Source organism: Flavobacterium sp. LMO8, from assembly GCF_009495755.1.
Classification (GTDB): domain Bacteria; phylum Bacteroidota; class Bacteroidia; order Flavobacteriales; family Flavobacteriaceae; genus Flavobacterium.
The window spans coordinates 21588-79258 of sequence record NZ_WIBJ01000028.1 but is presented as its reverse complement, the minus strand read 5'-3'; the positions used below and the strand labels follow the sequence as shown (position 1 = coordinate 79258).

Sequence of the window (57671 nt, the reverse complement as noted above, 5' to 3'; positions counted from 1 at the left end):
GTTACAACTACCGATGGTAAAAAGATGTTGGTTTGGGTAATTTTACCTCCAAATTTCGATAAAACAAAAAAATACCCAACGCTTTTATACTGCCAAGGCGGACCACAAAGTGCACTAACACAATCGTATTCTTTCCGATGGAATTTCCAATTAATGGCTTCGCAAGGTTATGTAATTGTAGCGCCAAACCGAAGAGGAATGCCAGGACACGGAACAGCTTGGAACGAACAAATTTCAGGTGATTGGGGCGGACAAGTAATGGATGATTATTTAGCGGCTATTGATGATGTGGCTAAAGAATCGTACGTAGACAAAACACGTTTGGGAGCCGTTGGAGCGAGTTATGGTGGATATTCTGTTTTTTATTTAGCCGGAATTCACAAAAATCGTTTCAAAACATTTATTGCTCATGCTGGAATTTTCAATACAGAAAGTATGTATGGAACTACAGAAGAAGTTTTCTTTACAAATTGGGATTCAGGTGGCGCTTATTGGGAAAAAGATAATGCTACTGCTCAAAAAACGTATAACGAATTCAATCCAATTAAGTTAATCAACAACTGGAACACCCCAATTTTAATTATTCAAGGTGCAAAAGATTATCGTGTACCCATTGGACAAGGACAAGAAGCTTTTCAAGCCGCACAATTAAAAGGAATTAAAAGTAAATTTTTATTGTTCCCAGATGAAAACCATTGGGTATTAAAACCTCAAAATGCTTTGGTTTGGCAAAAAGAATTTTTTGGTTGGTTGAAAGAAACGCTTTAAAAGTTCAAGGGAAAGAGCAAGTTCTATTTTCAAATTGTTCTTGTTCTTGAATTTGATTTTTGACCTTGAAAATGATATCCTTCGAAAACATAGAACTCACCATCAAAACCTTTCATAAGCATGGCTTAACGAAAGAGGCAGCGCTATGGCTTTTAAAAGTATATAAATTAGAACATCCCAATTTTGCAGGTTTTGAATTTAGAGAAGTCGCAAAACCCGATTTTATTTTAATGACTGCCGAAGGTGAAATTGGAGGTAAACAAATCATACGCATTCCAGAAAACACGTTTGAATTTCCGTTGGTTTTGATGTTGAATTTATTGGCACATGAAATGATGCACGTAAAACAAAAAGCACCAGAAGTTGCTATGCAAGACAAAAACGAACGCGAATGGCAAGCCTATTACGAAATGTTGTTTCACCAAGAATTTCCTTTGATTCCGAAGGCTTCTGTGCATCATCAAAAGTTTTTTGCAGAAAAAGCGATGATTTATTACAATCGTTCTGAAAAAGAAGCCAATCCGTTGCGATTGAAATATGAAAATCAGAAAATAGAAATTGAGGAATTAATTAAAAGTTTAGGATAAAAAAAGCGATTTCAAATTGAAATCGCTTTTTTAGTTTTTATTCTTGAGGGTCTTTCATTACAAAAGATTCCATGAATTTTGTAGTGTAATTTCCGGCCACATAATCGGGTTCGTCCATTAATTGTCTGTGGAATGGAATGGTAGTTTTGATTCCTTCAATTACGAACTCATCTAAAGCACGCTTCATTTTATTGATAGCCTCTTCTCTAGTTTGAGCTGTTGTAATCAACTTAGCAATCATTGAATCATAATTTGGCGGAATTGTATATCCAGCATAAACGTGAGTATCTAAACGAACTCCATGACCTCCTGGCGCGTGTAAAACCGTAATTTTACCTGGCGAAGGGCGAAAGTCGTTGTAAGGATCTTCTGCATTAATACGACATTCAATTGAGTGTAATTGCGGAAAATAGTTTTTACCTGAAATTGGCACACCAGCCGCAACTAAAATTTGCTCACGAATTAAATCATAATCAACTACTTGCTCAGTAATTGGATGTTCTACTTGGATACGAGTATTCATTTCCATGAAGTAGAAATTTCTGTGCTTATCTACTAAAAATTCAACCGTTCCAGCACCTTCATATTTGATATATTCTGCCGCTTTAACAGCTGCTGTTCCCATTTTCTCACGTAATTCATCTGTCATAAATGGAGAAGGCGTTTCTTCTGTCAATTTTTGATGACGACGTTGAACTGAACAATCTCTTTCAGAAAGGTGACATGCTTTTCCATACGAATCTCCAACTACTTGAATTTCGATATGGCGAGGTTCTTCGATTAATTTTTCTAAGTACATGCCATCATTACCAAATGCTGCTGCAGACTCTTGACGAGCACCTTCCCACGCTTTTAATAAATCTTCTTTTTTCCAAACAGCACGCATTCCTTTTCCACCACCACCAGCAGTTGCTTTAAGCATAACTGGATAACCAAATTCATCGGCTAATTTTTCGGCTTCTTCATACGAATCTAAAATACCTACAGATCCTGGTACACATGGCACACCTGCTTCAATCATAGTTGATTTTGCTGATGCTTTGTCTCCCATACGGTCAATCATTTCTGGAGAAGCTCCAATAAATTTGATTCCATGTTCTTGACAAATTTTAGAAAACTTAGCATTTTCAGATAAGAATCCGTATCCTGGGTGAATAGCGTCTGCATTTGTAATTTCGGCAGCAGCTATAATGTTTGACATTTTTAAGTAGGATAAATTACTTGGAGGTGGTCCAATACAAACCGCTTCATCAGCAAATTTTACGTGCAAACTATCTGCGTCTGCTGTAGAATAAACTGCAACGGTTTTGATGCCCATTTCTCTACAAGTTCTAATTACACGTAGTGCAATTTCCCCTCTATTGGCAATTAATATTTTTTTAAACATGTTTTTTTAATTAGATAATTAGACAATGTGTCAATTAGACAATTATAAAGATAGATGTTCTACCTTCTTGTCATCCTGAGCTACGTCGAAGGGCTAACTTCTAACTTTATTAAGATGGATCAACTAAGAATAAAGGTTGATCAAATTCAACTGGAGAAGAATCATCTACTAAAATTTTCACGATTTTACCTGAAACTTCTGATTCGATTTCGTTGAATAATTTCATTGCTTCAATCACACAAAGAACATCTCCTTTTCCGATAGTTGAACCTACTTCCACAAACATTGGTTTGTCTGGAGCTGGTTTTCTATAGAACGTACCAATGATTGGTGATTTTACTGTAATATATTTTGCACTATCATCAGCTGCTGGAGCTGCTGGAGCATCAGTAACCGCAGGAGCCGCTACTACTTGAGGTGCAGCCATTTGAGGCGCAGCTTGCATTGGCATTTGTTGTACGTAAGTTGTAGTACTTTCTGTACCTTCAGTAGTTGTTTTTATGGTGATTTTAAAATCGTCCATTTCTAATTTAACTTCTGTAGCACCTGATTTAGCTACAAATTTGATTAGGTTTTGAATCTCTCTAATATCCATAATATTTGATTTAGTTTAGTTTGTTTTTGTTTTTAGTAAGCCCATTTTAAATAAATTGAACCCCAAGTAAATCCACCACCAAAAGCGGCGAATATGATATTATCTCCTTTTTTGAATTTATGTTCGAAATCAGCTAAAACTAATGGTAATGTTGCAGAAGTTGTATTACCATATTTTTGAATATTGATTAAAACTTTAGATTCGTCTACTCCCATTCTATTGGCGGTAGCATCAATAATTCTTCTATTTGCTTGATGAGCAACTAACCAATTTACGTCATCTTGACTTAAATTATTACGTTGCATAATTTGTTCACTTACATCTGCCATACCAGAAACTGCATATTTGAAAACAGTTTTTCCATCCTGATATACAAAATGTTGCTTGTTCTTAACAGTGTCCTCGTTTGGAGGCAAAATAGATCCTCCACTTTCAATTTTTAAAAATTCACGGCCAATTCCGTCACTTTTTAAAATTTCATCTTGAAGTCCTAATCCTTCAGTATTAGGTTCAAATAATACTGCACCAGCTCCATCTCCAAAGATGATACAAGTAGCTCTGTCAGTATAATCAATAATTGATGACATTTTATCGGCACCAATTAATAAAACTTTTTTGTATCTTCCAGACGCGATATAAGCTGCTGCTGTTGACATTCCATATAGGAAACTCGAACAAGCTGCTTGTAAATCATATGCAAAAGCATTTGTAGCACCAATTTGAGTAGCCACATAAACTCCTGTTGAAGCCACAGGCAAATCTGGTGTAGCAGTTGCCATAATCACTAAATCAATCTCTTTAGGATCTAAATTAGCTTTCTCTAATAAGTTTTGAGCGGCTTTAATTGCCATGAATGAAGTGCCTTGCCCTTCTTCTTTTAACAATCTTCTTTCCTTAATTCCGGTACGACTGGTAATCCATTCATCATTAGTATCTACTAATGTTTCCAATACTTGATTCGACAGAACAAAGTCGGGAACATAAGAACCTACTGCCGTAATTGCTGCTGTTATTTTATTCATCTTCGATTAATTTTTCCTTCTGAATTTTTAGAGTTCAAAAAGTGGTGGAAATTACAAAAAAAATTTCAAACGAATCCTATTCGTTTTTATTAATTTAAAACGAACGGGTACTTAACAAAAAAACCCTCACAATGTGAGAGTTTTCTCTATTTTTTCTGATGCAATTAAGCTACTGCTTCATTTTTATCAATTACAACTTGACCTCTGTAGTACATTTTACCTTCATGCCAGTAAGCTCTGTGGTATAAGTGTGCTTCACCAGTTATTGGACATGTTGCGATTTGAGCAACTGTCGCTTTGTAATGTGTTCTTCTTTTATCTCTTCTTGTAGACGACTGTCTTCTCTTAGGATGTGCCATTGTTCTATTTTATTTATCCGTTAATAGTTTTTTTAAATTCTCCCATCTAGGGTCAATATCATTATTTTGTTGTTCTTCTTTTTTTTTGTTTTCTCTTGGAGAAAGCGATTCCAATTTTTCAATTACATCCGTTAAAGAACCGTCTTTAACTCCTGGATGTACTCTTCGTAAAGGAACTGACAACACAATAGACTCGTATATATATTGTGCTACATTTACTTGAAATTCACCATGAGGCAAAATGAGCAACTCCTCATTCTCATCATTAAAGACATCTCCAAACTTAACTAAAAGTTTTAATTTTCCTTTAATTGGCAAATCGAACTCTTCTCCAGACACATCGCAAGGTACATTTACTGTTCCTTTGTGCTTAAAATCGAGTTCAAGCATTGTGCTTTTTTTCTCTAAAACAATATCTACTTTGACCGAAACGGCATTAAATTCGTCATAATCAAAGTTCTTAAAGAACGTATTATCCATTTGATAATCAAACTGATGCTTCCCTGTTTTTAATCCCACGAATGGTATTAAATATTCTTTTAAATCATTCATAACAACAGTTTTACCTTTTTAAAAGGTGTGCAAAGATATAAAATATTTATAAATTCAAACCAGTTGTGAACATTTTTTTGTTTATAACTGTTTTTCTTTTGTTTTTAAAGGGTTTTTAATCAGCTCTTGATAGTCATTTCTTTTGTTATAAATATCAATTGCTAAATAAACGGCCTCTTTAAATGACTCGTGATTAGCAACTCCTTTACCTGCAATTTCATATGCAGTCCCGTGATCGGGAGAAGTTCTAATTTTATTTAGTCCAGCCGTATAATTCACTCCGTTACCAAAAGACAACGTTTTAAAAGGAATTAATCCTTGATCATGATACGTTGCAATAACCGCATCGTATTTTTCATATTGTGCCGAACCAAAAAATCCGTCCGCTGGAAAAGGTCCGAAAACCATATTTCCCGCTTCAAATAATTTTTTTAATGCTGGTTTTATTATTTTTTCTTCCTCTTGACCAATTACGCCATTATCTCCAGAATGTGGATTTAGTCCTAAAACAGCCACTTTTGGTTTTTCAATTTCAAAATCTTGTTTTAAGGTTTGAATGATGGTTTTAATTTTACCCAAAATTAATTTTTCATTCAAATGTTTTGCTACTTCATTTACTGGAACGTGATCAGTAAGCAACCCAACACGTAAATCATCATGCACCATTAACATTAAAGCATCGCCTTCTAATTCTTTATCTAAATAATCCGTATGGCCTGGAAATTTAAATTCTTCTGATTGAATGTTATACTTATTAATAGGTGCAGTTACCAATACATCAACCAAACCTTCTTTCAGTGCTTTAGTAGCCGATACAAAAGATTTTATAGCATAACTTCCAACAACATCATCATTTTTTCCGAATTCTAAATTTACACCTTCACGCCAAACGTTCAATACATTAATTTTTCCAACAACTAATTGCTCTAATTTATCAATTCCATGAATAGCGACATCTAACTTTAATTCTTTCTTTATGAAAGAGACAATTTTTACATTAGCAAAAATTACAGGCGTACACAATTCTAACATTCGAGTATCTTCAAATGTTTTTAAAATAACCTCGCTTCCAATACCATTTAAATCTCCAATTGAAATTCCAACAATTATATTTTCTGCTTTTTTAACCATGACAAATGTGATTTATTGCTTACTTTTGATGTGCAAATTTAGTAAAATTAAATCAGTTATGTTTACCGGAATTATAGAAACGCTCGGAATTATAAAAGAAATCGAAAAAGATCAGGAAAACCTGCACTTAACAGTAGAATCAGAAATTACTCACGAATTAAAAATCGATCAAAGTGTGGCTCATAATGGCATTTGTTTAACAGTGGTAAAAATTGAAAACAAAAACTACACGATAACTGCGATTAAAGAAACAATTGACAAAACTTCTATTGGAAATTGGAAAACAGGCGATATTGTAAACTTAGAACGAGCGATGAAACTTGGAGACAGATTAGACGGACACATTGTTCAAGGACATGTTGACCAAACTGGAACTTGCACTAATATTAAGGAAGCAAACGGAAGTTGGGTTTTTACGTTTGAATATGATGCCACTTTAAACAATATTACCATTGAAAAAGGTTCGATTACGGTGAACGGAACAAGTTTGACCGTTGTGAATTCAGGATTAAACAACTTTAGTGTAGCCATTATACCCTACACATTTAAACATACAAATTTTAATACTTTTAAAATTGGAACGAAAGTAAATTTAGAATTTGATGTAATTGGTAAATATGTCAGTCGTTTAAACGAATTAAGAAAATAAAAAAAGGCTCTTATAAAGAGCCTTTTTTTGTAGATATATATTTTTTTGATAAACAATAACCAGAAACCAATGCCAAAACAAATAGTATAAGCAAACCCCCATCTAATGGTAAACCAGGTGGCGGTGGTGGTGTTGGCGGTGGTGGATCTGTTGGACCTGCAGCAAAAACACCTTGTACACTTAAAAGTACTACTAAAATTGTTATAATTCTATTCATAATTAATCTCATTGGGCGCAAAAGTATAATTTACTTCTTTCTTAAACTAAAAAAAATAGTAATTTAATAATATGTTAATATTAAACATAACATAATTAGAAAACACGAAAATATAAATATTTTTATACTTTACAAGCTATTTTTGAAAAAAAACTTAAAAAAAACTTAAAATTTAAAATTTGTAAGAATTTTTAACATAATTTATTTCAATAAAAGTGGTCCCACCTGGGCTCGAACCAGGGACCACCTGATTATGAGTCAGGTGCTCTAACCAACTGAGCTATAGGACCAATATTGAAGTTGCAATATTAACACTAATTTTAATGGCAACCAAATCTTTTTTAAAACTTTATTTTATTTCTTGGCAAAGCTCTATTAGCACACCATTAGTGCCTTTTGGATGTAAAAACGCAACCAATTTATTATCAGCACCTTTCTTAGGAATCTCATTCAAAACCACAAAACCTTCTTTTTTTAAACGAATAATTTCTTCATTAATATTATTTACATCAAAAGCGATGTGATGGATTCCTTCTCCTTTCTTTTCTATAAATTTAGCAATTGGACTTTCTGGATTAGTTGCTTCTAACAATTCTATTTTATTTGGTCCATTCATAAAAAAAGAAGTCTTAACTCCTTCACTAGCTACCTCTTCTTCTTTATATGGTGGTTGTCCAAATAATTTTTCAAACAAAGCATTAGACACTTTTAAACTATTTACCGCAATACCTATATGTTCAATTTTTCTCATTTTATTTAATTTTAATCGCGAACAAAGTTAACAAAAAACGACCAAGCAAGAAGTAAAGGCATTTATATATAGTTCCAAAAAAATACGCCTTGATTAATTTTTATGTATTTTTGCATCATGGAAACAAATAGACAAAAAAAAATAGGAGCACTTTTGCAAAACGACTTGGTTTCGATTTTGCAAGGGGAAATCCGTAAAAATAACATTAACAATTTAGTAATATCGGTTTCAAAAGTTAATGTAACCTCTGATTTATCAATTGCAAAAGTGCATTTAAGTGTATTCCCTACAGAGAAAGCGACAGAAATTTTAACAGCAATTAAAAGTAATGCTCCTCTTATTAAACACGATTTAGCTCAACGTGTAAAAAATCAATTGCGAAAAGTTCCGAATTTGATTTTCTATATTGATGATAGTTTAGATTACATTGAAAAAATTGACAAAGCCTTAACTGGCGATGAAAATCCTATTGAGAATCCAGATTTAATAGAAAAAAGAAAGAAATCCTAATTTGAACCTTTCCTTTTACATAGCCAAACGATATGCTGTAAGTTTCAGTAAAAACAAAGCAATTAACATTATCACTGGAATTGCTTCTGTTGGAATTATAGCTAGTACTATGGCGCTTTTCGTTTTTTTATCGGTATTTAGTGGATTAAAAGAATTTAGTTTAAATTTCGCTAATGTTTCTGATCCTGATTTACGAATTGAAACTACAACCGGTAAAACATTTTTGGTTAACCCAAAACAAGAAGAATTACTTCAAAAGAGCAACAATATTGCTTCCTTTAGTAAAATTATCGAAGAACGTGTTTATTTCATGTATAACAGCAAAGAATTAGTAGCACACATAAAAGGAGTAGACAATAATTTTATTCAAGTAACCCATTTTAATAATCATTTGTACGCTGGAGAATGGTTTGAAAATAATTCTGAAAACGTAGTTTTTGGGGCTGATATAAGTAGAAAATTAGGTTTAGGTTTATTTGATTATTCTAACGGCTTAGAAGCTTATGCTCCAAAACCTGGAAAAGGGAATATTGAAAATCCGAATGAAGCTTTTAATAAAGTTTTATTATTTCCTACTGGAATTTACTCTGTAAACGAGGAATTAGATGGTAAATATGTGTTTTGTTCTATTGATTTGGCCCAAAACTTTTTAGGCTTAAAAAACAATGAAATTACTAATCTTGAAATCAAATTAAAACCAACAGCCAAGGAAAATCAAGTTAGAGAAGAACTAACTTCAATTTTTGGCAAAACTATCAAAATAAAAAACAGAGCACAGCTTAATGACTCGCTCTACAAAATGCTACAATCTGAAAACTTATTCATTTACTTATTTAGCACACTAGTTGTTATACTCACACTTTTTTGCCTAGCAGGAGCAATTGTAATGATTATTATTGACAAGAGAGAAAATCTTAAAACATTATACAATATTGGCGTTGCACAAACATCAATTCGTACTATATTTTTTACTCAAGGGATAATTATTACCTTATTTGGTTTGATTATTGGTTTAGGATTAGCAATAGGAATAATTCTGCTTCAACAACATTTTTCATTTATTATGATTACTCCTACCATGCCCTATCCTGTTCTTTTTGAGTGGCAAAACATGGCAATTGTAATTATGACTATTGTTATACTCGGTTTAATTTCTTCATGGATTGCTTCGGGAACTGTCAATAAAAAATTATTTAAATAAAGATCTTTCGCTTTTTAAAATAAGCATTACTATAATTTACGAAAAATACGTAGGTTTGTAAAAAATCAAAGAAATTGAAAGTATATTTTGCATCCGATCAGCACTTTGGCGCACCAACACCAGAATTAAGTTTCCCAAGGGAACAAAAATTCATTCAATGGCTTGATGCTGTTAAACAAGATGCTGATGCGATTTTCTTATTGGGTGATTTATTCGATTTTTGGTTCGAATACAAAACCGTTGTTCCAAAAGGATTTGTAAGAGTTTTGGGGAAATTAGCCGAAATTAAAGATTCAGGCATTCCAATCTATTTTTTTGTAGGAAATCACGACTTATGGATGGGCGATTATTTTCAAAAAGAATTAAACATTCCGGTTTATCACGACAATCAAGAATTTACGTTTAATGGTAAAACCTTTTTAATTGGCCATGGTGACGGAAAAGGACCTGGTGATATGGGTTACAAACGAATGAAAAAAGTTTTCACAAATCCATTTTCAAAATGGTTATTTCGTTGGTTACATCCCGATATTGGTGTGAAATTAGCCCAATATTTATCGGTAAAAAACAAACTAATTTCAGGCGTAGAAGATGTAAAATATTTAGGCGAAGACAATGAATGGTTAGTACAATATTGCAAACGAAAATTAGAAACTAAAGAATATAATTTCTTCGTTTTTGGTCACCGCCATTTACCATTGGAAATTGAATTGACTGAAAATTCTAAATATGTAAACTTGGGTGATTGGATTGGTTATTTCACTTATGGTGTTTTCGATGGAGAAAAAATGGAACTGAAAAAATTTGAAAATTAAATTGTTTCCAAATCTTTTTCGATATCTAATTCTCTGAATTTTGGCGAAGCTACTGCGGTAACTCCCACAATTCCTAATGTCATCATACCACCAAAAACAACTGCTGGAACAACTCCCATGATTTTGGAAGCTAAACCACTTTCAAAAGCTCCTAATTCGTTAGACGAACCCACGAAAATAGAATTCACAGAAGACACACGTCCTCGCATATGGTCAGGCGTGTAAATTTGTAGAATAGTTTGACGAATAACTACTGAAATTCCATCGGTAACGCCACTTAAAAACAAGGCAACAACTGACAACCAAAAGTTGGTCGACAATCCAAAAACAATTATACAAATTCCAAATCCAAAAACAGCCAACAATAACTTTTTACCAGCTTTTTGATGTAATGGAATCGATGTCGCAATTAGCATTGTAAGCAATCCGCCGATAGCTGGAGCTGCTCTTAAAATTCCAAATCCTTCCGAACCCACTTTTAAAATATCTTGAGCAAAAATCGGTAACAATGCAACGGCTCCACCGAATAAAACTGCAAACATATCAAGCGAAATTGCATTCAAAATAGGTTTCGAATGAAAAACAAACGACAATCCTTCTTTCAAACTCTTAAAAATAGGTTCGCCAATTTTTGGATTTAAAATCGGCTTTCTTTCAATTTGTGTTAGCACTATTAAAGCCATTATCACACAAAAAACCACAAAAACCAATGACCAAAAAACACCAACCCAACCAATTGCAAATCCCGCCAAAGCTGGTCCGATTACAGCCGCCACTTGCCAAGTAGAACTACTCCATGTCGCCGCATTTGGTTGTTCTTTTTTAGGAATAATCAATCCCAATAAACTAAAAATTGAGGGAATTAAAAACGCACGAATAATTCCGCCCACAAAAACTAGAGCGTAAATTCCGTATAATATGGTGTCTTTTGAAAAAGAATCAATGAAATTCGGATGCACCAACAAACACAACAAAGCACTAATTGTTGCCAATCCAGAAAAACATTTGATTAACAAACCTTTCTTCTCATTTTGATCCACAATGTGTCCGGCAAACAATGCCATACTTATTGCAGGAATAATTTCCATTAAACCAATTAATCCTAATGATAATGGATCTTTTGTGATGCGATACACTTCCCATTCAATCAATACAAATTGCATCGACCAAGCCAATACAATAAACAAGCGCATGGCTAAAAACCAGCGAAATTCGGGAATTCGTAAAGATGAAAATGGGTCTTTTTTGGGTTTTGATGCCACGAATGAACTAATTATTAAATTTTACAAAAAAACTGAACAAACTGAACACTCGATACTGAACACTGAATACTTTATCTAATATCGCGCAATTGCAGTTGCAAAGTTACAGTATCTTTCCATTCATTTTCTTCCAAAGAGAAAATTGCATCAAATTTATTTTTGTTGGTAACCAAGTCTAATTTATTTCCCAATCCAAAACCTATCGCTCCAAAACTTTCCGAATTTTCTTGTTTTACAAATGCTTTCAAATGTTCGTTATCAGAACCTAATGCTTTTGCATAACCTGAATCGGTTACTCCTTTCGCTAAAAATAAAGGTGTCATATTTTCGGGTCCGAAAGGTTCAAATTGCTTCAATAAGCGCATTAATTTCGGATTGATTTCGGACAATTCGATTTCGGCATCGTATGAAATTTCTGGTGTCAATAAATCGGGATGAATGGTTTCTTGCACGACTTTTTCGAAAGCATTTTTGAAATTTTCGTAGTTCTCTTCTAAAAGCGTCATTCCAGCGGCATACATGTGACCACCAAATTGCTCCAAGTGTTCCGCACAAGCTTCCAACGCATTATACACATCAAAATCTTTTACTGAACGCGCCGAAGCGGCTAATTTTTCGCCACTTTTCGTAAAAACAATCGTCGGGCGATAGTAATTTTCTACCAATCGAGAAGCCACAATTCCGATAACGCCTTTATGCCAATTTTCTTGATATACGACAGTTGAAAATCGGTTTTGCTCGTTGTTTTCTTCGATTTGAAGTAAGGCTTCTTTCGTAATTTGTTTGTCTAATTCTTTTCTATCGGAATTATGTTGCTCGATTTCGGAGGCGAATTGCTCCGCTTGGTCTAAATCGTATTCGGTTAATAAAGCTACCGCTTCATTTCCATGTTTGATTCTTCCAGCAGCGTTGATTCTTGGTGCTACGATAAAAACTACATCCGTAATCGTCAAGACTTTTTTCTTTACATTTTGAATCAAGGCTTTTATTCCTGGTCGTGGATTCGAATTAATCACTTCCAAACCAAATTTTGCCAACACTCTATTCTCACCCGTAATCGAAACAATATCAGCCGCAATCGCAGTAGCAACTAAATCTAAATATTCCACTAAATCTTCAATGGTTTGGTTTCGATTTTCGGCTAAAGCCTGAATCAATTTAAATCCGACACCGCAACCGCATAATTCATCATACGGATACGAACAATCTTCTCGTTTTGGATCTAAAACTGCAACCGCATCGGGCAAAATATTGCCTGGTCGGTGATGGTCGCAAATAATAAAATCAATGTTTTTTGCTTTGGCGTAATTGACATGGTCAATCGATTTGATACCACAATCCAACGCAATAATTAAGGAAATATCGTTGTCTTCAGCATAATCAATCCCCATATAGGAAATGCCATAACCTTCTGCGTATCTATCGGGAATATAGGTCGCCACATTCGGATAAAAACTACGTAAATAACTCGAAACTAAAGAAACCGCAGTTGTTCCATCGACATCGTAATCACCGAAAACTAAGATATTTTCGTTGTTCGCAATGGCTTTTTCAATTCGAGCAACGGCTTTGTCCATATCTTTCATCAGATACGGATTGTGCAAATCGGCTAAAGTGGGACGGAAAAAGGTTTTGGCTTGTTCGAAGGTTTCGATTCCTCGTTGAACTAAAAGTGTCGCAATAATTTCATCGACTTGAAGTGCTTGCTGAATGGCTTGTACTTTTTCTGGATTTGGCTTAGATTTTGGATTCCAACGCATAGTTTTAAAAATTAGAATTTAGAAATTAGAATTCAGAATGCTAGTTTTGAATTCTGTTATTTTGGCTTATATTATTGAATGGCAAAGGTATAAATATTTTTTATTTCAGCCACAGATTGCATTGATTATAAGGATTAAATCCGTGAAAATCTGTGAAATCCGTGGCAAAAATTTATTGTTAATGATAAAAAATCGCTACCTCAACTTTTGCAAATTGACGAAACATTTCCATCACGCCACAATATTTTTCTACGGATAAATTCACCGCTTTTTCTAGCTTTTTCTCGTCTAAATTGTTGCCGTAAAAATGGTAATCAACTTTTACTGTGCGATAGATTTTAGGATGTTCTTCGGTTAATTCGCCTGAAGTTTCAATTTTGAAATCAGCTACTTCTAACTTCATTTTTCCCATTAAAGAAGCAACGTCTAAACCTGTGCAACCCGCTAAAGCAGATAACATCAACGCTTTTGGACGCAAGCCTTTTCCTTCGCCTCCATTTTCAGGACCGGCATCAATAGAAATGACATCGCCACTAGGGTTAGTGGACTCAAATTGCATTTTACCTTTCCAGGTGGTGGTTATGTTGTGTGTTTCCATTTAAAAAAATATTATGTAAAGAGATAATGACAATAAAGAAACCAAAAAAGATATAAAATTTAGATTAAATGATTTTAAGATATAACCCAAAAACAATCCAAGTAAAAGAAAAATTCCGCCATCAACGTAAGAATTAAAAACCTCACAAACTAAGTCTTTTGGAATTAATGGATTCGTTAAATTAAATTGTGTTTGTTTATAAATTAAAAAAACTCTTAGAACTAAAAAAAACAACAAAATAATCAATCCGTTATTAACTTTAATTAAAATATTATTTGTGTTTAATTTTTGATAAGTCATAACTAAATATTTTACTTCAAACTCTTCCCTCCCACAACCACAACAATTTCTCCTTTAGCTGGTTTAGCTTCAAAGTGCTTTAAAACTTCTTCAGCAGTTCCTCTTACGGTTTCTTCGTGTAATTTTGATAATTCCCTAGAAACCGAAACAGGTCTGTCGGTTCCGAAATATTGGACAAATTCGGCTAAGGTTTTGTTTAATTTGTGTGGCGAAACATAGAAAATCATCGTGCGATATTCTTCTTGTAAGGCTAAAAATCGGGTCTGTCTTCCTTTTTTATCGGGTAAAAATCCTTCGAAAACGAATTTATCATTAGGCAAACCGCTATTCACCAAAGCGGGTACAAAAGCAGTTGCTCCTGGCAAACATTCTACTTCTACTCCATTTTCTACACAAGCGCGTGTAAGCAAAAAACCTGGGTCGGAAATGGCTGGAGTTCCTGCATCGCTAATAAGAGCAATGGTTTCGCCTGCTTGTAATCGCTTGACCAAATTTTCAACGGTTTTGTGTTCGTTGTGCATGTGGTGGCTGTGCATGTGCGTAGCAATTTCGAAGTGTTTTAGCAATTTTCCACTGGTTCGCGTGTCTTCTGCTAAAATTAAATCGACTTCTTTCAGTACTTTAATCGCACGAAAAGTCATGTCTTCTAAATTGCCAATCGGCGTTGGAACGATATATAATTTACTCATTTAATTTTAAAAAAAAATACTATAAAAATGACCCTCTAAGAAACAAGCTACAATAACATTACAAAAGTCTAATTATGTTCAAAATTAATAAGATAAAAATGAAAAGTTGTTAAATACTATAGAAATTTTGTAGAAGCGTAATATTTTGGCTAATTTTCAACAAATTTTATCAAGATGAAGCAAATTACGCTACTGTTTTTATTGATTGTGCAATCTGCAATTGCTCAAAAAGATTTGTTTAATCAAGTGGAAGCAAAAAATATCGGACCAACCATCATGAGTGGTCGTGTGGTAGATTTGGCAGTAAATCCGAAAAACACAACCGAATTTTATGTCGCTTATGCTACAGGCGGACTTTGGTACACTAATAATAACGGAACTTCTTTTTTGCCTGTAATGGATTCGGCAGAAACTGTTAATTGTGGTTCGGTTACGGTAGATTGGAATTCGGGAACTATTTGGGTAGGAACAGGAGAAGTAAATGCTTCGCGTTCGTCTTATGCTGGAGTTGGTGTTTTGAAATCTTCGGATAAAGGAAAAACTTGGGAAAATTTAGGATTAAAAGATTCGCATCATATTAGTCGAATTTGGGTCAACCCAAGCAATTTGAATGAAATTGTAGTTGCGGCTGTTGGACATTTATATACAACTAATAAAGAACGTGGTATTTATAAATCAACTGATGGTGGAAAATCTTGGAAACAAACCTTGTTTGTAGCTGAAGATACTGGAATTATTGATTTAGCGGTTTCGAAAAATAATCCAAAAATCATGTTTGCGGCGTCTTGGCAAAAAGATAGAAAAGCGTGGCATTTTGATGGCGATGGAGAAAAATCGGGCATTTACAAAAGTGAAGACGGTGGAACGTCTTGGAAATTAGTCACTACAAAAGAAAGTGGATTTCCGGCTAATGAAGGTATAGGAAGAATTGGTTTGACGCTATTCAATGAAAACTTGATTTATGCGGTTTTGGACAATCAAAACAAACGACCAAAAACCGCTTCAAAAAATAAATTGACCACAATGTTATCAACTCCGGGAGCTGATTTCATGGAAATCTCGAATAAAGAGCTGAATATTGCTTTGAAAGAAAGTGGTTTCAGAGATAAATATCGAGCGGAAAACATTAAAAATTGGGTTGCTGATAATAACATGGAACCAAAAGAAGTTTTAGCCGTTTTATCTGATGCAAATAAAGCGTTATTTGAAACCGAAGTAATTGGTTGCGAAGTTTACAAATCGGAAGATGGCGGAAAATCTTGGAAAAAAGCGAATCAGAATTATATCGACGATATGTTTTATACCTACGGATATTATTTCGCGAACATTTCGGTAGATGAGAAAAATCAAAATCGTGTTTATATTGGTGGAGTTCCGTTATTGTTTTCTGAAGATGGTGGAAAAAACTTCGCAATGATTAGTAAAGAAAATGTGCACGCTGATCATCATGTAACTTGGGTCAATCCCGAAAATCCAAATCACATTATCAACGGAAACGATGGTGGTGTGAATATTTCGTATGACAACGGAGCACATTGGATCAAGTGTAATAATGAAGCATTAGGGCAATTATATGCAGTAAATGTAGATTATCAAGAAAATTATAATGTCTATGGCGGGATGCAAGATAACGGCGTTTGGTTTGGACCTAATAATTACTCACACAATGTAGCTTGGCATCAAGAAGGGAAATATCCGTATCAAGAGTTAATTGGTGGTGATGGTATGCAAATCCAAATTGATAGTCGTAATCCAGATGTAGTTTTTACAGGTTATCAATTTGGGAATTACTACAAAATCAATCAGAAAGAAGGTAAGTTTGATTACATCACGCCAAAAGCGCCAAAAGGAGAAAAACCATATCGTTTTAATTGGCAAACGCCGATTTTGTTATCATCGCACAATCAAGATATTTTGTATATGGGTTCTGAGTTTTTACACCGGTCAATGAATCAAGGCGAAACTTGGGAACGAATTTCGGGTGATTTAACCAATGGTGCAAAAGAAGGAAATGTAGCTTTTGGAACGTTGACAACTATTTCAGAAAGTAAATTCCAATTTGGATTACTTTACACAGGTTCAGATGATGGGAAAATTCATGTTTCGAAAGATGGTGGTGTTTCTTGGCAATTGATTTCGGGTAATTTACCACAAAATTTTTGGGTTTCAAGAGTTGTTGCTTCGTCTCACAAAAAAGAAAGAGTTTATGCCACTTTAAACGGATATAGAAATGATATTTTTGAAAGCTACGCTTATGTTTCGGAAGATTTTGGTGCGACTTGGACATCAATTTCAAACGGATTAACTAATGCTGTGAATGTAATTGTTGAAGATTCGGCAAACGAGAATATTTTATATGTGGGAACTGATAATGGTTTATTTATTTCGTTAGACAAAGGTGTAACTTGGCAAGATTTCTCCAACGGAATGCCAAAAGTTGCAGTTCATGATGCGGTAATTCAAACCAAAGCAAAAGAATTAATCGTGGGAACTCACGGTCGTTCGATTTATAAAATGGATATATCAAAAGTTCAGGAATTAACTAAAGATGTTTTAGCTAAAAACCTGCATTTATTTAATGTGAATGATAGAACAAAATCAGATCGTTGGGGAACTCAAAATTACGCTTGGGAAAAACCAAGTGAGCCTTCGCAAGAAATTTGGTTTTATTCAAATGTTGATGGAATTGTGAATGTTTCGATTGCGAATGAAGCAGGATCGGTAGTTCATACTCAAAAAGTGGAAGCTAAAAAAGGATTGAATTCGTTTGCATACGATTATTTGCTTTCAATAGAAGTTGCTGAAAAGTGGAATAAGAAAGACAAAAATATCAAAATTAAAGAAGCTGAAAACAAGAAGTTTTATTTGCCTGTTGGGAAATACAAAATGACAGTTTCAAAAGATAAAGTATCAGAAAGCAAATCATTTGAAGTTTCAGCTCCAAAAAAATAAAACATGAAAAATCTAATTCTGTATTTGGCGATAATTTTATCCATGTCTTCTATGGCTCAAGACAAAAAAGCCTATCAAATTTTTGATAAAAAAGGTAAAAAATCGTCCTATGAAAAAGTTTTGAAAGCCAGCGAAAAGACTGATGTAGTTTTATTTGGTGAAATTCACGACAATTCATTAGTCCATTGGTTGCAGCTAGAATTTACAAAAGATTTGGCTCAAAGAAAGTCATTAGTTTTAGGTGCCGAAATGCTTGAAGCTGATAATCAAAAGCAACTCGACCAATATCTAAAAGGCAAAATCAATCAAAAACAATTAGATTCTTCGGCTCGCCTTTGGAAAAATTATAAAACCGATTACAAGCCTTTAGTTGATTTTGCCAAAGAGAAAAAAATTAATTTTATCGCTACAAATGTGCCTCGAAGATACGCTTCGTTAGTATTTAAAAAAGATTTAGTGGCTTTGGATTCGCTTTCTGCTCAAGAAAAATCTTGGATTGCTCAGTTGCCAATAGCATTTGATATTAATTTACTAGGTTATAAAAGCATGATGAGTATGCAAGGCGGTCATGCTGGTGAGAAAATGCCAAAAGCGCAAGCGATAAAAGACGCTACAATGGCTTATTTTATCAATAAAAACAGAAAAGAAAACAGCATTTTTGTGCATTACAACGGCACCTATCATTCTGATAATTATGAAGGAATCAATTGGTATTTAAGAAAGTTAGATGCTGGCATAAAAATTGTGACAATTGCCATGGTGGAACAAAAAGATATTACAAAATTAGAAGCCGAACATTACAATAAAGCGGACTTTATTCTCGTTATAGATGAAGACGTAACAAAAACGTATTAAAATAGTCTTATTTTGAAACCAAACGTTAGGGTTTTGTTTAATGTTGGATTCCTGCTTTCCGTTATAGTCCCGATGAATCGGGAGCTATCACTCCAATCAGGGATAGAAAACAATCGATAGTATGAAAAAATTAGTAGTTTTATTCACTTTAATAGTTGGTGCATTTGCCTTTTTCTCTTGTGAGGATTCAGACGATGTATCGGATGAGCCGTATTTAATTGTTAAATTTCAATTTGATCCTAATCAAGTGCGATTGAATAATTTGGGTCAACCTGCTACTATTCCATCTGGTCACGCAGCACAATCACCTGATTTTAATAAAATTAGTGCTCATTATTTTGAGTTGGCACCCACGGCTTATACGCAGCTCGGTAATGGAGCTATTTTATATCACGCAGATGAAACAACTGTAGGTGGAGCTGTAGCTATCGATTTTAGCAAAGCTGTTGTGGTTGGCGAAGGCGAAGCATTTTTGAGAATTCCATTAAGTCAAGTAGCACAAGGAAATTATGAATACGTTCGCGTTTCTTTGGCTTACCAAGAATATACTATTTCTGTTAGAAATGCAGGGACTGATTATCTAGGGAAATTAGCAAGTTTTGTTGGATATAACTCATACATCACAACACATTCTATTGGTAATAACTCTTTTCCTGTTAATGCAAATCGACTACAAGGTTACTGGGCTTTTGCCTTGAATGATTTTCCTTATGCAACTTCGGGGCAAGCACCAGCTGGAGCTACAACGGTTCCAAACCCAATTGCGGCTACTTCTCCAATACCTACGGGCTCTTGTGTAGTAACAGGGAAATTTGCACAAAATCTTATCATTAATGGTAATGAAACGCGTGATGTAGTGATTACTTTATCACTTTCTTCTAATAACAGTTTTGAATGGCAAGAAGTAACTTCAGATGGTAAATATGAGCCTTCAATAGGTGAAAATGTGGTTGATATGGGTTTAAGAGGATTGATTCCTACTTACGTCAAATAAATATATTTGTTAAAATATTATTTATCGACATGATTTTAAGCATCTAAGTTGCTGATATTCAACGATAGTTAAATTCATTTTAAAATCATTATAAATTAGCTCAAAAAGGTTGTGGTTAATTTCAAATAGCCTTATTTTTGTTTGATTTTTTATTAAACTAGTACAATCAAATAAAAATTATGGCAAAATCGGCACTATTAAAGTCATCTATCGTTAAAAAATACTGGATGGCTCTTACAGGTTTATTTTTATGCTTGTTTTTGGCGGGGCATTTGGCAGGAAATCTTCAATTGATTTTTGGAACCAGTAAGCAATTTAATGAATATGCATTATTCATGACCACCAATCCGGCAGTTAAGTTACTTTCTTATCTTACTTACATTTCAATTTTATTCCATGCTATTGATGGAATCATGTTAACAATCCAAAACAAAAAGGCAAGACCAGTTGGTTATGCTAAAACAGATGGTTCTTCAAGCAGTTTAGCTTCAAGAAATATGGCAGTTTTAGGAACAGTTATTATGGTTTTTATTGCTACACACATGGTAAATTTTTGGGCAAAAATGCATTTTGACAAAAACATGCCGTTAGTTCAAAAAGAAATGGACAATGGTATGGGACAAAAACAAATTCAGTTAGTGGGAACAAAAGATTCTCAAATGCCTTACATGCAATTGGATCAAAGCGGAAAATTATCTAAAGAATTTTTTGAGACAATCAAAATGCAAACACAAGGGCAATACGATTTAGAAGTGCAAGACATGACTAAAATCGTAAACAAAAAAACAGGTGAAGTAGTTTTTGAAGGTTACAAAGATTTGTATAAATTAACTGTAGACTTTTTTAAAGATGCTAAATACGGATTGTTTTTTACAATCGGTTATGTTTTAGCAATGTTAGCTTTGGCATTTCACTTATGGCATGGTTTTCAAAGTGCTTTTCAATCGCTTGGAGCTACTAGTTCAAAATTAACACCAGCAATCAAGTTTTTCGGAAGAGCATTCGCAATTATAGTTCCACTATTATTTGCAATTATTCCAGTTATCTTACACTTTAAAAAATAATCAACATCAGTATATATTATGAAGTTAGATTCTAAAATACCAGCAGGTCTGTTAAAAGACAAATGGACCGATCATAAAAATCACTTGAAATTAGTTGCGCCAAACAATCGACCAAAAATCGATATTATTGTGGTAGGAACTGGTTTAGCAGGTGCTTCTGCTGCCGCTTCTCTTGGAGAAATGGGGTACAATGTTAAAGCATTCTGTTTTCAAGATTCTCCTCGTCGTGCGCACTCAATTGCGGCTCAAGGAGGTATCAATGCAGCAAAAAATTATCAAAATGATGGTGATAGTATTTACCGTCTTTTTTATGATACAATTAAAGGTGGTGACTACCGTGCGCGTGAAGCAAACGTTCACCGTTTAGCAGAAGTTTCAGGAAATATTATCGACCAATGTGTGGCGCAAGGAGTTCCTTTCGCACGCGAATATGGCGGAATGTTAGACAACCGTTCGTTTGGTGGAACGCAAGTACAACGTACTTTCTACGCTGCTGGACAAACAGGACAACAATTATTATTAGGAGCTTATTCTGCTTTATCAAGACAAATCGGGTTAGGTCGTGTAAAAATGTACAACCGTCACGAAATGTTAGATTTAGTAAAAGTTGACGGAAAAGCGCGTGGAATTATCGCTCGTAACTTAATTACAGGAGAAATCGAAAGACATTCAGCTCACGCTGTTGTTATAGCTTCTGGAGGTTACGGAAACGTATATTTCCTTTCTACAAACGCAATGGGAAGTAATGTAACTGCTGGATGGAAAGTTCATAAACAAGGAGCGTTATTCGCAAACCCATGTTATGTTCAAATTCATCCAACTTGTATTCCAGTTCACGGAACTAATCAGTCAAAATTAACGTTGATGTCTGAATCGTTACGTAACTCAGGACGTATTTGGGTTCCAAAGAAAAAAGAAGATGCTGAAGCAATTAGAGCTGGTAAATTAAAACCAACACAAATTGCTGAAGAAGATAGAGATTATTATTTAGAGAGAAAATATCCAGCTTTTGGAAATTTAGTTCCTCGTGATGTGGCTTCAAGAGCTGCAAAAGAAGTTTGTGATGCTGGACACGGTATTGAAGCAAATGACACTAACGAAGGAGTTTACTTAGATTTTTCTACAGAAATTCAAACAAAAGGAAAACAATCAGCGTACGCAAAAGGAAATCACAATCCTACTCCAGAAGAAATTACAGCTTTAGGAAAACAGTGGTTAGAAGAGAAATATGGTAACTTGTTTACGATGTATCAAAAAATCACGGATGAAAATCCTTATGAAACGCCTATGAAAATTTATCCAGCGGTTCACTATACAATGGGTGGTGTTTGGGTTGATTATAACTTACAATCTACAATTCCAGGTTGTTTTGTTGCTGGAGAAGCAAATTTCTCTGACCATGGAGCAAACCGATTAGGAGCTTCGGCTTTAATGCAAGGTTTAGCAGATGGATATTTCGTTTTACCTTACACAATTTCTAACTATTTAGCTGACGAAATTAGAACTGGAAAAATCGCAACAGATTCTCCAGAATTCTTAGAAGCAGAAGCTAGAGTTAAAGATTCAATTAGTAAATTCTTAAACAACAACGGTTCTAAATCGGTTGATTATTTCCATAAAAAATTAGGTTTAATTATGTGGAATAAAGTTGGAATGGGAAGAAATGAAGCTGGCTTAAAAGAAGCTATTGCAGAAATCGCTCAGTTAAAAGAAGATTTCTACAAAGATGTGTATGTTCCGGGTAGTGCAGATGAATTAAATCCTGAGTTAGAAAAAGCTTTAAGAGTCGCTGATTTTATTGATTTAGGTCAATTAATGGCAATGGATGCTTTACAACGTAAAGAGTCTTGTGGAGGTCATTTCCGTGAAGAATATCAAGATGCTGAAGGAGAAACATTACGTGATGATGAAAATTTCAAATTTGTTGGAGCTTGGGAATACAAAGGTGATGACATCAGTAAAGAAGAACTTCACAAAGAAGAATTGAAATACGAAGAAATTAAAATTGCAGCTAGAAATTACAAATAAAATATTATGAGTGCAGCAAAAAATATCAATATAAACCTTAAAATTTGGCGTCAAAAGAATGCTAGTTCTAAAGGTAGCATAGAAACTTATAAATTAGATAATGTTTCTACTGCAAGTTCGTTTTTGGAAATGTTAGACCAATTAAACGAGCAATTAATTAACGAAAGAAAAGAGCCAGTTGCCTTTGATCACGATTGTCGTGAAGGAATTTGTGGATCTTGTTCATTATACATTAATGGACGTGCTCACGGACCTGATACAGGAATTACAACATGTCAGTTACACATGAGAATGTTTAACGATGGTGATACGATTTTCATCGAGCCATGGAGAAGTAAAGCTTTCCCAGTAATCAAAGATTTAGTTGTTGATAGAACGGCTTTTGATAGAATTCAGCAAGCAGGTGGTTTCGTATCAGTAAACACATCTGGAAACACTATTGATGCTAACTCTATTCCAGTTCCTAAAGTAGATGCAGACAAAGCGTTTGAAGCAGCAGCTTGTATTGGATGTGGCGCATGTGTGGCTACTTGTAAAAATGGTTCTGCGATGTTATTCGTTGGAGCTAAAGTATCGCAATATGCTTTATTACCACAAGGTAAAGTAGAAGCTACGCAACGTGTGTTAAACATGGTACGCCAAATGGACGAAGAAGGTTTCGGAAATTGTACGAATACTGGAGCATGTGAAATCGAATGTCCAAAAGGTATTTCGTTAGAAAACATCGCTCGTATGAACAGAGAATTTTTAAAAGCATCTGTGAAGTAATTCATAGAATCTTCAAAATAATAAAGACGCATTCATTCATTTGGATGCGTTTTTTGGTACTTTTAATAAAAATTTTATCCAATGAAAATTGCGCTTTTTCAAACCAAATTAGCTTGGGAAAATCCAGAAATCAATCGAACATTTATTGAAGAATATTTCCTAAACGAAGATGAATCGTTTGATTTATTTGTCTTGCCTGAAATGTTTACTTCAGGTTTTACTATGAATCCATCTACTGTTGCGGAAACCATGGAAGGCGAAACAATGACTTGGTTAAAAGATTTAGCAAAAAAGAAAACCTGTGCCATAACAGGAAGTTTAGTAATCAAAGAAAATGATAATTTCTACAACCGAATGGTTTTTGTTTTTCCTTCTGGAGAAGTACAGTATTACAACAAACGACATTTATTCACCTTAGCTGGCGAGGAAAAAGTCTATACAAAAGGAACAGAAAAAGTTATCGTAAACTATAATAATTGGAACATTTGCCTACAAATTTGCTACGATTTGCGCTTTCCGGTTTTTGTTAGAAATGTTGAAAATTACGATTTGTTGTTGTACGTTGCCAATTGGCCAAAACTACGAATTAATGCATGGGACGCTCTTTTAAAAGCACGTGCCATAGAAAATATGTGTTACACCATTGGCGTCAATAGAGTAGGCGAAGATGCCAATAAATTAGAATATCCTGGACATTCTAAGGCAACTGATTTTTTAGGAAATACAATTGTGGATTGCGAAAATGAATTAGGGGTTTTTATCTTCGAATTAGATAAAAATGCCCAACAAGAAACCCGTCAAAAATTGAATTTTCTTAATGATAGAGATGATTTTAAAATCATCTAATCCAATATAAAATCTTGTTCAACATCCCAATTCGCCCTAACATCAATAAGCTTCGGAAAGTAAATTATTTCTTCGGCTTGTTTTTTAGCCAAGTAATTTCCTGTTGTCCATTCGTTGTCAGAGTTATCGTCGTAGATGATTCTAATGGTGTATAATCTTGGTTCAATGGTTTCAAAATACACACTTGTTTCTTTGTTTGAAGTTGTTTTGTATAAAACTTCATTTTTATCTAGCAGCTCTACTATAAAAGGAAAGCGTTTGATATTTGAGATGTTGATTTTTAAATTCCCATAATCGGAAAGTTGTTTGGTACTAAAATTATATTTTAGTGAATCGTTCCCTTTCTCATAAAAATCTTTGATAGCACCCGGAAGTAATTCCATGGTGTACTTTTCGTCTTCTTTCTTCTCAAAATCAAAAACAATTTCTTGTTCAAAATCAATATATTTTGATGTAAATTTTACAGTTGTAGAATCTTTACTTCGTAATACAATTTTAGATTCATCAATAGCAGTTATTGGAGTTGTTGATTTAAGAACAAAGGCATCTCTGAAGGCTAAAATATTTCCTGTTTTATTTTCAATATCAAGCGAATCTGCTTCTTTTAACGTTTTAAGTTTAGAAACGAATTTTTTAAAGTAGGTACCGTTAGTAACAGAAATTTGTAAAGAATCCATTTTTATATTGGGATAAAAAATCTGAACCGAATCTTTATCTTTTACAGGGAATTTTCCTATTTTAATTGGTACTTCGGTATTGCCATAAGAAGCGGTAACTTTAGTGTTTCTATAGTCGCCTTCGTATCCTAAGAAAAGTTTGTTGTTGCTTTCCTGTGTTGGTTTGTCTGCTTTAAAAGGTTGCTTTTCTTGAAACAATTCTAATTCAAACATGTCTGAAGTTGGAATCGTTATAGGAGAATCAATAAATCCAATTTTATCTGTTGCTGGATTGTATTTGTTGTTGCCAGCTTTGTCTTTCATGGCTACAATTTTATAAGAGCCTTCTTTTAAGTTTTCTAATGAAAAGACTTTTAAACTGTCTAGTGTATTGGTAATGTATAACGGAGTTTCTTTATAAACAGTTGAATCAGTAAATGTTTTTGCATCATAAAGCATAATCGAAACAAAACTATCAGGTTTTTGTTCGTAAGCATCTTTTACTTTTCCAACTACAGTTAAAGAATCCACATAATTTCCTGTCGAAAAAACATATTTGAATTGCGAATACGGATTTCCTTCATTATTATCGGTAATACTTTGTCCGAAATTAAAACTATATGTAGTGTTTTCTTGTAAAGTGTCTAAAATTTTAATTGAGATATATTTACTTGCGCTTCCTTGAGGAACAATTATAGGTTGTTTTTTCATTGGAGGCGAAATAATCAATTGTTTGTTGATGTCTTTAATTTTAATAAGTTCGTTAAAGCTAATCTTGATTTCGTTTCCTTTAAAATTTGTAGTAAAATTTTCAGGATTACTACTCGTAATTTTTGGAGCAATAGTATCTTTATCACCACCAGTAATTGTTCCACGCTTAGCGCAATTGGTTAATAATAAAAGACTTGCTAATAAAAAAGCTAGATATTTAAATTTTGTCATTTTTTCAAATAATGTGGTTACAAAATAACGACTATAATTAGTACAAACATACAATTTTTAGTAATTTTTATGATAGCGTGTATGCAATGGTTACGATACTAACTTTGCTGTTTGGAATTTTTAACAAAGCTTTGGCACAAGCTTCAAGTGTAGCGCCCGATGTCATTACATCGTCCACAAGCAAGAAATGTTTGTTGTGGTCAGCTTCGGTGAAATTTACATCAAACAAGGAATTGGCAATATCTTTTCTGTTTTCTTTGTCTTTCTTTGTTTGTGTTTTCGAATAGCGACTACGATATAAAAGATTTGGATTATAAGGAATTTTAAGTTCATTTGACAAAGCATCACAAAAAGTAGTAATCTGATTATAACCACGTTCTTCTAATCTTTTTTTATGTAATGGAACCGGAATTATTTCCGATACAGTTTGTATTTGACTAACAGATTCTAAATCTTTGGCATACCATTTTCCAAGCAAGGAGCCCACTTCTTGATGATTTTTATATTTTAAATTGTGAATTAAATTTTGAACAATACCTTTATGATGAAAATACAACATTGATGCACTAAATTCTATAGGAATTATGCCATAAAATTTTTTTGTTGTATCATTGCTCTCTAAAAGATGATGATTAGTAATAGGTAAATTATGATTGCATTCGCTACAAATAATTTTCTCATTATTGAGTAATAAAGCATTGCAACCTAAGCAAAGTTTTGGAAAAAGTAAGTTTATCAGATATTTAAGCATTTTATCGATTAATTATATCAACTTTAACAATTTTGAATAAATTTATAAAAAAGTTTATAAAATGACACTTAAAAAGAAAAAAATAGCTCAAATCAGCATCATATTATTGATGGTTTTGTCGTTGTTGCTAAGTGTTAAATTTTATAAAGTTTCGACTGATTTTGACAAATATGTTGAAAATTCTGATTTAGAACAAAAAGTTTTAGAGAGTCAATTGTCTGAAATACTATACAAATATGACTCAATTAGCATAAAAAGTAAAATAGATAGCCTTCGTTTTGAGGAACAATTAAAGTTAGCTCAAACAAATTTATTTGCACAAAAAAACGCAAAAATTAATTCTATAGATGATGCAATTGTAAATAATGCTAAAAATGAGCAAAGCAAAAAAGCAATTGGTCTTTCAGTCCTAAAAGCTGAACGCAATACAATATCAAAAATTAAAACTTCTCAATTAACAGCGCTAAATGTTACTGCTAAAGGTGTTAAAATTTATTCTGACTCATACAAAATGAGTGAGTCGAAAATTCAACAATTACGTGTTTGTTTTACTTTAGAAGAAAATCAAATGGCACATTCTGGTAATAAAACAGTTTATGTGCAAGTGGTAAACCCAAAGAATCAAATTATTTCCTCTGGTAATACTTTTATAGAATCAAGCAATAATACTAAATTACAATATAGCGCATCAGTTAATGCAAACTATCAAAAAAAGGATACTGATGTTTGTACCTATGTAGATTTAGAAAAAAACAAAACAATTAAAGGAAAATACAAAATCAATATCTACCACGATTTTGTTAAAATTGGCACAACCATTTTCGAATATTAATAATTCTTATTTTTATTCTTCAATTTCTTTTCTTTATTTCATTCCTATTTTTACTTTTGCAGTATGGCAAAACAAGATGATATTTTTAAAAATGTAGTTTCGCATGCAAAAGAATACGGATTTATATTTCCGTCAAGCGAAATTTACGATGGTTTAAGTGCAGTTTATGACTATGCACAAAACGGTGTAGAGTTAAAAAAGAACATCCGTGAATACTGGTGGCAATCTATGGTGCAAATGCACGAAAATATTGTAGGATTAGACGCTGCAATTTTGATGCATCCAACCACTTGGAAAGCTTCTGGTCACGTTGATGCTTTTAACGACCCATTAATCGATAATAAAGATTCTAAAAAAAGATACCGTGCCGATGTTTTAATTGAGGATTATGCCGAAAAATTAAATCAAAAAGCACAAAAAGAAATTGATAAAGCTCGTGAGCGTTTTGGTGCTTCATTTGATGAAGAGCAATACAAAACAACTAATCCACGTGTGATGGAATATTTGTCTAAAAAGAAGGAAATTCTGGAAAGAATGGCGCGTTCTTTAGAGACAGAAAACCTTGCAGATGTAAAAGCATTAATCGAAGAATTAGAAATTGCTTGTCCAGAAAGTGGTTCAAAAAACTGGACCGATGTGAAGCAATTCAACTTAATGTTCGGAACAAAATTAGGTGCTTCAGCTGAAAGCGCGATGGATTTATACCTTCGTCCAGAAACGGCTCAAGGGATTTTCGTAAACTTTTTAAACGTTCAAAAAACAGGCCGTATGAAAATTCCTTTCGGAATTGCTCAAACGGGTAAAGCGTTTAGAAACGAAATTGTAGCAAGGCAATTTATTTTCCGTATGCGCGAATTTGAACAAATGGAAATGCAGTTTTTCGTGAAACCAGGAGAAGAAATGAAATGGTACGAATACTGGAAAACAACACGTTTAAATTGGCATTTGTCGCTTGGTTTAGGGAAGGAAAATTACCGTTTCCACGACCACGAAAAATTAGCGCATTACGCAAATGCTGCTGCGGATATCGAATTCAACTTTCCATTCGGATTTAAAGAATTAGAAGGAATTCACTCAAGAACCGATTTCGATTTGAAAGCACACGAACAATTTTCGGGTAAAAAATTACAATATTTTGATAACGACACCAATTCGAACTATACGCCTTATGTGGTAGAAACTTCGGTTGGTTTAGACAGAATGTTCTTAGCAGTTTTTTCAAACTCCTTACAAGAAGAAGTTTTAGAAGATGGTTCAACAAGAACAGTTTTACGTTTGCCTTCGGTATTAGCGCCAACAAAAGCTGCCGTTTTACCATTAGTTAAAAAAGACGGCTTGCCAGAAATAGCTCGTAAAATCATCGATGATTTGAAATGGGATTTCAACGTAGCGTATGATGAAAAAGATGCGGTTGGAAGACGTTATAGAAGACAAGATGCATTAGGAACTCCATTCTGTATTACCGTAGATCATCAAACATTAGAAGATGAAACGGTAACGATTCGTCACAGAGATTCTATGCAACAAGACAGAGTGAAGATTTCAGTATTACGCGATATTATCAATAACGAAGTTTCAATGAGAAACTGGTTGATGAAAATGTAGTCGATAAGTAAAAAGTAAAAACCCCAAATTTCAATTAAATTTGGGGTTTTCTTATATTCTGAACACTAGAAACTGAGCACTGAACACTACTCACTTAAAGCATTCCAGCCTCTTGCTTTTAATTCAATCTTCGTATTCGCTCTTGTGATTAAATGATTTCCTTCGGTAGCGGCAACCATGTGTCCAATTACGGTGAAATTTGGATTGCCTTTGATTTTATCAAAATCTTCCATTTTAATGGTGAAAAGCAATTCGTAATCTTCGCCACCGCTTAATGCTACGGTTGTGATGTCTAAATTAAATTCTTCGCACACATTAATCAATTGTGGATCAACCGGAATTTTCTCTTCGTATAAATTACAACCTACATTGCTTTGTTTGCACAAATGTAAAATCTCAGACGATAAACCATCTGAAATATCAATCATTGAAGTTGGCTTGATTTCTAATTTTTCTAATAATTCTTTAATGTCGTTGCGAGCTTCTGGTTTTAATTGACGTTCGATTAAATACGTATAATCATCTAAAACAGGTTGGTTGTTTGGGTTGACTTGAAATACTTGTTTTTCGCGTTCCAATACTTGTAATCCCATATAAGCCGCACCAATGTCGCCCGAAACTACTAATAAATCATTTTCTTTCGCTCCGTTTCTATATACGATATCTTCTAAATTCGCTTCACCAATAGCGGTAATGCTAATGATTAATCCTTTTTGCGAAGATGTTGTGTCGCCACCAATCACGTCTACATTGTAAATTTTTGAGGCTAACGTAATTCCTTCAAATAATTCTTCCAAAGCTTCTAAAGGAAAACGATTCGAAACCGCTACCGAAACCGTAATTTGAGTCGGAGTAGCATTCATCGCACAAATGTCAGATACATTGGCAACAACCGCTTTGTATCCTAAGTGTTTTAACGGCATGTAAGCCAAATCAAAATGAACGCCTTCTACTAATAAATCAGTTGAAATTACTGCTTTTTTATCTCCAAAATCTAATACCGCAGCATCGTCTCCTATGCTTTTAAGTGTTGACTCGTGAGTAATGGTAAAGTTTTTAGTTAAGTGTTTAATTAAGCCAAATTCACCTAATTGCGACAAACTGGTTCTTGATTGGTCTTTATTTTCTAACATGGATTATTTTTTTTGCAAAAGTACGGTTTTATTGTTACACAAAGTAGCGCAAAGTTTTTTACAAAGTATCGCAAAGTAAATTTTTAAAATCTTCGAATCTACGGTTTAAAAGGGCGCTAAGTTTCGCTAAGTTTTACAAAGAACTTTATAAAGTTTTTTTAAATCTCGGTGTATCTCTAAGTTGCTCGGTGTATCTCTGTGTAATAACTTCTAACTTCCAGCTTCCAACTCATTCAACTTCTCATAAATTAGCCCAGTTTCATAGCCTTTACGAAGTAAGAAATCAACGAATTTTTTATTTCTTTTTTGACCTTTTTGTTCGGTGATGTTGCCCCAATGTTTTTCGGATAAACGATGAAAATTTTCTAAATAGGTTTCCTCTGGAATTTCTTTTAACGCAATTGTGATGATGCGAGACGAAATATTTCGAAATTTCAATTCGTTCACAATGCGATTTTTACCCCAAAATTTATAGTTATGCTTACCGCGAACAAAACTCTGTGCAAAACGTTCTTCGTTGATGAAATTATTTTCGATAAGATAAGTCAGAATTTCCTCTTTTTCAGAAGAATTAACCGAAAATGAATACAATTTTCCCTCCACTTCTTTATAACAGCGCTCTTGATAAGCACAGTAATATTCCATCTTGGTATAGATTTCTTTTAAGGAAAAAGCGGATTTATTAGTTTTCAATTCGTTAACAATTTAATAATGCAATAAATATTTCATAATCAAAAAATTATGATTTATCTTTGTAGGCTTTTTTTTAATCAAAGAAGGCGAAATTTAACCAAATCTAATATTTTCATTCAAAGTTATGAAATTAAAATTATTTATTGTTGCGTTATTTTGCTCGGTTGCGAGTTGGGGACAGATTTATCAGCATGATTTTGGAACAACCGCTATTGCAGCTCATCCTTACAATGTTGCGCCAGGAATTATTGATGCTAATTTATCAGTATCTTCATGGTCAAATAGCACTGGAGCATGGACATCTTTTGCAGGAAGTGCGGGTCAAGCAATTTCTTTAAATAATTCTTCAGGAACTCCAACTGTTACACTAACTTTTAATGTTGCAGGAGGTTATCAATTAGATGTAACTAGTTTTAGTTTTTGGACAAGAAGAAGCACTACTGGCGCTCAAAATTGGTCAATGACAATTAATGGAATAAGTGTTGGTGCAGGATCTGTCTCTACAGGAGGAGCTAATACAGGTACTGTTGTTGTGGGAAGTCCTGTTTTATCCCAAACGGGCACGATAACAGTTATTTTGTCCTTAAATGGAGCAACAGGATCTGGTACGTTTAGATTAGATGATTTCACTTTAAATGGTACAGTTACTCCAACAGCCGCTTCACCTGAAATCAACCTTCAAGGAAATAGTATAGATATAGTTAGTGGAGATGCAACGCCAGCTTTAGCAGATCATACTGATTTTGGTGCTGTTTCAACTGCTTCAGGAACAATTGTTAGAACATTTACGATACAAAATATAGGAACTGCTGCCTTAAACTTAACAGGAGTGAGTCCTTATGTGACTATTTCAGGAGCAAATGCAGCTGATTTTACAGTTACAGCAATTCCGTCTAATAGTATTGCGGTTTCAGGAAATACAACTTTTCAAGTAACTTTTGACCCATCTGCAGATGGTTTAAGAACGGCAACTATAAGCATTGCAAATAATGATAGTAATGAAAATCCATATACTTTCGCTATTCAAGGAAATGGAATAAGTGCGCCAGTAATTACAAGTTCTCTATCAGCATCGGGTAATCAAGGCTCTTCTTTTACTTATACAATTACAGCAACAAACTCCCCAACGAGTTATAATGCAACAGGATTGCCAGCTGGTTTGTCTATAGATACGGCAACAGGAATTATTACTGGAACGCCAACGGTTGCAGGAAGTTTTAATATTACTATTACAGCTACAAATGGAATAGGTGCTGATAACGAAACTTTAGTTTTGACTTTAGGAACAGGTCCTTGTTTAAGTGAAGCATTTGCAGTTAATACTTTGCCTTCTGGATGGATTCAAAATACTGTTACATTTACTTCTAATTATGCTGAATTTGGAGGTAATAATAGTGAATTAACTATGGTTTCGGTTTCAAATCCTCTTTCATTGACTTTTAATTTGGCTAGAACAACAAACGCCACTGCAAAAGATTTGATTGTGGAAGTCTCAACAACAAGTCAAGTAGCTGGCTTTACAACTGTTTCAACTTATAATCATGGAAATACAATTTCTGGAGGAGTTACAAACTGTACTATAGATTTATCAGCTTATACTTCATTTTCGACAGTTTATATAAAATTCAGAAAATCGTCAGGAACAACATCTCCATGGAGATTAGATGACATCCAAGTTTTCTGTGGAACACCAGCAGCAGTAGAAATGATTGTTTTGGGCAACGGAAATGAAATCGTAGATGGTGATATAACTCCAAATCTAACAGATGATACTGATTTTGGTTCAACTATAGTTGGAAATAGTAGTTCAACTATTTTTACTATCGAAAATTCGGGTATTGACCCTTTAGTATTAACAGCAGCTTCTCCATATGTTTCTATTTCGGGTGCAAATGCAGGGGATTTTAGTGTATCTATCATTCCAAGTGCTTCAATTGCAGCTTCAGGAACAACAACTTTTGAAATTACATTTCAACCTTCTGCTTCAGGATTAAGATCGGCAACATTAAGTATTGCAAACAATGATAGTGATGAAAATCCATATAATTTCAATATTCAAGGAAATGGAACTGTTTGTTCGCCTTCTACCTCGATAAGTTCAATAACACCTACATCAGGTCCGCCTGGAACTGTAATAACAATAAATGGAACTGGGTTTTCTTCTGCTACTTCAGTTTTGTTTGATTCTTTATTAGCTAGTTTTACAGTAGTCTCGAATACATTAATGGAAGTAATAGTTCCCAATAATGCTTCTATAGGTAGTATTTTTATTCAGGATACAGGAGGTTGTAGTTTGCCTTTATTAACTTTTTCAGTAATTAAAGAAGATGATTCATCTTGTGAAGGAACTCCAGCTACTACCGATTTAATTATTTACGATATTCATGATGAAAAAACGGGTTCAGGAGGATTCATAACTTTGTATAATGGAACAGCTGCTGTAGTTGATTTAACTAACTATAGCATTTGGAGAACAAGTAATCATGATGATGGAAATGAAGTAGATTACGCTACTTTAACAGGAACAATAGCGCCAGGAACTTTAGGGATTTTAAAAGTTTCAACTGGTAGTTGTGGCCCTGCATCTACAAACGGCACAATTGACAATGGATTTAATGAAAATGATGGAATTCAATTAAGAAATGCTGCAGGAACTGTAGTAATTGACGATGTAGATACTTACCCATTGGCTCCAGGATATTATATGGTTAGAGATGTTGGGGCTTTAAACGCAAGACCATCATACGTTGCAGCAGACTGGATTACAATACCATTAGCCGCTGGAGAATGTTATCCAAGTGCTGGTTTGCTTCTTCCTAATACAGGCGTACCACCAGTTGTAACTGCGCATCCAACATATACACCTTCTTGTAGTGCTACATCAGCGATTTTAACTACAGCTGGTACGGAAGGATTTGCAGGAGGAAATGCATTAACTTATCAATGGTATTTTGCGGCACCAGGTAGCGCAACTTGGACAGCTGTTACAAATGGAGGAATTTATAGTGGTGCAACTACTGCCTCTTTGTCAATTTCTTCAACTACAGGAATTATAAATTACCAATATTACTGTCAAATAAGAGAGAATACAGCCACTTGTTATAAAGCAAGTAATGCTGTGAAAATTACAGATACAAGTGCTACAACTTGGAATGGTACAACTTGGTCAAATGGAACTCCAGATTTAAGTAAATTAGCAATCATAAACGGTGACTATGATACAACATCTCATGGCGATTTCGAATGTTGTAGTTTATTTGTAAACCCAGGTTTTACATTAAATATTCAAACAGATGATTTTGTTTTAATTCAAAATGATATAACAAATAATGGCACTTTAAATATTTTAAATAACGGTTCATTAGTACAAGTAAACGATTTAGGTGTTAACACTGGAAACATTTCTTACCAAAGAATAGCATCGGTAAAACTTCAAGATTATGTGTATTGGTCGTCACCAGTAAGTGGTTTTGATGTGAATAGTATTTCACCATTAACACCAGCTTATTATCATTGGCAATGGAATCCAACTATTTTAAATCCAAATGGAGGAGAAGGAAATTGGGTAAATGCATCCACAACAATGTCGGGTGGTAATGGATATATAGTAAGAGCGCCAAATGGTTTTAGTAATACTGCAAATCAAAACTGGATAGCTACATTTAATAATGGCGTTCCAAATAATGGCGTTTATACTCCAACTATTGAAAGAGGATCAAATCTAAATGCAGGAACTGCTGGTCCAAATGGTGTAATGAGATTAGCTACAGATGATAACTGGAATTTACTAGGAAATCCGTATCCATCATCAATAAGCATTAATTCATTCTTAACCGCTAATACAGAACTTGATGGTTTCATAAGGCTTTGGACTCATGGTACATTGCCTAGTACAGCTATATTAGATCCTTTTTATGATAATTTCGTTTCAAATTATACCGCTGGAGATTATATTGCACTTAATGGTTCTGGAGCTACAAGCGGTCCTGGTGCGCCTGGTGTAATTGGAGCAGGACAAGGTTTCTTTGTTTTAATGAATCCAGGGACTCCGACTACATCATCCGCTTTGTTTAACAATGCAATGCGAAGTAAAAATTATTCAAATAGTCATTTTTATAGAAATGCAAATTCTACGAATGCGGGTCCTAGTGGCAACACCGAGCGTCATAGAATTTGGTTAGACTTAATAAGCCCAACAAATGAAACAACAAGAACTTTAGTGGCTTATGTAGAAGGCGCAACTGCCAGAAAAGATAGAATGTTTGATGCGTTTACAGATTATAAATTAGCTCAAAACTTCTATTCTTTAATTGATGATCAAGTTATGGCTATTCAAGGTAAAGGCTTGCCATTTGAACAAGAAGATAGAGTTCCATTAGGCGTTAAAACACCTTCAAATGGAATTTATAAAATTGCTATTGCGGCCGTTGATGGTTTATTTGAAAGTGGTCAAAACATTTATTTAGAAGATAAATCTTTAGGCGTTATTCATGATTTAAGACAAAATCCATATTCGTTTACTGGAACTTATGGAATTCTTAATGATAGATTTGTGTTACGTTACACTAACGAAACTTTAAGCAATGATGATTTTGAAAACAATTTTGATGTATTAATTTCTTCACATGATGCAATTAAAGTTTATTCAAATTCAACAACAATTCAAAGTGTTCAAATCCATAATGTTCTTGGTCAATTATTAATAACCGAGAGAAATGTTAACGCAAACACATTTGAATTAAATACACTACAAAAAAATAATGCTCCTTTGATTATTCAAGTTGTACTTACTAATGGTAAAAAAATAGCTAAGAAATTGATTTTCTAATAATTATAATTTATTTAAAAAAAGCGACTATAAATAGTCGCTTTTTTTGTTGATTTAATAGGGAATTAACAAAATCATTTTATATTTGTAATCCCAACAAATCTATAATAAAATGAAAAAAAGAATACTAATTGTATCTTTAGTGTTTTTATTTAAAAGCAATTTATGGTCTCAAAATAAATCAACTTCTCTAAACAAGGCAGATTTAGTAACGAACGTTAAAACATTAGAAAAAAACAAAACTTCCAATTTTTCAAACCATTTGAGTCAAGCCCGACAGTTTGCTCCAAATGGAGTTGTTCGTTGTGCAACAACAGAATACACAAAAAGTAAACAAGGAAAAGGATTAATGCCCTCTGATGAGGCTTTTGAGGCGTGGTTAGCGCCAAAAATTAACGAAATTAAACGATTACGTCAAACAGGTAGACTTCCAGGAGTTATTTCTATTCCAGTTGTAGTACATGTTATTCATAATGGTGACGCCATTGGAGTAAATGAAAATATAGCTAATGGACAAGTATTGTCTCAGATTCAAGTTTTCAATGAAGATTTCAGAAAAATTGCTGGATCACCAGGTGATGGAATTGGAGTTGACACTACAATTGAATTTTGTTTAGCTCAAATTGATCCCAACGGAAATCCTACAAACGGAATTGATAGAAGAAATCTTGGTACAGCATCTTTTAATGGCGCAGCTGTAGAAGCCGCAAAAGCTTCTACAATTTGGGATCCAACAAAATATTTGAATATGTGGACATTCAATTTTGGAGGAGATTTAGCAAGTGTTTTAGGGTATGCACAATTCCCAACAGGTTCTGGGTTACAAGGAATGCCAGAAGAGGATTGTATTACAGGAGAAGCGTCAACCGATGGAGTTGTTTGCGCTTATTCTACTTGGGGTTCTAGAACTTTATTCCCGGGAGGAAATTATGGAGGAACTTCTTACGATAAAGGAAGAACAATGACACACGAAGTAGGACATATGTTTGGATTACGCCATATTTGGGGTGATGGAGGATGTGGAGTTGATGACTTTTGTGCCGACACTCCTGTTGCAGGGGCAGCAAATTTTGGTTGTCCAATTGGTACTGATTCGTGTCCTGCAAATCCAGGAAATGATCAAATTCAAAATTACATGGATTATACAGATGATGCTTGTATGAGTATTTTTACACAAGATCAAAAAGACAGAATGTTAGCGGTATTAATGAATTCGCCTCGTAGAGATGATTTACTTGTTTCAACAGTGTGTAATCCAGTAGCAACGCCATTTATACAATTTAAAAGAACAGCTTGCGAGGTTAGAGCACCAAAAAGTGTTTTAGAAGGTAACGGATGTAGTTATGCAGAATATACAATTCCTTTAAATATTGATAGAGCACCTTCCCAAAATGCAGTTGTAACTTTTAGTATTGATGTAGCCTCTGTTGCAAATGCATCAGATATTCAAATAATCACCCCGACTGTAACCTTTAATTCAGGTGTCACAGCGGATCAAAATTTTGTATTTAGAGTTTTAAACGATGGTAATGTAGAGCCAGATGAGGAATTAATAATTTCTTTTACTGTTAACGCTAATGGAGGTAATGCCATTGCAAATCCTAATGAAGGAAATCTTTTTAAGATTACAATTGTTAATGATGACTTTGCTCCTACATTAACTCAAACGATTAATTTATTAACTGAAGATTTTGAAGACTTAACAGGTTGGTTATTAATAGATGGAGATGCTGATACTTGGGGTATTGTTAATGGAGCTGGAGGAATAGGAACAGCGCCTAATACAATTGTAGGAAGATGTGCTTATTCTGAAAAAAACAGAGCTTATCTAGGCGGAGGGGGAAATGCCACACCAAATAATTATTTGATTTCACCTCAAATAACAATTCCTGCAAGTGCCACTTCGGTTAGTATGTCCTATATATTTGCTGCATTTGGTGCAGATGCAGGAAATTATATTGTTTATTTTACAACAAATGCTACAACAGCAGCAAATATTACAGCAGGAACTACTTTACAAACATCGTCAACTATAGCCCAAAACACTTCCGTGCTAAGAACACATGATTTATCAGCTTTTATTGGTCAAACTGGGCATATCGTTTTTCGCCATACTAACAATAATGCAACTGATGGTTTATTACTTTTAGATAATTTAAATATCACTTCAGTAGTTGAAACCCCTGTTCAAACAGAGCTTAATGTAGCAACAGCTTATACGACTACATTAAAATCTAGCGGGCAATTATATGCTAAGGATAGTTCTACAGGAAGAATAATGTCTGGTATCAATGCAAGCACAAGTTTTGATTATGGCTGTACAACTGTTTATGTTGATAGAAGTAATACTTCAGTCGGAAGCCCAACGTCACCTTTTACAGATGCTATTGCGGCTAATGCAATTTTGTCTAAAACATTTAGAGTAATTCCTCAAAATGACAGCCCAACAGCAAGTTATTCTATTTCTTTTTATTATACAGAAGCGGAAGTGGCAGCATGGGAAACCGCAACTGGAAAATCAAGAAATGATTTATTTATTATTAAAGTTGTTAATAATCCTGTAAGTGTTGTAAATCAAGTAAATTTTGCTACTTATACTATCGAGTCACAACCGGTTACCATAAGCTCTTTTGGAACAAATGTTGTTTTTCAAGCAACCTTTACCTCTTCTTTATCAGGAGGATATACTTTAGGTCCTCAATCAGTTGTTAATTGTGGTGATGTTACTTCAACTTGGAATGGAACAACATGGAGTAATGGTGTGCCTTACGATAAGATAGTTGCGGTAATTAATGGAAATTATAATACAACAACAAATGGTAGTTTAACATGTTGTAGTTTAGTGGTGAATTTAGGAGCAGTTGCTACTATTGGCGGAAATACAAATATAACAGTTGGCGGAAATATTACAGTAGATGGTACTTTAAATGTATTGAATAATGGCTCATTAGTTCAAATTGATGATACAGCAGTTAATACGGGAAATATTTCTTACGAACGAAGCGTTTCAATTAGAATGAATGATTATGTTTATTGGTCATCGCCAATAAGTAACTTCAATGTAAATGCTATTTCTCCGTTAACGCCATCAGCAAATATCTTAAGATGGAATCCAACTATTGCAAATGCAAATTCAGGATTTGGGGATTGGGTTTCAGCTGCAAATGAAATAATGATGCCAGCTACTGGATATATCGTTAGAGGTCCAGATAATTTTACTAATACAGCGCAAAACTATACGGCGAATTTTGTTAGTGGAATACCAAATAACGGAGTAATTACAACAGCAATTTCTAGAGGAAATTTTACAGGAGGTTCATACAACGGAACTAACGGCGCACAAATTACAAGATTGGATGATAACTGGAATTTAGTCGGAAATCCTTATCCTTCGGCTATTCGTGCTTTAGATTTCTTAAATTTAAATACTAATATTGAAGGAGCTATACGTTTGTGGACACATGCTAATTTACCATCTTCTGCAATTTCTTCACCTTTTTATGGAACTACACAATCTAATTATACTCCTGCTGATTATATTACCTATAATGGTTTAGGAACAGTAAGTGGTCCACTAGGTTTTAATGGATATATTGCAGGCGGACAAGGTTTCTTTGTACAAATGAACGATGGAGCTGCAGCTACTCAAAATGTTACTTTTAATAATTCATTACGAAGCGCTTCTTATGCAAATAACCAGTTTTATAGAAATGCTCAAGGAGAAGAAAATCCTAGTGTGGTAGCAGCAAGAATTTGGTTAGATATCGTAGATAGTAGAAATAATTCTGATAGAACTTTAGTTGGTTATACTGAAGGAGCAACCGCAGGGAAAGACCGTCTTTATGATGCGATAACAGCTGCCGGACTTTCGATGAAAATTTATTCTGTATTGGAAGATAATTTACTAACTATCCAAGGAAAGTCGTATCCTATGGATACGAATGATAGAGTAGCTTTAGGAGTAAATATAACAACGGATGGTAATTACTCAATTGCAATTGCAGCATTAGATGGAGTTGCTTCTGACTTACCAATTTATTTAGAAGATAAAGTTTTAGGAATAATCCATGATTTAAGACAAAACCCTTATTCGTTTTCTGCATCAATGGGTAAATTTAATGATAGATTTGTTTTGCGATACAATAATGAAACGTTAGGAAATACTGACTTTGTTGCTAACGATGAGGTAATGGTGATTTCAAACAATACGATTCAAGTGGTTTCAAATACGACTTCAATAAGCAATGTGAAAATTTACAATGTGTTAGGTCAATTGCTTTTAGATTCAAACGAAGTAAGTGTTACTAAATTTGAAAATTCAAAAATTCAAAAAAACAACGTTGCTTTATTTGTTCAAGTAACGCTAGAAAACGGAGCTAAAGTAACTAAGAAAATAATTTTTTAAGTTCAAAATATATTTTAACTAAAAGCTCAATCGTTAAAGATTGGGCTTTTTTTATTTCATATGAAATCAATTTTGTATTTTTGAACTTTATCAAACAATCACAATGGACAATATAAAACAATACGTTCAAGAAAATAAAGAACGTTTTTTAAACGAGTTAATCGAACTTTTAAAAATACCATCAGTAAGTGCTGATAGCGCTTATGCTCACGATGTTGTATTGACAGCCGAAGCAGTTAAAGCAAGTCTAGAAAAAGCAGGTTGCGATTTTGTAGAACTTTGCGAAACGCCTGGTTACCCAATTGTTTACGGAGAAAAAATCATCGATAAAAATTTACCAACGGTTTTGGTTTACGGACATTACGATGTGCAACCACCAGATCCAATTGAATTATGGACATCGCCACCTTTTGAACCTATAATTAAAACGACAGAAATTCACCCAGAAGGAGCTATTTTTGCTCGTGGTGCTTGCGATGACAAAGGTCAAATGTACATGCACGTGAAAGCTTTTGAATACATGATTCAAAACAATTGCTTGCCATGTAACGTAAAATTCATGATTGAAGGCGAAGAAGAAGTTGGTTCAAAAAGTTTAGGATGGTTCGTAGAAAGAAATCAAGAAAAATTAGCGAATGATGTAATTTTGATTTCGGATACCGGAATGATTTCTAATCAACAACCATCAATCACAACAGGTTTGAGAGGTTTGAGTTATGTTGAAGTTGAAGTTACAGGTCCAAACAGAGATTTACACTCAGGTTTATACGGTGGAGCAGTTGCGAATCCAATTAACGTGTTAACCAAAATGATTGCTTCGTTACATGATGAAAACAATCATATTACGATTCCTGGTTTTTACGATAAAGTAGAAGAATTATCTGCTGCTGAAAGAGCTGAAATGGCAAAAGCACCGTTCTCATTAGAGAAATACAAAAAAGCCTTAGATATCGAAGATGTTCACGGTGAAACAGGTTATGTTACTAATGAAAGAAATTCTATTCGTCCAACATTAGACGTTAACGGAATTTGGGGTGGCTACACGGGTGAAGGAGCTAAAACAGTTATCGCAAGCAAAGCTTTTGCGAAAATTTCGATGCGTTTAGTGCCAAATCAAGATTGGGAAGAAATTACAGAATTGTTTAAAAAACATTTCGAAAGTATCGCTCCTAAATCAGTGAAAGTGGTAGTAAAACCGCATCATGGTGGACAAGGTTATGTAACGCCTATTGATAGCGTTGGTTATAGAGCTGCAAACAAAGCCTATACTGAAACTTTTGGTGTTCCTGCAATTCCTGTTCGTTCAGGCGGAAGTATTCCTATTGTGGCTTTATTTGAGAAGGAATTAAAGAGTAAAACTATTTTAATGGGATTTGGTTTAGATAGTGATGCGATTCACTCACCAAACGAACATTTTGGAGTTTTCAATTACTTAAAAGGAATTGAAACCATTCCACTATTCTACAAGTATTTCACAGAAATGAATAAATAAAAAAAATCCCGATTTTCATCGGGATTTTTTTTATTTCTATTTTCAAACAAATTAAAAAGTAAAAGTTTTAGCTGGAGCAAAATCATCTGAAAAAATCAATTGTGCACTTCCGCTTGGGGCATCATTTTTAGACTTCGGTAAAACAGAAGGATTTGAAGGATATTTGCCATTTTTATTTTCTAATTCTTTGAATTCTCCTTGGCTTTTTACCATAATCGTTGCCCATTCATTTGCACCTTTTTTCTCAATCCAAAGTGGTGTAGATGTAACAGTAAAATATGTAATTGTTTTCCAATTACTATCTATTAGTAAGATAGAACACCCTCCAGAGCCACAAAAATATGAAGAAATGAAATTTATAAAAATTTCATTTTTACCGTCATTATTTAGATCGATAACTTGAAACTGGAATTTTCTGTCGCTTTCTGTTAAATTTGCTAAATCATCTTTTAAGAAAACATTTGTTAGGAAGTTTTTAATTTGTCCTGCGATGGCTTCATCAGTAGTTCCTTCTGCAAATGATTGAAGTTCTGTTATTGAATCTGTTGCTGTTGAAAGGGTTTCGTTTTTAATTGAATCAATAGTTGGCTCTGTTTCTTTAACTGTTTCTTTAACTGTTTTTTCATCTTTACAACTAAACAATGCAATTGCACAAGCAATTACAAATAAAGAAGATTTAATTTTTTTCATGATATCCTTAATTTTTATAGTTTTAACAAATTTAACAAATTTCTATTGAAAAGTCTTCTTTTATAGGCAATTAAAATTTTTTATTCCAAACAATCCATTCATTATGTCCAAAACAATCCCATTCGGCTTTAGCCATATCAAATTTTGGGTCAATTAAAGTTTTTAGTTCTTTTCTGTTGATGCTGTTTTTGCAATCAATGTAAATTGCTATGGGTTTTCCTTTGTATTCTTTTTTAATTCGTTGGCAGTATTGCCAAATGAAATCGGGTTTTGTGGCTAAGTTTTGGGCTTGCTTATCGGTTAGGTTTTTACTGTAATCATAAAATGATTCATCACCAGTTTTTAAATCTTTAATACGAATAACAATGTAACCACTACGTTCTCTTAACATCATACGCCAGCTTAATCGATGACCTTCTTCTGTCCAAAGTACATCGCCTTCAATAAAATGATGACGTAACGGAAGTAAAAGCTGAATCACCAAATACGGAATCATCAAAAAGTAAACAATTTTTTTTCCGTAGAAATTTTGGTTTACATTTTCATTTTCAACACTTGGTTTCTTTTTAAGGAATATTCTCCTAATGGTTTCGGGTTCGTAAAAAAATAAAGCAAAAGTCAGTGCAAAAAAAGGGAAAATCCCAATTTCTAAAAATATCGCATTAAAAATATGAAAAGTTAATGACGCAATTAAAGCTATTATTCGGGTTCTTTTAAATAGCAATAGCGGTACAATTAACAAATCAAAAATAATTCCCATATAAGCAATAAACAGATAAAACCATTTTTGAAGAAATAGTTTTTTCAAGGCAATTATTTCAGTAGAACCAACTAATAAGTTTCGCGTAAAAGTGCCATCTAACCAATCAGGATAAAATTTAGCAAGAGAGGCATAAACATAAACAATCCCAACTTGAATTATGAATAAAAGACTTATCCAATAAGGCATTGTTTTTTCTTCTGAAATGCGATTTTGTTTTACATCTAATGAAGCATATCGATTTGCAGGAAGAAAAATAAGTAAAAAACTTATGAGAAGTAATAAATAGTAATGATTATTATAAGCAGATTTCTGCATGAAATACACGCCAGCCCACAAAATGGCATAGGAAATGATGGCAATTCGGTAACGATATCCTAGCATAATGGCTAGTCCGAAAAAGCCCATTAAAGAAAAGTAGCAATACATTCCAAAACCAGGCAAAGGTTGCAGCCATTCCAATCCAATAAATGAAAAAGTAAACTCAGGGTCTATTAAAACCCGTTTTACCCAACCTGTAAGTATAGCACCAAAACTTTCACAAGCAACTAATAACCCAAAAAATATTCGGAAAACAATTAACGGACTGTTATCTATTTCTCGAAATAGGTTTTTCATTTTAATTTTTGAATATAGTCAGTTGAAAATGATTTGTCGTTTTCAAGTTGGCTTTTTAATTCAGTAATTGAATCAAATTTATGCTCCTCTCGAATATGTTCTAAAAAGGAAATTTGTAAATTTTCCTGATAAATATTTTCATCTAAATTAAAAAAGTGAACTTCTATTGACTGCACATTTTCACCTAATGTTGGATTGTTTCCAATGTTCATCATACCATAATATAAATTGTTTTTTATCTTACTCGACACGATGTAAACTCCATTTTTTGGCAGCAATTTATAGTCTTCTATAATTTCAATATTGGCAGTTGGAAAGCCGATAGTTCTTCCTATTTTTTTACCTTCAATTACTTTTCCGGAGATAAAATAATTATATCCTAAATATTGATTTGCTCGTTTGATGTCACCGTCTAAAAGGGATTTTCTTATTTTTGTAGAACTAATAGCAATTTCATCAACTTCTTTTGCGCCTATCTGCTCGACCTCGAAATTGTATTTTTTCCCAAAGGCAATTAAATCATTTATGTCGGCAGTTCTGTTTTTCCCAAAACGATGATCATGGCCAATAATAATTTTGTGAATATTTAATTTGTCAACCAAAATTTCTTTAACAAATTCCTCAGCTGATAAATTAGAAAAAATCGTATCAAAAGGATGAATGATTAAGTTATCAATTCCGAATTTTTCTAACAAATTGGCTTTTTCATCAATAGTATTCAATAATTTGATAGATGAGTCTTGTTGTAATACCATTCTTGGATGAGGAAAAAATGTAAGCACAATGCTTTCGTAAAGGCCATTTTTGGTTGCTTTCTTCATTATATCTAAAATAGATTTATGCCCAAGATGAACCCCATCAAATGTACCTAGGGTAAGAATGTTTTTTTTTGTTGATTTAAAACAATATATAGATGAAAGTGAATTCAATTTTTTTTTACAAATCTACAAATTAGTATATAAAAAAAGAGGACTAACATAAAATTAGTCCTCTTTTTTTATATAAAACAATTTTCTCTTTAATTTTTAATAAATCTTAAAGTTTTTGTAGAACCTTCAATATTTACTTTTATAAAATACACTCCAGTTGAAAAATTTGAAGTAGTAATCATAAAGTTATTTGAAGATACTCTATCAGATTTAACTTCTTGTCCAAGATAATTTAAAATTTGATAATTTACATCTGAACCTAATTCCGATGGAATGTTAACATTTAAAATATCATTTGTAGGATTAGGGTAAATTGAAATAGCATTTAATGGATTAAAAGAATCTGATGTAAGAGTAGCATCAATACCAAAATAATAAACACCACCTAAACCACTTGAAGTTGAAGCTGAAAGTGTTACATTGCTTCCAAATGCTCCTAAAGAAGTTGTATAAGTTGAAGTTTCTCCACCTTTAAATACTTTAAGTGCCGTTCTGCTATTTCCTGTAGCAGTTTCCCATGCAGCAATTTCTGCTTCGGTAAAATAAAATTTAAATGAAGCATTACCAGAAGGGTTATTTGTTGTTGGTGTTACTGTAACTGTTTTAGCCATAACTTTCATGTTATTTGCTGTATTTGAACCATAATCAACTGCTGGAGCTCCAGCTGAAGTAACACTTCTACTTACAGAAACATTTACACAACCGTAATTGAAAGCATCAGCAGTACCATCAGCAATTACATCACCAGATGTTGCGTCTTTTGCATAAAATGTACCTGCAGAAGGAACAGTTGCTTGATAAGCTGTAGCTGTATTAACTTCTGCTTGTACTAATGTTGTCCCAGTACTCTCAATTAAAATATCATCTAACATGATCCAGTTCATATCAAAAGTGTTGTGATGTCTTATAACAAAATACACCGTTTGCCCATTGTAACTAGAAGGAACAGGAATACTAATTAAATTTCTTTGCGTTGGCCCAGCTAAAACTGAATTATTAATAATAGGAGTTATAGCATTTAATGAAGCCGTAGTTAACGTTGAAGGGTTTACAGTAGTTAAATAAACTGAATAACGCTCTAAATAAAAGGCCCCTCCTTGAGTAGTTCCAACATAAAAACTCAAATTAGAGTCTGTAGCTGGCATTGTAAAAGATGAAGTAGAGTATAAAATGTTATCAGGATTAAGAGCTGTAGATGGTGATATCCAAGATCTTGAAAAAGCAAAATTTGTATCAAAACCAATTGTATTTGCAGTAGCTCCAAAACCCCAATTATTAGTGTCTCCGTCTAAATCTTTAACACTCATAGATATTGTACCATCAAAATTTTCCGAGTAAACAGTCGTACTAAATCCAGCTGTAGGTGCCGTGTCATTATCTATAATTGTAATATTTAATGTTGAATAATCTGAAAGTATTGTTGCGTCTCCACCATTAGCGTTAACAACAGCTTGAAGTAATAATGTCTCTGATCCTTCAGAAATACCATCATTAAATATTCTTATAGTTAAATTTTGTGTTGCTGTAGAACCTGTATTAAAGGTAACAGTAGGTGTCATTATTTGATAATCTATCATGTTAGAAGCAGTACTTGCACCACTTATAGTAAAAGTCACAGAAGCATTTGCTGTTGGAGCTTTCATTATTTCTAAAGGAAAACTAACATCAGTAAAGCTACAATTAGTACCTTCTTGAACTAAATTTTCACATTTACCTAAACCTGGCTCAAATAATATTCCTGCACTAGGAACTGTATATTCAGTTGCTGAAAAAGAATTCCTTCTAGGTGAAACAGACATAACGGTTTGCATACGTGTCTTTTGATCATTTGTAAATGTATCCATGCAGGCATCATCAGTATAATCCATGTAGTTCTGAATCATATCGTTACCTGCAGCTGGGCAAGAGTTTGTTCCTGTAGGACATCCATAATTTGCAGCAGCAGCAGCAGGTGTATCTGCACAAAAATCATCTACCGCGCAGTTTCCATCTCCCCAAATATGTCTAAGACCTACCCAGTGACCAACTTCGTGTGTCATAGTTCTTCCTAAATTATAAGTACCGTTCATAGTAAATGTACCATCATCTTCTGCTATAGTTCCCATAGCATCAAAACCAGCTACAACTCCGTCTGTATTTGCAGAACCACCATTTACAGCTAATCCAGATAATCCTGAGCTACTTGGAAATTGAGCATATCCTAATAAACCTTCAAGACCACCACTCGCTAATGGCAATCCTCCTGGTCTAATAGTCCACATGTTTAAATACTTAGTAGGATCCCAAATAGTGTTCGTTTTCATAGTTTGAACATCAGCATTAGTTTCCCAATCAGGACCCCCTGCCCCATCAGCAACATTATTTGAGTAAGGAGTAATGTTGTGTCTAACTATTCCAGTTGTAGGATTTCCGAAAGGATCTCTTTTTGCTAAGAAAAAATTAATTTCACAATCTACAGCTAAGCCAGTTGAGTTTGCACCACCTGGTGTTCCCATCATTCTTCTGAAATCTTCATTCATTACTTTGATTTGAGAAGCTGCTTGTGCATCTGTAATGTTTTCTCCTGTTCCTAAACAATCTCCGTTATGAACAATATGTATAACAACTGGTATATTGTAAATAACTTGAGGAGCTCTTCCTGTTGCTCTATCGGCTTTAAATTGTTCAATTTTTGGAGCTAACCAAGCTTCAAATTCAGAAATAGTTTCTCTTGAAGGATATTGAGACTTTAAATAAGCTTCATATTCCATAGCAGAACATCTTGAAATCTCAGTAGAAGTAGTCTCCCCCGCAGAAAATCCTCTTCCAAATTTTTTAGCAGATTTTTCTATATTTTGAGAGTGTATAGAAAACACTCCCAGAAAAAAAACCGACAATAAAGTAATTTTTTTCATTTTATGTTTTAATTTGGTTAATATGCAAAAATAACAAAAATTCAGCATAAAAAATTTTTTTTTTAAAATTTTAAACATCAAATATTAAATTAACGATAATTAACACCTTAAATTCTTAATAAAAATTAGCGAAATATTACGGTATTAATTCAACTCTCCTAAAAAAAATACGTTTTTTCACAATAACCAATAAATAATATTATACATTTGTTAATTAATCTTTAATTTAACCTAAAAATGAAAAGAATTTTACTTTCAGGATTATTTCTTTTTTCTGGCGTATTAATGTTTTCTCAAAAAACAGCAAACAATGTCAGCTCAAGAAATAGTGAAACTTTCGAACAAGGTTTAGCAACTGCTAGAACTTTTGCTCCAAATGGCATAGTGAGATGTGCCACTACTGAGTACATGAAAAGTAAACAAGCTAGAGCTATTGCTCCAAAAGACGATGTGTTTGAAGCTTGGTTGGCTCCAAAAATTGAGGAAATCAAAAGAAAAAGAAGAGATGGTAGATTACCTTCTGTTATTCGAATTCCTGTTGTAGTTCACGTAATTCATAATGGAGACGCAATAGGCTCAGGAGAAAATATTTCAAACGCTCAAGTTTTATCTCAAATACAAGTTTTTAATGAAGATTTCAGAAAATTGCCAGGAACTCCCGGTGATGGAGCTGGAGTTGATACTACTATTGAGTTTTGTATGGCGCAAGTTGACCCAGCTGGGAATCCAACCAATGGAATTGACAGACAAAACTTAGGAACAGCCAATTTTAATGGTGCAGCTGTTGAAGCAGCTAAAGCAACTACAATTTGGGATCCAACTAAGTATTTAAACATGTGGACATTTAGATTTGGCGGTGATCTAAGTGGTGTTTTAGGGTATGCACAATTCCCAACTGGTTCTGGATTACAAGGTATGCCTGCTGAAGATTGCATTACAGGTGAAGCTTCTACAGATGGTGTTGTTTGTGCATTTGATACTTGGGGATCAAGTTCTTACGCATCTGGATCTTTTAATGCGCCTTATGACAAAGGAAGAACTATGACTCATGAAGTAGGACATATGTTTGGTTTACGCCATATTTGGGGTGATGGCGGTTGTGGAGTAGATGATTTTTGTGCAGATACTCCATTATCTGATGCTGCAAACTTTGGTTGCCCTACAACAAATAGCTGTACAGACACTCCTGTAGATGTTAATGATCAAGTTCAAAACTACATGGATTATACAGATGATACCTGTATGAGTATTTTTACACAAGATCAAAAAGATAGAATGTTAGCTGTGTTAATGAACTCACCACGTCGAGATGATTTATTAACATCAACTGTATGTGATGTTGTTGCAGCACCATATATTCAATTTAAAAGACAAGCGTGTGAACAAAGAGCAGCAAAATCTGTGATTGAAGGTAATGCTTGTTCAGGCACAATTTTTACAATCCCATTAAGTATAGATATTGCACCTTCAGCAGATGCAACAGTAACATTTGCTATTGATGGAGCTTCTACAGCAAATTTAAATGATATAGTTTTAACAACTCCGTCTGTAACATTTACTTCAGGTTCAACAGCCGATAGAAATTTAGAATTTTTAGTTCTTAATGATGGTGCTATAGAAGCGGACGAAGAATTAATTATAGCTTTTACGGTTTCTACTGGAGGAAATGCAATTATGAATCCAAACGGAAATACATTTAGCTTAACCATAACAAATGATGATTTAGCTGTAACCCCAACTATGTTACAAAGTCAAGTGTTTTACGATGGTTTCGAATCGTATACTGATTTTACATTAGGAAATGTAGGTGGTTGGACAACTTATGATTTAGATAATAATGCTACTTATACAGATGACACTTATGATTTCCCAAATGAAGGGTACACAGGATCATTTATAGTATTTAACCCATCTGCAACTACTCCAAGTGCTGCAGGACAAGGATATGATGCTCATTCTGGAAGTAAAGGGTATTATTGTTACAATGAAAGTGTTGCGCCTTACGCTAATAATGATTGGGCAATTACACCTCAAATAGCTTTAGGAACAAACTCTCAATTGAAATTTTGGGCTAAAAGTTTGACTACTAATTATAATGGTGGTGAAAGATTTAAAGTATTGATTTCAACTACGAATACTAATACGACTAGTTTCTCACTAATTTCTCCTTTCCCATATACAATTCCACCATTAACATGGACAGAATATACTTATGATCTATCTGCATATAACAATCAAAATGTATATATTGCTATTCAATGTGTATCTTCAGATGAGTTTGTGTTTATGTTAGACGATGTTCAGGTATTGAGCGATATTAATGTAGCTATTCAAACAGCTGTCGATATGGCAACTGCTGGTCAAAATAATGTTAAAGGTACTGGAATAACTAATTTTAGAGATAGTGCAACTTCAAATATTATTGGAACTATTCAAGTAAATGATAATTCTAACTACAATTGTACAGATATGTATGTTTCTTCTGCAGGAACTGGCGCAACACAATATGGTGCTTCTGCTAATGTTTTAGATTATAGAATGGACAAACAATTTACGGTGACTCCTATCGGAGTTATCTCTGGAAATGCAACAATTACATTCTACTTTACTGAAGCAGAAATTGCTGGATGGGAAGCTGCTACTGGAAATAACAGATCTTTATTACACGTAGTTAGAGATGGCTCAACAAGAGAAGTTCAACCAGTATCTATAGGTTCTTTTGGAGCATCAGGTGTTACATTAACAGCTACATTTACCACTGGAATTCAAGGAGTTTATTCGTTTGCAAGATTAGAAAGTTTACCAACTGAAAGTTTTGAATTATCAAACGTGAATTTATATCCTAATCCAAACAATGGTAGTTTCTCTGTTCAATTTACCCCAAGCGCTCAAAAACTTGCAATTACAGTATTTGATATGAGAGGACGTGTTATTTATAATAAAAATTATCAAAACAATGGATTGTTTAACGAAACTATTCAATTAGATAATGTTCAACAAGGAGTTTATTTAGTAAAAATTCAAGATGGTTCTAGAAGTTTAACTAAGAAAATTGTTGTAGAATAATTTAATATTATAAAATTTAATATTTAGGGAAAGACTAGTCTTTCCCTTTTTTTGTATTAAAATGTTTTTAATTTTTTTTTATTATATTTATACCATAATCTTTAAACTTAACCCTAATGAAAAAACTATTACTAATTGTTGTTTTGGTGTTTTATACTTTTGTTTTAAAGGCGCAAAGTAAATCTTTGTGGATGCAAATTGACGAAAATTCTATTAAGAATCAACCAAAAGTTAAGAGAGCTTCTTTTCCTCTAGAATATAAATTATGGAAATTGGATGTTCAAAATTTAAAAAATCAATTAATAAATGCCCCAGTAAGAGGTGAATTCAACGGAATTTCTAATGTGATTATTCAACTACCTAATTCAGATGGCCAACTAGAAAGTTTCCGAGTTTTGGAAACCTCTATCATGGAGCCAGGATTAGCGGTAAAATTTCCAACAATTAAATCTTATGTTGGTAAAGGAATTGATGATGTTACTGCTACCGCAAGATTTTCAGTTACAGAGTTTGGATTACATAGCATGACTTTGTCTGCTGGAAAAAGTACTGCTTTTATAGATCCTTACACAGAGGATAGACAGAATTATATAGTGTATAACAGAGCTAGTCTTGTAGGTGATGGACAGTCTTTTGAATGTTTAACAGATGAAGCTGCTCATTTACCCTCATTAGAAAACGATAGAAGAGCAAATGCTTTTTTCAGAGCCGATAGTGATGATAAAGTTTTAAGAACTTATCGCTTAGCTCAATCTTGTACAGCAGAATATGGTAATTTATTTAGAGGAAATACAGCAGATCCTATTGCTACTCAAAAAGGTAGAGTGCAAGCTCAAATGGCAATTACAATGACTCGTGTTAATGGCGTGTATGAGAATGATTTAGCTATTACTATGATTTTTGTTGCAAATAATGATGCTGTAATCTATATAGGTGCAACAAATTCTGATCCATGGAATGGGGAGTTTAATACTCAAACAGGTGTTACAATAGATGCTAATATTGGATTTAGCAATTATGATATAGGTCATAATTTTAATACTTCAGGAGGAGGAAATGCAGGTTGTATAGGTTGCGTTTGTGGACCCGATACAAATCCTGCTGGAAACCATAAGGGAACTGGATATACAGGGCGTTCTAATCCTACAGGAGATCCATTTGATATTGATTATGTTGCTCACGAAATGGGGCATCAATTTGGAGGGTTTCACACACAAAGTAGTTCAAACTGTCGATCAGGAAGTGGTGCTACTGAAGTAGAGCCAGGTTCAGGTTCAACAATTATGGCTTATGCGGGTATTTGTAATACTAATGTTCAAAGTAATAGTGATGCTTATTTTACTTATGTGAATATTAGAGATATTATGGAGAATGTGAAGTTTGGTATAAGCCAACCTACGCTACCACTGACAAATCTTTCGAATAATCCTCCCACGGCAAATGCAGGTAGAGATTATGTTATACCAAGGTCAACAGCATTTATGCTAGTAGGTCAAGGTTCGGATCCAGAAAATGATCCAATAACATTTACATGGGAACAAAACGATCCAGGAAATCCTAATTCAACAGCAGCTCCAATTTCGACAAGAGCTGTTGGTCCTATGTTTAGATCGATTTGGGGAACGGCTTCTAATACGAGAATAATGCCTAATATGTCTACTGTTTTAACAGGAGCAACTTCTAATACTTGGGAAGTTTGTCCTTCGATAGGTAGAGATTTAAATTTCTCATTAACTGTTCGTGATAATAATTCAGGAATTGGTCAAGCTGTAACAGATTTAATGAAAGTTACTGTTGATGGTGTTGCGGGACCATTTATTGTTAATGCACCAAACACAGCTGTTTCTTGGCCAGCAGGATCGAATCAATCAGTTATTTGGGATGTTGCTGGAACAGATGTTAATGGAATTAATGCGAAATTTGTAGATATTTTTTTGTCAACAGATGGAGGTACAACATTTCCAATTTTACTAGGAAGTAAAGTTCCTAATGATGGATCAGAAACTATCACAGTTCCAAATTTAGCTGGAACTACTAATAGAATTATGGTTAAAGGTTGGGATAACATCTTTTTTGATGTTTCTAACGCTAACTTTACAATTACTGCTCCATCAAGCACTATGGCAATTGCTTTTAATGGTGTTGAAGGAGAACAAAACAAAGTTATTTGTCAAGGAGCATCTGTTTCTTATACTATTAAATATGAAGCATTAGCAGGTTTTTCAGGAACAACAACTTTTAGTGCTTCAGGAAATCCTGTAGGGACAACAGTTTCATTTTCGCCAACATCAATTTCAGCGAATGGAAATGTTACTATGACAATTTCTAACACAACTGGTGTAACTCCAGGGTTTTATGGAATTACGGTTACAGCTACTTCTGGACCAGTTACTAAAACAGCGCCTTTCTACATAGATTTATTAAATTCCAATTTTGCGACAAGTTCTTTAACTTTTCCTGCAAACAATTCAGTTGGACAAGGAATTAGTTTGAATTTAACATGGGTAGCTGATAGTAATGCATCATCATATGATGTTCAGGTTGCTACAGATTTAGCATTTACAAATATTGTATCGAGTGGTAATGCAACAACAAATAGTTTTGCAGTTTCTGGGTTATCTCAAGGAACAACATATTATTGGAGAATTTTACCAAAAAACACGGCTTGTAGCGGTACATTTAGTCCGGAGTTTAGATTTACAACAGGTGTTGTAACTTGTCCTGGATCTACTTCTTCTACAAATGTTCCTATTAATATTCCTACTACAGCTAATGTGACTATTAATTCAACTTTAAATATTCCATCGGGTGGAACCATTAGCGATGTTAATATCACGATGAATGTTACGCACACATGGATTAATGATATGACGGCTACGCTGATATCTCCTTCTGGTACGCAAGTTCAATTATTTGCGCAACCATGTACTAGCGCAAGTATTAGTGATATAGTTGCGACTTTTGATGATTCTGGTACCAATGTGGTATGTGGTAATAATCCTGGGATTTCGGGCACAGTAAAATCGTCTCAATTGCTTTCTGCCTTTAATGGCGAAAGTTCTACTGGAACTTGGACTTTACGTATTTTGGATAGTTTTAATCAGGATGGTGGTTCATTAAATAGTTGGAGTTTGAATATTTGTACAATTCAACCATTGAGTTCTGAAGATAATGAGATTAAAATTTCTGATTTAGCAATTTATCCAAATCCTAATAACGGTAATTTTAATATTCAATTTACTTCTACTTCAAGTAATGAAATTAAAGTTAACGTTCATGATCTAAGAGGAAGAGAGATTTTTAACAAATCATATAATAATAATAATGGATTATTTAATGAATCATTACAATTAGAAAATGTACAATCGGGTGTTTATCTTGTAACTGTTCAGGATGGTGCCAGAAAAGAAGTTAAGAAAATTGTAGTTCAATAAAAACAATCTTAATATACTAAAAAGGGAAGCATATAGCTTCCCTTTTTTTATTTTCTATTAAATTCATTCATGGTATTATTTAATCCTGCTAACGCAAATGATTTTACTATCTCTGAACTTATTTCAAGACGCTCTTTTAGCTTTTCTTTTTCTTCTGCATCCCATTCGCCTAAAACATAGTTTACCTGTTGCCCTTTTTTAAAGGCGTCACTGATGCCAAATCTAAATCGCGGATATTCAGTCGAGTTTAATAATAATTGAATGTTCTTAAGTCCGTTATGACCGCCATCACTTCCTTTTGCTTTAATTCGGATAGTTCCAAAAGCTAAATTCAAATCATCGGTAATGACTAACATGTTTTCTTTCTCAATGTTTTCCTTTTCTAACCAATATTTAACCGCTTTCCCGCTCAAATTCATATAAGTGTTAGGTTTTAATAATAATAGCGTTCTTCCTTTAATTTTTAGTTCGGAAACTTCACCCAGTTTAACTGTTTGAAATGAAATTCCTTCCTGATTAGCAATGTAATCTAAAACTTTAAAACCTATATTATGTCGCGTATTTGCATATTCTGAGCCAATGTTTCCAAGCCCAACGATTAAGAATTTCTTCATTGGAATAGTGTCTTCTTGTTTGTTTTTCTTTAAAATGTTTAAAAACCAATTCATCACGTAAAAGTAGTGTAAAGTTTAGAAAGTTGAAAGCATAAAAAAAGCACCAGTAAAAACTGATGCTTCTTTTGTATAGTTTGTAAAGAAATTATTTTTTCTTTTTTGCTCCTTTTTCTGCTTTTGCAGCTTCTTGAGCAGCTTTCATTGCAGCACGAGAAATTCTTACTTGACAAACAACTGTGTTGTCTGGATGCATTAATTTAAAATTGTTTGCTTCTAATTTAGTTACATACAATTTATTACCCATTTGTAATTCTGAAATATTAGCTTCAACGAAGTCAGGTAAGTTTTTAGGTAAAGCTTTTACTTTTAAACGACGTTGGTTTAAACGTAAAACACCTCCTAATAAAACACCTGGAGAAGTTCCTGTAATTTTAACTGGCACTTCCATAACGATTTCTTTATCGTCACTTAATTGGAAGAAGTCAATGTGTAAAATTTTGTCAGAAACTGGGTGAAACTGAATGTCTTGCATAATTACATCGTAAGACGTTCCGTTTAACTCAACTACAACAGTGTGTGCGTTTGGAGTGTAAACCAAATCTTTAAATGCTCTTTCGTCTGCAACAAAATGAACTGGTTGATTTCCTCCGTAGATAACGCAAGGAACCATTCCAGCATCACGTACGGCTTTAGTTGCCTTTTTACCTACGTTTTCTCTTTCTGATCCTTTAATCGTAATTGATTTCATTGTAAAATATATATAATTAATAAATACTTATTTAGGTGGTTGTTCTTGATTACATCAAAAATTTACCACTAATAGAGTTGTTGTTTTGTACCATGTGCATTACTTCTGCAAATAATGGGGCACAACTTACCACTCTTATTTTCTTTGATTCTTTTCGTAACGGAATTGAATCGGTAACAATTAACTCTAATAATTGAGAGTTTTCTATTTTTTCGTATGCTTCACCTGATAAAATTGGGTGTGTACATATTGCTCTTACGCTTAATGCTCCTTTTTCCATCATGACATCAGCAGCTTTTGCTAATGTTCCTCCTGTGTCAATCATGTCATCAACTAAAATAACATTTCTGCCTTTTACATCTCCGATTAGCTCCATTGTGTCAATTACATTCGCTTTTTTTCTTTGCTTGTAACAAACTACAACGTCAGATTCTAAAAATTTAGAGTACGCATAAGCTCTTTTTGAACCTCCCATGTCTGGAGATGCGATAGTTAAATTTTCTAAATTTAAACTTCTCACATAAGGTAAAAAGATAGTAGAAGCAAAAAGGTGATCTACTGGTTTTTCAAAGAACCCTTGAATTTGATCAGCATGTAAATCCATGGTCATAATTCGGGTTGCTCCAGCTGTTTCTAATAGTTTTGCAACTAATTTTGCTCCAATTGGCACTCTTGGCTTATCTTTTCTGTCTTGTCTTGCCCAGCCGAAGTAAGGGATAACCGCTGTAATATGACGTGCTGATGCTCTTTTTGCTGCATCAATCATCAATAATAATTCCATTAAGTTGTCCGAACTTGGAAAAGTTGAACAAACAAGGAAAACGCGCAATCCTCTTATTGATTCTTCAAAAGAAGGCTGAAATTCGCCATCACTATATTTAGAGAACGTTACTTTACCTAGCGTAACACCATACTTTTCAGCAATTTGTTCAGCTAAATACACACTCTGAGAACATGCAAAAATTTTTGCTTCTGGTTCTTGATACAGCATGTTAATTTATTGTTTAGTAGTTAGTTAGTGTTGTGTCGTGTTAACGAGGTGCAAATTTAGAAATAAAATCGAACTCTGAAAGGATATTTTTAACTATTTTTTTATGAATTGCAGAAATATTTTTTAAATTTGCACCTACTTAATGATTTAACCATCATTTTCCATTGCCCGGATGGCGGAATTGGTAGACGCGCACGACTCAAACTCGTGTACTTAGGTGTGTGGGTTCGATTCCCACTCCGGGTACTTTAAAAATCCTTAATTAGCTTTAAATAAGATAGTTAAGGATTTTTTATTTTACAAGTTGTACGGTATTTGTATTGTGTTGTTTGATATTGTTTAATTTATTTACAAATAATATTTTGATTATATTAACTGACAGCTGTTTCAACAACAGCTAAGATGAAAAATATAATAACCAAGCTTATCAAAACATACGGCTTTTTTTCTCTTTTTTTTAGTTTATTGTTTAAATTAATATATAACAAGACACCAGATAAAAAAATTGGGATAACACTTCCTGCAATCCTTGAACCAGCATAATAGCCCCCATAATTAGCTGATAAAATTAATATTGTCAAAATAAAATAAAATATAGGTAATATAATAGAGATTAAAACAACTTTTAATTTGCTTTTTGGCTCATACTTATATGTTATTAGGTAGGCTATAAATAAGATTAAAAATGATATTTTCATATTATATTTGTTTAGTTATTTGTTGTAAATATTATTTATTACCTCTATCAATGATTTTTCTTTTTCAGTTTTTAAAGTAAAAAAACCTAAGTTTACAAAATAAATTATCACTACAACGAATAAATTGTACGTCTTCAAACTAAAGTGAACTTTTCCTAAGAGAGTATTTAGTTAATAATTCAAATTTAAGGATTTTGAAAACACTCTCTTAGTTTTGACTTAAATCAGTCCA

Annotated in this window: 44 protein-coding genes and 2 tRNA genes (1 of these 46 only partly in view); 21 read left to right on the top strand and 25 right to left on the bottom strand. The window is 33.6% G+C overall.

Annotated features, from left to right (window positions below; translation table 11 throughout):
- On the top strand, positions 1–768 hold the end of the coding sequence (locus tag GFJ94_RS05285) for a S9 family peptidase (protein ID WP_153200536.1). The gene continues 1134 nt to the left of window position 1, outside the view; 768 of the gene's 1902 nt are visible here — the last part of the coding sequence; its start codon lies beyond the left edge, outside the window; the stop codon is at positions 766–768.
- 71 nt (positions 769–839) lie between these two features.
- The gene (locus tag GFJ94_RS05280; RefSeq protein WP_153200535.1) at positions 840–1355 is read left to right on the top strand and encodes a hypothetical protein; all 516 of its coding nucleotides are present in this window, start codon (positions 840–842) and stop codon (positions 1353–1355) included.
- 37 nt (positions 1356–1392) lie between these two features.
- Here GFJ94_RS05280 and accC read toward each other — a convergent pair whose 3' ends face one another.
- From accC to pdxA, 6 genes are all read right to left on the bottom strand, one after another.
- Positions 1393–2742: an acetyl-CoA carboxylase biotin carboxylase subunit gene (gene accC, locus GFJ94_RS05275; protein ID WP_153200534.1), complete on the bottom strand. Its 1350-nt coding sequence runs from the start codon at positions 2740–2742 to the stop codon at positions 1393–1395.
- 109 nt (positions 2743–2851) lie between these two features.
- The gene (accB, locus tag GFJ94_RS05270) at positions 2852–3337 is read right to left on the bottom strand and encodes an acetyl-CoA carboxylase biotin carboxyl carrier protein (RefSeq protein ID WP_153200533.1); all 486 of its coding nucleotides are present in this window, start codon (positions 3335–3337) and stop codon (positions 2852–2854) included.
- Positions 3338–3369: 32 nt separating this feature from the next.
- Positions 3370–4359, bottom strand: a complete 990-nt coding sequence (locus GFJ94_RS05265) for a beta-ketoacyl-ACP synthase III (RefSeq protein WP_153200532.1) — start codon at positions 4357–4359, stop codon at positions 3370–3372.
- A gap of 164 nt (positions 4360–4523) precedes the next feature.
- Positions 4524–4718 (bottom strand): 50S ribosomal protein L32, encoded by a 195-nt coding sequence (gene rpmF / locus GFJ94_RS05260; protein WP_008255033.1) that lies wholly within the window; start codon positions 4716–4718, stop codon positions 4524–4526.
- A 9-nt stretch (positions 4719–4727) separates the two neighbouring features.
- Entirely contained in the window at positions 4728–5270 is a 543-nt protein-coding gene (locus tag GFJ94_RS05255; protein ID WP_153200531.1) for a DUF177 domain-containing protein, read from the bottom strand.
- A gap of 81 nt (positions 5271–5351) precedes the next feature.
- Complete coding sequence (gene pdxA, locus GFJ94_RS05250) at positions 5352–6401, bottom strand: 4-hydroxythreonine-4-phosphate dehydrogenase PdxA (RefSeq protein ID WP_153200530.1); 1050 nt, start codon at positions 6399–6401, stop codon at positions 5352–5354.
- Between the two features lie 58 nt (positions 6402–6459).
- On the opposite strand from pdxA, the gene GFJ94_RS05245 reads away from it, so the two are divergent.
- Entirely contained in the window at positions 6460–7050 is a 591-nt protein-coding gene (locus GFJ94_RS05245) for a riboflavin synthase (protein ID WP_153200529.1), read from the top strand.
- A gap of 10 nt (positions 7051–7060) precedes the next feature.
- On the opposite strand, the gene GFJ94_RS05240 is transcribed toward GFJ94_RS05245, so the two are convergent.
- From GFJ94_RS05240 to mce, 3 genes are all read right to left on the bottom strand, one after another.
- Entirely contained in the window at positions 7061–7267 is a 207-nt protein-coding gene (locus tag GFJ94_RS05240; protein WP_162523793.1) for a hypothetical protein, read from the bottom strand.
- Between the two features lie 216 nt (positions 7268–7483).
- Positions 7484–7557, bottom strand: a tRNA-Ile gene (locus tag GFJ94_RS05235).
- Between the two features lie 59 nt (positions 7558–7616).
- Positions 7617–8018 (bottom strand): methylmalonyl-CoA epimerase, encoded by a 402-nt coding sequence (gene mce, locus GFJ94_RS05230; RefSeq protein ID WP_153200527.1) that lies wholly within the window; start codon positions 8016–8018, stop codon positions 7617–7619.
- A gap of 117 nt (positions 8019–8135) precedes the next feature.
- On the opposite strand from mce, the gene rbfA reads away from it, so the two are divergent.
- The 3 genes from rbfA (at position 8136) to GFJ94_RS05215 (ending at position 10544) form a co-directional block, all read left to right on the top strand.
- Positions 8136–8528 (top strand): 30S ribosome-binding factor RbfA, encoded by a 393-nt coding sequence (gene rbfA / locus GFJ94_RS05225; RefSeq protein ID WP_153200526.1) that lies wholly within the window; start codon positions 8136–8138, stop codon positions 8526–8528.
- A gap of 1 nt (position 8529) precedes the next feature.
- The gene (locus GFJ94_RS05220) at positions 8530–9729 is read left to right on the top strand and encodes an FtsX-like permease family protein (protein WP_153200525.1); all 1200 of its coding nucleotides are present in this window, start codon (positions 8530–8532) and stop codon (positions 9727–9729) included.
- Between the two features lie 74 nt (positions 9730–9803).
- Positions 9804–10544 carry a UDP-2,3-diacylglucosamine diphosphatase gene (locus GFJ94_RS05215; protein WP_153200524.1) on the top strand — a complete coding sequence of 247 codons (741 nt, stop codon included), beginning with the start codon at positions 9804–9806 and terminating at the stop codon, positions 10542–10544.
- On the opposite strand, the gene GFJ94_RS05210 is transcribed toward GFJ94_RS05215, so the two are convergent.
- From GFJ94_RS05210 to rsmI, 4 genes are all read right to left on the bottom strand, one after another.
- On the bottom strand, positions 10541–11737 hold the full coding sequence (locus GFJ94_RS05210) for an MFS transporter (protein WP_153200696.1): 1197 nt from the start codon (positions 11735–11737) through the stop codon (positions 10541–10543). The two genes, GFJ94_RS05215 and GFJ94_RS05210, sit on opposite strands and share 4 nt — an antisense overlap.
- A 140-nt stretch (positions 11738–11877) precedes the next feature.
- On the bottom strand, positions 11878–13566 hold the full coding sequence (gene recJ / locus GFJ94_RS05205) for a single-stranded-DNA-specific exonuclease RecJ (RefSeq protein ID WP_153200523.1): 1689 nt from the start codon (positions 13564–13566) through the stop codon (positions 11878–11880).
- Positions 13567–13744: 178 nt separating this feature from the next.
- Complete coding sequence (locus tag GFJ94_RS05200; protein ID WP_153200522.1) at positions 13745–14164, bottom strand: OsmC family protein; 420 nt, start codon at positions 14162–14164, stop codon at positions 13745–13747.
- Positions 14165–14475: 311 nt separating this feature from the next.
- Positions 14476–15153, bottom strand: coding sequence for a 16S rRNA (cytidine(1402)-2'-O)-methyltransferase (gene rsmI / locus GFJ94_RS05195; RefSeq protein WP_153200521.1), 678 nt, complete (start codon positions 15151–15153; stop codon positions 14476–14478).
- 174 nt (positions 15154–15327) lie between these two features.
- Here rsmI and GFJ94_RS05190 point away from each other — a divergent pair, with 174 nt between their 5' ends.
- The 7 genes from GFJ94_RS05190 to GFJ94_RS05160 all read left to right on the top strand — a co-directional run bounded on the left by GFJ94_RS05190 (position 15328) and on the right by GFJ94_RS05160 (position 24660).
- A complete protein-coding gene (locus tag GFJ94_RS05190) occupies positions 15328–18105 on the top strand; it encodes a sialidase family protein (RefSeq protein WP_153200520.1) in 2778 nt (925 codons plus the stop codon).
- Positions 18106–18108: 3 nt separating this feature from the next.
- A complete protein-coding gene (locus GFJ94_RS05185) occupies positions 18109–18960 on the top strand; it encodes a ChaN family lipoprotein (protein WP_153200519.1) in 852 nt (283 codons plus the stop codon).
- A 121-nt stretch (positions 18961–19081) separates the two neighbouring features.
- Positions 19082–19954: a hypothetical protein gene (locus GFJ94_RS05180; RefSeq protein ID WP_153200518.1), complete on the top strand. Its 873-nt coding sequence runs from the start codon at positions 19082–19084 to the stop codon at positions 19952–19954.
- A 179-nt stretch (positions 19955–20133) separates the two neighbouring features.
- Positions 20134–21018, top strand: a complete 885-nt coding sequence (locus tag GFJ94_RS05175; RefSeq protein WP_153200517.1) for a succinate dehydrogenase cytochrome b subunit — start codon at positions 20134–20136, stop codon at positions 21016–21018.
- Between the two features lie 18 nt (positions 21019–21036).
- Complete coding sequence (locus GFJ94_RS05170; RefSeq protein WP_153200516.1) at positions 21037–23046, top strand: fumarate reductase/succinate dehydrogenase flavoprotein subunit; 2010 nt, start codon at positions 21037–21039, stop codon at positions 23044–23046.
- Between the two features lie 6 nt (positions 23047–23052).
- Positions 23053–23814: a succinate dehydrogenase/fumarate reductase iron-sulfur subunit gene (locus GFJ94_RS05165; RefSeq protein WP_153200515.1), complete on the top strand. Its 762-nt coding sequence runs from the start codon at positions 23053–23055 to the stop codon at positions 23812–23814.
- An 81-nt stretch (positions 23815–23895) separates the two neighbouring features.
- On the top strand, positions 23896–24660 hold the full coding sequence (locus tag GFJ94_RS05160) for a nitrilase family protein (protein WP_153200514.1): 765 nt from the start codon (positions 23896–23898) through the stop codon (positions 24658–24660).
- Here GFJ94_RS05160 and GFJ94_RS05155 read toward each other — a convergent pair.
- Both GFJ94_RS05155 and GFJ94_RS05150 read right to left on the bottom strand, forming a co-directional pair.
- Positions 24657–26258, bottom strand: coding sequence for an Ig-like domain-containing protein (locus tag GFJ94_RS05155; RefSeq protein WP_153200513.1), 1602 nt, complete (start codon positions 26256–26258; stop codon positions 24657–24659). The genes GFJ94_RS05160 and GFJ94_RS05155 overlap by 4 nt on opposite strands.
- A 67-nt stretch (positions 26259–26325) precedes the next feature.
- Entirely contained in the window at positions 26326–27009 is a 684-nt protein-coding gene (locus GFJ94_RS05150) for a ComF family protein (RefSeq protein ID WP_153200512.1), read from the bottom strand.
- Positions 27010–27070: 61 nt separating this feature from the next.
- Between GFJ94_RS05150 and GFJ94_RS05145 the strand changes: the two genes are divergently transcribed.
- Positions 27071–27841, top strand: a complete 771-nt coding sequence (locus GFJ94_RS05145; protein WP_153200511.1) for a hypothetical protein — start codon at positions 27071–27073, stop codon at positions 27839–27841.
- 63 nt (positions 27842–27904) lie between these two features.
- Complete coding sequence (locus tag GFJ94_RS05140; protein ID WP_153200510.1) at positions 27905–29446, top strand: glycine--tRNA ligase; 1542 nt, start codon at positions 27905–27907, stop codon at positions 29444–29446.
- A gap of 86 nt (positions 29447–29532) precedes the next feature.
- On the opposite strand, the gene thiL is transcribed toward GFJ94_RS05140, so the two are convergent.
- Both thiL and GFJ94_RS05130 read right to left on the bottom strand, forming a co-directional pair.
- Positions 29533–30579 (bottom strand): thiamine-phosphate kinase, encoded by a 1047-nt coding sequence (thiL, locus tag GFJ94_RS05135; RefSeq protein ID WP_153200509.1) that lies wholly within the window; start codon positions 30577–30579, stop codon positions 29533–29535.
- 210 nt (positions 30580–30789) lie between these two features.
- Positions 30790–31224: a regulatory protein RecX gene (locus GFJ94_RS05130; RefSeq protein WP_153200508.1), complete on the bottom strand. Its 435-nt coding sequence runs from the start codon at positions 31222–31224 to the stop codon at positions 30790–30792.
- A 172-nt stretch (positions 31225–31396) separates the two neighbouring features.
- On the opposite strand from GFJ94_RS05130, the gene GFJ94_RS05125 reads away from it, so the two are divergent.
- The 3 genes from GFJ94_RS05125 to GFJ94_RS05115 all read left to right on the top strand — a co-directional run bounded on the left by GFJ94_RS05125 (position 31397) and on the right by GFJ94_RS05115 (position 41997).
- The gene (locus GFJ94_RS05125) at positions 31397–36100 is read left to right on the top strand and encodes a choice-of-anchor D domain-containing protein (protein ID WP_153200507.1); all 4704 of its coding nucleotides are present in this window, start codon (positions 31397–31399) and stop codon (positions 36098–36100) included.
- 112 nt (positions 36101–36212) lie between these two features.
- The gene (locus GFJ94_RS05120) at positions 36213–40505 is read left to right on the top strand and encodes a M43 family zinc metalloprotease (protein WP_153200506.1); all 4293 of its coding nucleotides are present in this window, start codon (positions 36213–36215) and stop codon (positions 40503–40505) included.
- 103 nt (positions 40506–40608) lie between these two features.
- A complete protein-coding gene (locus tag GFJ94_RS05115; protein ID WP_153200505.1) occupies positions 40609–41997 on the top strand; it encodes a dipeptidase in 1389 nt (462 codons plus the stop codon).
- Between the two features lie 51 nt (positions 41998–42048).
- Here GFJ94_RS05115 and GFJ94_RS05110 read toward each other — a convergent pair whose 3' ends face one another.
- From GFJ94_RS05110 to GFJ94_RS05095, 4 genes are all read right to left on the bottom strand, one after another.
- Positions 42049–42687, bottom strand: a complete 639-nt coding sequence (locus tag GFJ94_RS05110) for a hypothetical protein (RefSeq protein ID WP_153200504.1) — start codon at positions 42685–42687, stop codon at positions 42049–42051.
- Between the two features lie 70 nt (positions 42688–42757).
- Entirely contained in the window at positions 42758–44065 is a 1308-nt protein-coding gene (locus GFJ94_RS05105; protein WP_153200503.1) for an HTTM domain-containing protein, read from the bottom strand.
- Positions 44062–44994: a bifunctional riboflavin kinase/FAD synthetase gene (locus GFJ94_RS05100; protein ID WP_153200502.1), complete on the bottom strand. Its 933-nt coding sequence runs from the start codon at positions 44992–44994 to the stop codon at positions 44062–44064. The genes GFJ94_RS05105 and GFJ94_RS05100 overlap by 4 nt, the downstream gene beginning before the upstream one ends.
- A gap of 89 nt (positions 44995–45083) precedes the next feature.
- Positions 45084–47888, bottom strand: a complete 2805-nt coding sequence (locus tag GFJ94_RS05095) for a M43 family zinc metalloprotease (RefSeq protein ID WP_153200501.1) — start codon at positions 47886–47888, stop codon at positions 45084–45086.
- A 237-nt stretch (positions 47889–48125) separates the two neighbouring features.
- Here GFJ94_RS05095 and GFJ94_RS05090 point away from each other — a divergent pair, with 237 nt between their 5' ends.
- Together GFJ94_RS05090 and GFJ94_RS05085 are read left to right on the top strand one after the other, a co-directional pair.
- Positions 48126–50954 carry a T9SS-dependent choice-of-anchor J family protein gene (locus tag GFJ94_RS05090; RefSeq protein WP_153200500.1) on the top strand — a complete coding sequence of 943 codons (2829 nt, stop codon included), beginning with the start codon at positions 48126–48128 and terminating at the stop codon, positions 50952–50954.
- Between the two features lie 116 nt (positions 50955–51070).
- The gene (locus GFJ94_RS05085) at positions 51071–54388 is read left to right on the top strand and encodes a reprolysin-like metallopeptidase (RefSeq protein ID WP_153200499.1); all 3318 of its coding nucleotides are present in this window, start codon (positions 51071–51073) and stop codon (positions 54386–54388) included.
- Positions 54389–54435: 47 nt separating this feature from the next.
- Here the strand turns inward: GFJ94_RS05085 and pth are convergent, their stop codons facing one another.
- The 3 genes from pth to GFJ94_RS05070 form a co-directional block, all read right to left on the bottom strand.
- Complete coding sequence (pth, locus tag GFJ94_RS05080; protein WP_153200498.1) at positions 54436–55056, bottom strand: aminoacyl-tRNA hydrolase; 621 nt, start codon at positions 55054–55056, stop codon at positions 54436–54438.
- A gap of 91 nt (positions 55057–55147) precedes the next feature.
- Positions 55148–55750: a 50S ribosomal protein L25/general stress protein Ctc gene (locus GFJ94_RS05075; RefSeq protein ID WP_153200497.1), complete on the bottom strand. Its 603-nt coding sequence runs from the start codon at positions 55748–55750 to the stop codon at positions 55148–55150.
- Positions 55751–55799: 49 nt separating this feature from the next.
- The gene (locus GFJ94_RS05070) at positions 55800–56741 is read right to left on the bottom strand and encodes a ribose-phosphate pyrophosphokinase (RefSeq protein WP_153200496.1); all 942 of its coding nucleotides are present in this window, start codon (positions 56739–56741) and stop codon (positions 55800–55802) included.
- 166 nt (positions 56742–56907) lie between these two features.
- Between GFJ94_RS05070 and GFJ94_RS05065 the strand changes: the two genes are divergently transcribed.
- Positions 56908–56987 (top strand) — tRNA-Leu (locus tag GFJ94_RS05065).
- Between the two features lie 125 nt (positions 56988–57112).
- Here the strand turns inward: GFJ94_RS05065 and GFJ94_RS05060 are convergent.
- Positions 57113–57439 carry a hypothetical protein gene (locus GFJ94_RS05060; RefSeq protein ID WP_153200495.1) on the bottom strand — a complete coding sequence of 109 codons (327 nt, stop codon included), beginning with the start codon at positions 57437–57439 and terminating at the stop codon, positions 57113–57115.
- Positions 57440–57671: the final 232 nt, after the last annotated feature.

Coding starts and splice junctions, on each gene's coding strand:
- accB (WP_153200533.1), bottom strand. CDS start 3,337: ATGGATATTAGAGAGATTCAAAACCTAATCAAATTTGTAGCTAAATCA.
- GFJ94_RS05185 (WP_153200519.1), top strand. CDS start 18,109: ATGAAAAATCTAATTCTGTATTTGGCGATAATTTTATCCATGTCTTCT.
- GFJ94_RS05150 (WP_153200512.1), bottom strand. CDS start 27,009: ATGCTTAAATATCTGATAAACTTACTTTTTCCAAAACTTTGCTTAGGT.
- rsmI (WP_153200521.1), bottom strand. CDS start 15,153: ATGAGTAAATTATATATCGTTCCAACGCCGATTGGCAATTTAGAAGAC.
- GFJ94_RS05170 (WP_153200516.1), top strand. CDS start 21,037: ATGAAGTTAGATTCTAAAATACCAGCAGGTCTGTTAAAAGACAAATGG.
- GFJ94_RS05280 (WP_153200535.1), top strand. CDS start 840: ATGATATCCTTCGAAAACATAGAACTCACCATCAAAACCTTTCATAAG.
- GFJ94_RS05120 (WP_153200506.1), top strand. CDS start 36,213: ATGAAAAAAAGAATACTAATTGTATCTTTAGTGTTTTTATTTAAAAGC.
- pdxA (WP_153200530.1), bottom strand. CDS start 6,401: ATGGTTAAAAAAGCAGAAAATATAATTGTTGGAATTTCAATTGGAGAT.
- pth (WP_153200498.1), bottom strand. CDS start 55,056: ATGAATTGGTTTTTAAACATTTTAAAGAAAAACAAACAAGAAGACACT.
- rbfA (WP_153200526.1), top strand. CDS start 8,136: ATGGAAACAAATAGACAAAAAAAAATAGGAGCACTTTTGCAAAACGAC.
- thiL (WP_153200509.1), bottom strand. CDS start 30,579: ATGTTAGAAAATAAAGACCAATCAAGAACCAGTTTGTCGCAATTAGGT.
- GFJ94_RS05140 (WP_153200510.1), top strand. CDS start 27,905: ATGGCAAAACAAGATGATATTTTTAAAAATGTAGTTTCGCATGCAAAA.
- GFJ94_RS05155 (WP_153200513.1), bottom strand. CDS start 26,258: ATGACAAAATTTAAATATCTAGCTTTTTTATTAGCAAGTCTTTTATTA.
- GFJ94_RS05165 (WP_153200515.1), top strand. CDS start 23,053: ATGAGTGCAGCAAAAAATATCAATATAAACCTTAAAATTTGGCGTCAA.
- GFJ94_RS05085 (WP_153200499.1), top strand. CDS start 51,071: ATGAAAAAACTATTACTAATTGTTGTTTTGGTGTTTTATACTTTTGTT.
- GFJ94_RS05130 (WP_153200508.1), bottom strand. CDS start 31,224: ATGGAATATTACTGTGCTTATCAAGAGCGCTGTTATAAAGAAGTGGAG.
- recJ (WP_153200523.1), bottom strand. CDS start 13,566: ATGCGTTGGAATCCAAAATCTAAGCCAAATCCAGAAAAAGTACAAGCC.
- GFJ94_RS05125 (WP_153200507.1), top strand. CDS start 31,397: ATGAAATTAAAATTATTTATTGTTGCGTTATTTTGCTCGGTTGCGAGT.
- GFJ94_RS05110 (WP_153200504.1), bottom strand. CDS start 42,687: ATGAAAAAAATTAAATCTTCTTTATTTGTAATTGCTTGTGCAATTGCA.
- GFJ94_RS05090 (WP_153200500.1), top strand. CDS start 48,126: ATGAAAAGAATTTTACTTTCAGGATTATTTCTTTTTTCTGGCGTATTA.
- GFJ94_RS05105 (WP_153200503.1), bottom strand. CDS start 44,065: ATGAAAAACCTATTTCGAGAAATAGATAACAGTCCGTTAATTGTTTTC.
- GFJ94_RS05175 (WP_153200517.1), top strand. CDS start 20,134: ATGGCAAAATCGGCACTATTAAAGTCATCTATCGTTAAAAAATACTGG.
- accC (WP_153200534.1), bottom strand. CDS start 2,742: ATGTTTAAAAAAATATTAATTGCCAATAGAGGGGAAATTGCACTACGT.
- GFJ94_RS05200 (WP_153200522.1), bottom strand. CDS start 14,164: ATGGAAACACACAACATAACCACCACCTGGAAAGGTAAAATGCAATTT.
- GFJ94_RS05210 (WP_153200696.1), bottom strand. CDS start 11,737: ATGCGCTTGTTTATTGTATTGGCTTGGTCGATGCAATTTGTATTGATT.
- GFJ94_RS05060 (WP_153200495.1), bottom strand. CDS start 57,439: ATGAAAATATCATTTTTAATCTTATTTATAGCCTACCTAATAACATAT.
- mce (WP_153200527.1), bottom strand. CDS start 8,018: ATGAGAAAAATTGAACATATAGGTATTGCGGTAAATAGTTTAAAAGTG.
- GFJ94_RS05095 (WP_153200501.1), bottom strand. CDS start 47,888: ATGAAAAAAATTACTTTATTGTCGGTTTTTTTTCTGGGAGTGTTTTCT.
- GFJ94_RS05190 (WP_153200520.1), top strand. CDS start 15,328: ATGAAGCAAATTACGCTACTGTTTTTATTGATTGTGCAATCTGCAATT.
- rpmF (WP_008255033.1), bottom strand. CDS start 4,718: ATGGCACATCCTAAGAGAAGACAGTCGTCTACAAGAAGAGATAAAAGA.
- GFJ94_RS05070 (WP_153200496.1), bottom strand. CDS start 56,741: ATGCTGTATCAAGAACCAGAAGCAAAAATTTTTGCATGTTCTCAGAGT.
- GFJ94_RS05145 (WP_153200511.1), top strand. CDS start 27,071: ATGACACTTAAAAAGAAAAAAATAGCTCAAATCAGCATCATATTATTG.
- GFJ94_RS05255 (WP_153200531.1), bottom strand. CDS start 5,270: ATGAATGATTTAAAAGAATATTTAATACCATTCGTGGGATTAAAAACA.
- GFJ94_RS05160 (WP_153200514.1), top strand. CDS start 23,896: ATGAAAATTGCGCTTTTTCAAACCAAATTAGCTTGGGAAAATCCAGAA.
- GFJ94_RS05075 (WP_153200497.1), bottom strand. CDS start 55,750: ATGAAATCAATTACGATTAAAGGATCAGAAAGAGAAAACGTAGGTAAA.
- GFJ94_RS05240 (WP_162523793.1), bottom strand. CDS start 7,267: ATGAATAGAATTATAACAATTTTAGTAGTACTTTTAAGTGTACAAGGT.
- GFJ94_RS05180 (WP_153200518.1), top strand. CDS start 19,082: ATGAAAAAATTAGTAGTTTTATTCACTTTAATAGTTGGTGCATTTGCC.
- GFJ94_RS05245 (WP_153200529.1), top strand. CDS start 6,460: ATGTTTACCGGAATTATAGAAACGCTCGGAATTATAAAAGAAATCGAA.
- GFJ94_RS05115 (WP_153200505.1), top strand. CDS start 40,609: ATGGACAATATAAAACAATACGTTCAAGAAAATAAAGAACGTTTTTTA.
- GFJ94_RS05265 (WP_153200532.1), bottom strand. CDS start 4,359: ATGAATAAAATAACAGCAGCAATTACGGCAGTAGGTTCTTATGTTCCC.